The organism is Gemmobacter sp. (assembly GCF_046292685.1).
Taxonomy (GTDB): domain Bacteria; phylum Pseudomonadota; class Alphaproteobacteria; order Rhodobacterales; family Rhodobacteraceae; genus Wagnerdoeblera.
This window is the reverse complement of record NZ_JBKBQM010000015.1, coordinates 1-52,822: the sequence shown is the minus strand read 5'-3', so window position 1 is coordinate 52,822 and position 52,822 is coordinate 1. Positions and strand designations below refer to the sequence as shown.

The following is a 52,822-nucleotide window of genomic DNA, read 5'->3' as shown; positions in this document are numbered from 1 at the left end:
GGTTTGCCATCCGCGTGCCCACGCCCAACGTGTCGGTGGTGGACCTGAAGTTCATCGCCCGCCGCACCACCACCGCCGATGAGATCAACGCCGCCATCCGCGCCGCCGCCGAGGGGCCACTGAAGGGCATCCTCGGCTATACCCTCTGGAAGAACGTGTCGATGGACTTCAACCATGACCCGCATTCCTCGGTCTTTCACATGGACCAGACCCGGGTGATGGATGGCACGCTTTGCTCGGTTCTGGCGTGGTATGACAATGAATGGGGCTTTTCGAACCGCATGGCCGATACGGCCGTGGCGATGGGCCGGTTGATCTGAGCGGCCTGTTGGCGCTCACAGCGTTGCAAGCCGGGGGTTTGGCGGTGTATCCGGGCTGGCGACGCGCCTGCGCCCCCGCCGCCCCGATTTCCGACAGAAGGTATCCCCGATGGCACTCATCACGCTCCGCCAGTTGCTCGACCATGCCGCCGAACACGATTACGGCGTGCCCGCGTTCAACATCAACAACATGGAACAGGGCCTTGCGATCATGGAGGCCGCCAAGGCCTGCGACGCCCCTGTCATCATCCAGGCCAGCCGCGGCGCGCGCAACTATGCCAACGACATCATGCTGGCCAAGATGATCGAGGCGCTGGCGATGATCTACCCGGAAATCCCGATCTGCATGCATCAGGACCACGGCAACAACGAGGCGACCTGCCTGTCGGCCATCAAGCACGGCTTCACCAGCGTGATGATGGACGGCAGCCTGGAGGCCGATGCGAAAACGCCGGCCAGCTATGACTACAACGTCGCCATCACGGCGCGGGTCGCGGAAATGGCCCACTGGGTCGGGGCCAGCGTCGAGGGCGAGCTGGGCGTTCTGGGCAGCCTGGAAACCGGGCAAGGCGAGGCCGAGGACGGCCACGGCGCCGAAGGCACGCTCGATCACAGCCAGCTGCTGACCGACCCCGATCAGGCGGTGGATTTCGTGCAGCGCACCAGGGTCGATGCGCTGGCCATCGCCTGCGGCACAAGCCACGGGGCTTACAAGTTCACCCGCCGCCCCACCGGCGACATCCTGGCGATGGGCGTGATCGAGGAAATCCACCGCCGCCTGCCGAACACGCACCTCGTAATGCACGGGTCGTCGTCGGTGCCGCAGGATCTGCAGGACATCATCAACGAATACGGCGGCGAAATGCCCCAGACCTTCGGCGTGCCGGTCGAGGAAATCGTGCGCGGCATCCGGCATGGTGTGCGCAAGGTGAACATCGACACCGATTGCCGCATGGCGATGACCGGCCAGATCCGCCGCGTGCTGACCACGAACAAGGGCGAATTCGACCCGCGGAAATACCTGAAACCTGCGATGGAAGCCATGCGCGAGGTCTGCAAGCAGCGGCTGGAGGCCTTCGGCACCGCCGGCTGGGCCGGCAAGATCAAGGTCATCGCGATGGACGACATGGCCAAGCGCTACAAGGCAGGTGTGCTGTGAAGCGGAAGTTCGCCGCCGGCAACTGGAAGATGCACGGCACCGGCGCCGATCTGGGCGTCGTGTCGGCCATAGCCCAGGCGGCCGCAGGCCGACGGGTCAACTGCCTGCTGTGCCTGCCCGCCACCCTGATCGCCCGTGCGGCGGGGCTCGGGCTGGCGATCGGCGGGCAGGATTGCCACGCCGAACCGAAAGGCGCCTTCACCGGCGATGTCTCGGCCGCCATGCTGGCCGATGCCGGGGCGCGCTTCGTCATCGTCGGGCATTCCGAACGGCGGCAGTATCACGGGGAAACCGATGCACAGGTCGCCGCCAAGGCGCGTGCCGCCTGGGCCGCAGGGCTGACCGCCATTGTCTGCATCGGCGAAACCGAGGCACAGTATCGCGCGGGCGCAACGCTGGAGGTGCTGGGCGCGCAAATCGCCGGTTCGCTGCCGGCCGGGGCGTCGGCGGGGAACACCATCGTGGCCTACGAACCCGTCTGGGCCATCGGCACCGGCCTGACCCCCGGCACCGACGAAATTGCGGCGACCCACGCATTCCTGCGCGCCCGCCTGCCCGATGCCGGGATCAGCCTGCTTTACGGCGGCTCGGTCTCGCCCGCCAATGCCGCAGCAATCTTCGCGCTGCCCGAGGTCGATGGCGGGCTGGTCGGAGGCGCCTCGCTGCGAGCCGAAACCTTTGTTCCCATTCTCGACGCGCTGGAGGCCACCGCATGACGTTCGACCGATCCATCAAGATCGCGCCTTCGATCCTGTCGGCCGATTTCGCCGACTTCGGGCGCGAAATCCAGGCGGTCGAGGCGCAAGGCGCCGACTGGGTGCATGTGGACGTGATGGACGGGCATTTCGTGCCCAACATCACCTTCGGCCCACCGGCCGTGGCCGCGTTCCGCAAGCATGTGAAGACGGTGATGGACGTGCATGTCATGATCGCGCCGGTCGACCCGTTCATCGACGCCTTTGCCAAGGCGGGGGCCGATATCCTGACCGCGCATGTCGAGGCCGGGCCGCATATCCACCGCACGTTGCAGGCGATCCGCGGTGCCGGGATGAAGGCCGGGGTGGCGCTGAACCCGGGCACCCCGGCCGAGGCGGTGGCCCATGTGCTGGACTCGTGCGATCTGGTCTGCGTGATGACCGTCAATCCCGGTTTCGGCGGGCAGAAGTTCATCGACATGACCGCCAAGGTGCGCCGCCTGCGCGCGCTGATCGGCGACCGCCCGGTGCACGTGGAAATCGATGGCGGGGTGGACCCGACCACCGCGCCGCTGGTGGCCGCTGCGGGGGCGGATGTGCTGGTGGCCGGTTCGGCGGTGTTCCGCGGCGGGTCGGTTGCCGACCCTGCCCCCTATGGCGCCAATATCCGCGCCATCCGGGCGGCCGCCGAAGCGGCGCTGCGCTGATCGTTCGGCCCGCGCTGCCCCTGCCCGTCGCCCGCCAAGGAACCTGCGCATGCCCCCGGCCATCGTCTTCGACCTCGACGGCACGCTGATCGACAGCGCCCCCGACATTCAGGGCATCGCCAACCGGCTGTTGGCCGGCGCGGGCGCGGCACCGCTGGACCTGGACGAGGTGCGCGCCTTCATCGGCAACGGCATGTCGGTCTTTGTCGCCCGCATGCGCGCGGCGCGCGGCATTCCCGACAGCGACCATGCCGGCCTGCTGGCCGGCTTTACCGAAGCCTATGACGAGGCCGTGCACCTGACGCAGCCTTATCCGGGGGTTGCATCGGCCTTGGCGGCCTTGTCCGGGTCTGGGTGCCGTCTGGGCATCTGCACCAACAAGCCGGTGCGACCGGCCCGGGCGGTGCTGCATCACCTGGGCCTTTCGCACCATTTCGCCGCCATCCTGGGCGGCGACAGCCTGCCGCAGCGCAAGCCCGACCCTGCCCCGCTTCTGGCCGGTTTCGAAGCACTGGGCGGCGGCGCGCGGCGCATCTACGTTGGCGACAGCGAGGTCGACGCCGAAACCGCCCAGCGTGCCGGCGTGCCGTTCCTGCTGTTCACCCGCGGCTATCGCAAGGCCCCGGTCGCCGAAATCCCCCACAGCGCCGCCTTCGACGACTTCGCCGAGCTTCCTGCGCTGGTCGCGGCATCGCTGGGCTGAACGCCGGGGCCGCAAGCCTGCACGGGGCGCCGGGCTGGCGCGCCAGCGGCGCAAGGCAGAAAAGCCTTTGGGTATCGCACCAAACCGCTTCGGTATTGGACCGCCGGGCCGACACAATGCCATCTTCTGCGCATCGAAAGACCCGAACCAAAGGCCGGAGCCGTGACCAGGACAGACCGTATCGAAGCCATCCTCATCGACGTGCCCACCGTGCGTGGGCATGTGCTCTCGATGACCACGATGCTGACCCGGTCGGTTGTCCTGGTGCGCATCCGTTTCTCGGACGGGTCCGAGGGCCTGGGCGAGGGCGCCTCCATCGGCGGTTTGTCCTGCGGGCCACAAAGCCTGGAAAGCGTGAAGCTGGCCATCGACGCCTACATCGCCCGTGCGGCCGGGATCGACCTTTACGGCGGCACCATGCTGGAAAGCGGCCTCGGCACCGCCGCCGCGATCCAGCTGTTCGCCACCGTGCCGGAATGGCAGTTCGGAACCGAGCTGTTCGGGCCTTTGCTGCTGAGGACGAGATTCTGGCCACGCCGCTGGAATACAAGGATTCCTCGGTGACCTTGCCGCAGGGGCCGGGCATCGGGGTCAGCCTCGACGATGACAAGGTGAACCTCTACCGCCGCAACCGCCAGATTTCGGTCAAGGCCATTGCGGGCGAGTGACAGCCCCCATCGGGGGAAGGAATGACCCGAAGTGCAGCGCTTTCCGGGACCGAGGGAGAATTGTCCCGCAAGCGGCATCAAGGGGGGAGAGAGCCATGTTCACCGAAGCCGGTCTCGACGAGATCGTCCGCTGCCTCGACGGCATCGTGCAGGACAAGCCGGAAGAAGGCATCTTTCGCGCCCGCCGCGACATGTTCGCCGGCCCCGAGGGCTCTGTTGCCCGAATTGTCTGAAGGGTGTCATGTGGAGACTCCAGCACGATCGGCGCATGAGCAGACCGCCCCGCCTCCAAGACCCGCAACCGACCGGCCTGCAACGAACCGCTCAAGCGCCGCGTGGCGGACCTGTGCGACCGCGTCACCCGCCCGGTGGCCGATTGGCGCACCGCACGCGCCATTCTGGGGCTGGCCCCGGCCCTGGCCAGGGATGCGGCCTGAACAACAGCGGGCGGCCGCGGCATCGCCGCCCCTCCGCCCTCTGCCGATCCGCGGGTTCCCAAGGCAGAATATCCGGGGCAGTCGCCCTAATTCCGCCACATTCTGCTGGCTAATGTTTCCACATCGGGCACAAAGACCCGGCGATCAAGGCAACGAGCAGACAGGCACCGGGGCGCAAGGCAACTTGTGCCCCGGCCCCATTCCACAATCCTTCAGGCCGGCTCGCGCACCACGCGCGGCACCTTGAATTCCACGTTTTCCTGCGCCGTCTCGACCAGTTCGACGGTGGTGTCGAACCGGGCGCGAAAGGCGTCGATCACCTCGTTCACCAGCACCTCGGGCGCGCTGGCCCCGGCCGTGATTCCCACCGACCGGATCCCCGCCAGCGCCCGCCAGTCGATATCGGCCGCGCGCTGCACCAGCTGCGCATAGCCGCACCCCGCCGCCGCCCCGACCTCGACCAACCGGCGCGAGTTCGACGAATTCGGCGCCCCGATCACCAGCAGCGCATCGATCCGCGGCGCAATCGCCTTGACCGCGGCCTGCCGGTTGGTGGTGGCATAGCAGATGTCGTCATGCGCCGGCGCCAGAATGGCCGGGAACCGCGCCTGCAGCGCCGCGGCAATGTCGGCGGTATCATCGACCGACAAGGTGGTCTGGGTGATATAGGCCAGCTTTTCCGGGTCGCGCACCTGCAGCCCGGCCACATCCGCCACGGTTTCCACCAGCAGAACCTCGCCCGGCGGCAACTGCCCCATGGTGCCCACAGTTTCCGGGTGGCCGGCATGGCCGATCATCACCAGCTGCAAGCCGTTCTCGTGGTGGCGCGCGGCCTCGTTGTGCACCTTGGTTACCAGCGGGCAGGTGGCATCCACCGCAATCATGTGGCGCCGCGCCGCCTCGGCCGGCACCGATTTCGGCACGCCATGCGCGGAAAAGATCACCGGGCGGTCGTCGGGGCACTCGTCCAGCTCCTCGACGAAGACGGCGCCCTTGGCGCGCAGGTCGTCGACCACGAACTTGTTGTGCACGATCTCGTGGCGCACGAACACCGGCGCGCCCCATTTGGCCAGCGCCATTTCCACGATCCGGATCGCCCGGTCCACCCCGGCACAGAACCCGCGCGGGGCGGCCAGATACAGGGTCAGCGGCGGCAGATCGGCGGTCATCGGCATCCTCGCAACAGGCTCCTCCGCGAGGTAGCCCGAATCCGCCGGCGCGTCCACCCGGACACTGTCATTTGTGCAAGACAGTCAACCCGTCAACCCCAGAGTGACAGCCGCCAGAACCGCATAGCGCGCCGTCTTGGCCAGCGCGACCAGCGGCAGAAACACCTGCAAGGGCATCCGCAACGCGCCCGCCGCCAGGCACAGGAAATCGCCCCCCGGCGCCCAGGACAGCAGCAGCGACCAGCGGCCCCAGCGCGCGAACCACGCCTCGGCCCGCGCCAGCCGGTCCGGCGGCACCCGGAACAGCCGCCCCATCCGCCCGCCCATCAGCCCGCGCCCCGCAGCCCAGGTCACCACACTGCCCAGCGTGTTGGCCACCGCAGCCACCAGCACCACCGCCAGCGGCATCACCCCCGCCAAGAGGATCCCGACAAAGGGCAGCTCGGAATTCATCGGCACCGGCGTAGCGGCCACGAAGGCCGCCAGCGCCAGTGCCGGCAAGGTCAAGGCAAGGTCCATCCCGCGATGCGCCCCGGCGTCTCCCCCCGCCGGGGCCGCTGCCCGGTCAGGCCTGGTCGCCGACCGGAACCTGGTCGGGCTCGCGTTCGACTCGCGGCCCGAAGTCGCGCGGCTCGCGCGGCGGGCGGCCAATGACCTCGCGCAGCTCGTCCAGCTCGATGAAGTTGTCGGCCTGGCGGCGCAACTCGTCGGCGATCATGGGCGGCTGGCTGCGGATGGTCGACACCACCGAAACCCGAACGCCCTGGCGTTGCAGGCTTTCCACCAGCGGCTTGAAGTCGCCGTCGCCGGAAAACAGCACGATGTGATCTACCTTGGGCGCCAGCTCCATCGCATCGACCGTCAGTTCGATGTCCATGTTGCCCTTGACCTTCCGGCGGCCCTGGCTGTCGGTGTATTCCTTGGCCGGCTTCGTCACCATCGCAAAGCCGTTGTAGTGCAGCCAGTCCACCAGCGGCCGGATGGGCGAGTATTCCTCGTTCTCCAGCAAGGCCGTGTAGTAGAAGGCGCGCACCAGCTTGCCGCGGCGCATGAACTCCTGTCGCAGCAGCTTGTAGTCGATGTCGAAGCCCAGGGCGCGGGCCGCGGCATACAGGTTGGAGCCGTCAATGAACAGCGCCAGCCTGTCATCCTTGTAAAACATCTGTTGTCCCCTCAATGAATTTCTGGTCTGAGTCCCTTCCGCAAGTGAGTGGCGGCATCGAACGGCAGGGTAGAATTCAGTCCATAGATCACAGATATTGAATTCCTGCGCGCCTTCAACCTCGTTCATACGAAAGTGTAGCATCGGCAATCCGTATGGAAAAGACAGCATTGGTCGCACTTGGCGCGAACCTGCCGCACAACGATCAACTTCCGGTTGAAACGCTGGCCGCCGCCATCCGGGCCATGACCGACGAAGGCTTTGACGCCGTGGTGCAATCGCGGTTCTACCGCACGCCCTGCTTTCCCGCCGGCGCGGGGCCCGACTACGTCAACGCTGCGCTGCGCGCGACCTGGGCCGGCGACGCGGCCGCCGCGCTGGCCGCGCTGCACCGCATCGAGGCGCGCTTCGGCCGCAGCCGCGAAAGTCGCTGGGGCGCGCGCACGCTGGACCTCGACCTGATCGCGCTGGGTGATTCGGTGCTGCCCGATGCGCCCACGCAGGCGGCCTGGGTCGCCCTGCCGGCCGCGCGTCAGGCGCAGGAAACGCCGGACCGGCTGATCCTGCCGCACCCGCGCCTGCAGGATCGCGCCTTCGTTCTGGTGCCGCTGGCCGATGTGGCCCCGCACTGGCGCCATCCGGTGACCCGGCGCAGCACCTTGCAGATGCTGGCAGCGCTGCCCGAGGCCCTGCGCGCCGAAGTCACGCCGATCTGACCGATTCCGCGCTTGTCAATCCCTGTCTGCTGCATTACTCAGGCGTCTCCATGCCCCCGACAGACTGGAGTGTCCCATGGCCCGCGTGACGGTCGAAGATTGCGTTGACAAGGTTCCGAACCGGTTCGAACTGGTGATGCTGGCCTCGCACCGCGCCCGTGAAATCGCCGCCGGCGCACCGATCACCGTGGAACGGGAACGCGACAAGAACTCGGTCGTGGCCCTGCGCGAGATCGCCGAGGAAACCCAGACCGCCGATGCCTTGCGCGAACGCATGATCGCCGCCCTGCAGACGCAGATCGAGGTCGACGAACCCGAAGAAGACAAGATGTCGCTGCTGATGGGCGCCGAGATGGACCGCCCGATGGTGGACGACATGTCGGAAGAGCGCATGCTGCGCATGCTGGTCGAAGCGAACCGCGACGACTGACGCGAACCCGGCGGACAGGCGATGATCGATGTCGAAGACCTCATCGCGCTTGTCCGCAATTACAACCCCCGCACCAACGCCGACCTGCTGCGCCGCGCCTACGACTATGGCCGGCGCATGCACGAAGGCCAGTTCCGCCAGTCGGGCGAGCCCTACTTCACCCATCCGGTCGCCGTCGCCGCCATCCTGACCGAGATGCGGCTGGACGATGCGACGATCATCACCGCGCTCTTGCACGACACGATCGAGGATACCAAGTCCACCTATTCCGAAGTCGCCCGCCTGTTCGGCGACGAGGTGGCCGAGCTGGTCGATGGCGTCACCAAGCTGACCAACCTGCAACTGTCCTCCACCCAGTCCAAGCAGGCGGAAAACTTTCGCAAGCTGTTCTTCGCCATGTCGCGCGACCTGCGCGTGATCCTGGTGAAGCTGGCCGACCGGCTGCACAACATGCGCACGATCAAGAGCATGAAGCCGGAAAAGCAGGCCCAGAAGGCCCGCGAGACGATGGAGATCTACGCCCCCCTTGCCGGCCGCATGGGCATGCAGTGGATGCGCGAGGAGCTGGAGGATCTGTCCTTCCGCGTGCTCAACCCCGAGGCGCGCAATTCCATCCTGCGCCGCTTCATCACGCTGCAACGCGAAGCCGGCGATGTGGTGCACAAGATCACCGCCGACATCCGCACCGAGCTTGACCGTGCCGGGATCGAAGCCACGGTCTATGGCCGCGCCAAGAAACCCTATTCGGTCTGGCGCAAGATGCAGGAAAAGGATCTGGCCTTTTCGCGCCTGTCCGACATCTATGGCTTTCGCATCATCACACGCAGCGTGGCCGACTGTTACCGCGCCCTCGGCGTCGTGCACCAGCGCTGGCGCGCCGTGCCGGGGCGGTTCAAGGATTACATCAGCCAGCCCAAGCAGAACGGCTACCGCTCCATCCACACCACCGTATCGGGGCGCGACGGCAAGCGGGTCGAGGTGCAGATCCGCACCCAGGAAATGCACGAGGTGGCCGAGGCCGGCGTGGCCGCGCACTGGGCCTACCGCGACGGGCAGCGCAGCGCGAACCCCTTTGCCGTCGATCCGGCGAAATGGATCGCGCAGCTGACCGAACGTTTCGAGGAAGGCGACCACGACGAGTTTCTGGAACACGTCAAGCTGGAGATGTATCAGGACCAGGTGTTCTGCTTCACCCCCAAGGGCGACGTGGTGCAACTGCCCAAGGGCGCAACCCCGCTGGATTATGCCTATGCCATCCACACGCGCATCGGCAACGCCTGCGTTTCGGCCAAGGTCGATGGCATCCGCGTGCCGCTGTGGACGCGCCTGCGCAACGGGCAATCGGTGGAAATCATCACCGCCGAAGGGCAAAAGCCGCAAGCGAGCTGGATCGACATCGTCACAACGGGCCGCGCCAAGGCCGCCATCCGCAAATCCCTGCGCGAGGAAGACCGCGGCCGTTTCGTCAAGCTGGGCCGCGAACTGGCCCGCGTCAGCTTCGAACGCTTCGGCAAGAAGGCCACCGACAAGGCGCTGCAAACCGCCGCGCGCACCCTGGGCCTGCCCGACGAGGACGAACTTCTGGCCCGCATCGGTTCGGCCGAACTGACCGCGCAGAAGGTGGTCGAAACGCTTTACCCCGAACTGGCCACCGCCCCGGACGAGGTCGATGCCACCCGCCCCGTGGTCGGCCTGGCCGACGACCAGACCTTTCAGCGCGCGCCCTGCTGCCAGCCCCTGCCGGGCGAACGCATCGTCGGCATCACCTATCGCGGCAAGGGGGTGGTCGCCCATGCCATCGACTGCCCGGCGCTGATCGACCTCGAAGACCAGCCCGAACGCTGGATCGACCTGCACTGGCAGTCGGGCCGCCATGCCGCGGTGCATACCGTGACGCTGGAACTGACCATCTCGAACGCGGCCGGGGTGCTCGGGCGCATCTGCACGCTGATCGGCGACCGCAAGGCGAATATCTCGGACCTCCATTTTGTTGACAAGAAACCCGACTATTACCGCATCGTGATCGACGTGGACCTGCGCGATGTGGAACATCTGCACAACCTGATGATGGCGCTGGATGCCGAAAGCGATGTTGCACGGGTGACCCGGCTGCGCGATCAGAAACGCAGGCCCTGACACGGGCGCGACTACTCTGGAGAAGGACAGACCTTGGTCTTCAAGCGGCGCGATGCACGGTCCTGGGCGCGGGTCGCGGTGGAATTCTTCTGGCCCCGCGGCGGCTGGAAACGCGCGGCCAGCTATGTCATGCACCGCCTGCGCCGGCTGCCCGACAGCCCCGAACGCATTGCCCGCGGCATCTTTGCCGGGGTCTTCGTCAGCTTCACCCCGCTGTTCGGCTTTCACTTCCTGTCGGCGGCGGCAATCGCGCTGCTGTACCGCGGCAACATCCTTGCAGCACTACTGGCCACCTTCGTGGGCAACCCGATCACCTTTCCGATCTTTGCCACCATGTCGCTGGAAACCGGCTACTGGCTGCTGGGGTCGGACTATCGCATGCCGCTCAGCCAGGTGATGCCCGCCTTCGGCGAGGCGACCTCGCAACTGTGGAAGAACATCATCGGCCTGCTGACCGGCGGGCCGACGCATTGGGAACAGCTCGCCCGTTTCTTCCACAAGGTCTATCTGCCCTACATGGTGGGCAGCATCCTGCCGGGCACGCTGGTGGGGTTGATCTTTCAGTATGCCAGCCTGCCGCTGATCCGCGCCTATCAGCGCCTGCGGTCGCGCAAGCTGATGGAGCGGGTGGAAAAGCGCCGCGAAGCCCAGTTGCTGGCGCTGGCCGAGGCCGAGGCCGCCGACTTGGAGGCACTGGAAGAAGACGAGGATGCCACGCCCCCCAAGCGGCCCCGGCCGCCGCGCCGGCGCGGGAAACCCGGCGCGGGCGCGGCACCCGAACCCGGCGCAGCGGGCGACAACCGCCCGCCCGCGTCGTAACCCGGAACGGCGCCTTACAGGCTGGGGGTCATTCGCTTGGTGTTCAAACGCAGGGATCATAGATCCTGGACGCGGGTCGCGGCCGATTTCCTTTACCCGCGCAGCGGATGGCGGCGGGCGACCAGCTATGTGCTGCACCGCCTGCGCCGGCTGCCCGACAGCCCGCACAAGATCGCCCGCGGCGTGGCGGCCGGCATGTTCTGCAACTTTCCGCCGCTGTTCGGGGTGCAGATGCTGTCGGCCGCGCTGCTGGCTTTGGTGTTTCGCGGCAACGTGCTGGCCGCGGTGCTGGCCACCTTCGTTTCCAACCCGGTGACGACGCCGCTGATCGCGCTGATGTCGCTGGAACTGGGGCACTGGATGCTTGGCACGCAGGCCGGGCTGAACATGGGCATGGTGGTCGATGCCTTTACCGCCGCCGGCATCGAAATCTGGTCGAATCTGATCGCATTGTTCACCCACGAACCGACAAGGTGGTATCGGCTGCGGGGATTCTTCTTTGCCATCCTGCTGCCCTACACGCTGGGCAGCGTCCTGCCCGGCATCGCCGCTTCGGTCGCCACTTATTACCTGTCGCTGCCGCTGATCGGCGCCTATCACCGCCTGCGCGACCGGCGGCGCATCGAACGCGCCGAACGGCGCCGCGCGGGCCGGATGCTCGACATCGCCCGGGCCGAAGCCGCCGACTGGCAGGACATCGCCGGCGATGCGCCCCCGCCGCCGGCGCCCGATGGCGGCAAGAACGACTGACCGAGGTGTTTCCTTTCGCCGTCCCGCGCACTAGCCTAGACGTGCAGCCGCAGGGAACCATGCCATGACCACCCACCGCCTTCGCCTTGGCGTCAACATCGACCACGTCGCCACCTTGCGCAATGCGCGCGGCGGCGCCTTGCCCGACCCGGTCCGCGCCGCCTTGCTGGCCGAGGCCGCCGGCGCCGACGGCATCACCGCGCACCTGCGCGAGGACCGCCGCCACATCATCGATGCCGATATCGACCGGCTGATGGCCGCGCTGCGCATCCCGCTCAACTTCGAAATGGCCGCCACCGCCGAAATGCAGGCCATAGCCTTGCGCCACCGGCCGCATGCCGTGTGCATCGTGCCCGAACGCCGCGCCGAACGCACCACCGAAGGCGGGCTCGACGTGGCGGGCGACGAAAACCGCCTGGGCGACTTCATCGGCCCCCTGCGCGAGGCGGGTTGCCGCGTGTCGCTGTTCATCGGCCACGATCCGCGCCAGATCGAGGCCGCCGCCCGCATCGGCGCCGCCGTGGTGGAACTGCACACCGGCCACTACTGCGACCTGCACGCCGAAGGCCGCCTGGCCGAACGCGACCAGGAACTGCGGCACCTGATGGTCGGCGCCGCCCATGCCGCCTCGGTCGGGCTCGAGGTGCACATGGGCCACGGGCTCGGCTTCGAAACCGTGCAACCCGTGGCCGCGGCCCCCGAGGTGGTGGAACTCAACATCGGCCATTTCCTGATCGGCGAGGCGGTGTTCATCGGCCTCGGCCCTGCCATCGCCGAGATGCGCCGCCTGATGGACGAGGCGCGGGCGGCGCTGGCATGATCGCCGCCCCCGCACTGCCCGGCGCCCGCATCCTCGGCATCGGCACCGATCTTGCCAACATCGACCGCATCGCCGCCACGCTCGACCGTTTCGGCGACCGCTTCCGCAACCGCGTCTTCACCGCCGAGGAACAGCGCCGCGCCGAACGCCGCCGCGACACCGCCGCCACCTACGCCAAACGCTGGGCCGCGAAAGAGGCCTGCTCCAAGGCGCTCGGCACCGGCTTGCGCATGGGCATCGCCTGGCGCGACATGGCGGTGTCGAACCTGCGCACCGGCCAGCCGGTGATGGCGGTCACCGGCTGGGCCGCCGAACGGCTGGCCGCCATGACCCCGCCCGGCCACCACGCGGTGATCCACGTCTCGCTGACCGACGACCACCCTTGGGCCCATGCCTTTGTCGTGATCGAGGCTTGCCCCCTGCCCCCACCCTCTGCGCCTTGACAGCAGGGGCACCGGCGCGCACATAGCGCGGGTCCAACAGGAAAGGCGGATCATGGCCAAGGCGCAAAAGAAAGAGGGCTTCCTCGAAACGGTCAAGACCGTGGTCTATGCCGTGGCCATCGCGGTGGTGTTCCGCACGCTGTTCTTCCAGCCGTTCTGGATTCCGTCCGAAAGCATGAAGGACACGCTGCTGATCGGGGACTTCCTGTTCGTCAACAAGATGGCCTACGGCTATTCGCGCCATTCCTGCCCCTGGTCGCTCTGCCCGATCACGGGCCGCATCCTGGCCTCCGAACCCGAACGCGGCGACGTGGTGGTGTTCCGCCACCCGGTCAACGGCTCCGACTTCATCAAGCGGCTGATCGGCCTGCCCGGCGACACCGTGCAGATGAAGGGCGGCATCCTCTATCTGAATGGCGCCGAGGTGCCGCAGACCCCCGCCGGCGTGTTCTCCGAGGTCTACGAACGCCAGGGCCCGATGGGCAACGAGCCGCGCTGCGAAAACGCCCCCGTCGGCCAGGGCGGCATCTGCACCAAGTCGCGCGCGCTGGAAACCCTGCCGGGCGGGCGCACGCACCACGTGCTGAACATCGACAAGGCCGGCTTCGGCGACGACACCCCGGTGTTCACCGTGCCGGCCGGGCACTACTTCTTCATGGGCGACAACCGCGACAACAGCCAGGACAGCCGCTATGGCCGCGCCATCGGCGGCGTCGGCTTCGTGCCGGCCGAAAACCTGATCGGCCGCGCCGACCGGATCATCTTCTCCTCGGCCGGCTCCTCGCTGTTCTATTTCTGGACCTGGCGCGCCGACCGCTTCTTCAAGGCGGTCGAGTGAAACTGTCGGCCGACCTCCAGCAGTTCCAGGCCCGGCTGGGGCACAGCTTCCGCCGGCCCGAACTTCTGTTGCGGGCGCTGACCCACCCCTCCATCGCCACCCCGGCCCGCCCCGACAACCAGCGCCTGGAATTCCTGGGCGACCGGGTGCTGGGCCTCGTGATGGCCGAGGCGCTGCTGATGGCCGACAAGGGCGCCTCCGAAGGCCAGCTCGCCCCGCGCTTCAACGCGCTGGTGCGCAAGGAAACCTGCGCCGAGGTGGCCCGCGACCTGGGCCTGGGCGACGTGCTGCGCCTCGGGCGGTCGGAAATGCTGTCGGGCGGACGCCGCAAGGAGGCGCTGCTGGGCGACGCGATGGAGGCGCTGATCGCCGCCGTCTACCGCGATGCCGGCTTCGAGGTGGCCCGCGCCCTCGTGCTGCGGCTCTGGGGCGACCGTGTCGGCCGCGTCAAGGCCGACGCCCGCGACCCCAAGACCGCGCTGCAGGAATGGGCCCAGGCCCGCGGCCTGCCGCCCCCCGCCTACGTCGAAACCGATCGCACCGGCCCGCCGCACCAGCCGGTCTTCACCATTGCCGCCCGCCTCGCCTCGGGCGAGGAAGAACGCGCCACCGCCGGATCGAAACGCCTGGCCGAACAGGCCGCCGCCCGCGCGCTGCTTGCGCGCATGGAGTCCCAGCCATGACCCAAGACCAACCGCAGCGCGCCGGCTTCGTCGCCCTGATCGGCGAACCCAATGCCGGCAAGTCCACGCTCCTCAACCGCATGGTCGGGGCCAAGGTCTCGATCGTCACCCACAAGGTGCAAACCACCCGCACCCGCATCCGCGGCGTCTGCATGGCCGGCCCCGCCCAGATCGTGTTCGTCGATACGCCGGGCCTGTTCCGCCCGCGCCGCCGGCTCGACCGGGCGATGGTCGCCGCCGCCTGGGGCGGTGCTGCCGATGCCGACATCGTCGTGCTGCTGATCGAGGCGCACCGCGGCCTGACCGACGGCGTCGCCACCATTCTCGACACGCTCAAGGACCGCCTGCCCCAGACCACGCCCGTCGCCCTCGCCATCAACAAGATCGACCGGGTCAAGGCCGAAACCCTGCTGGCCCTGACCGAGAAAATGAACGCCGCCTACCCCTTCGCGCGCACCTTCATGATCTCGGCCGAACGCGGCTACGGGGTCGAGGATCTGCGCGACTGGCTGGCCGGGCAACTGCCCGAACACCCCTGGCTCTACCCCGAAGACCAGATCGCCGACCTGCCGGTGCGCATGATCGCGGCCGAGATCACCCGCGAAAAGCTGACCCTGCGCCTGCACGAGGAACTGCCCTACCAGCTGACGGTGGAAACCGAAAAGTGGGAAGACCGCCCCGACGGTTCCACCCGCATCGACCAGGTCGTCTACGTCGCCCGCGACGGTCACAAGGGCATCCTGCTGGGCGCCAAGGGCGCAACGATCAAGGCGGTCTCTACCGCCGCCCGCGCCGAAATGGCCGAATTCCTCGGCCGCCCGGTGCACCTGTTCCTCACCGTCAAGGTCCGCCCCGACTGGCTGGACGAGGCCGAACGCTACACCGAAATGGGCCTCGACTTCCGCGACGGGGATTGAACGGTCATGGCGGCGCCCATTTTCTGTCCCGAAATATCCCGGGGGGAGTCGCCGCCAGGCGACGGGGGGGGGCGCCCCCCCCCCCCCCCCCCCCCCCCCCCCCCCCCCCCCCCCCCCCCCCCCCCCCCCCCCCCCCCCCCCCCCCCCCCCCCCCCCCCTGCCCCCCCGGCCAAGCGCCGCAGAGGCCCGGGCCGGCATGACCCCCCGGCTCACGGCCGATTTCTGGGTGCGCGCCTATCTGGCCCGGCTGCGGCTGGCCGACATTCCGGCCTATGTCATCGCCCGCGGCGATGCCACCGCCGGCGCGGTGATCGTGAAATGCGCCCGGCTCGACGGCACGGCCCTGGCGCTGCACCGCAGCTTCGACCTTGCGTCCGGCCGGCGCGCCTGGGTCGTGCTGGCCGACGGCCCCGAACCGCAGGTCGATGCCCTGCTCGCCCGCCAGCGCGCCCGCGACCCCGACCTGTGGCTGATCGAGATCGAACAGCGCGAGGGGCGCACCCTGCTCGACGAACCCGGCCTGGCCGACTGAACCGCCCTGCACCCTCCGGGGCGGCGGCGGTGCACAGGGGTCTGTGCGGCGGTGCGGGTTGGCCTTGCCCCCCGGCTTGCGCTAGCGATGGGCCGCAACCTCAGGAGAGACAGCTTTGGGCAACCCGGTGGAACTTGGTCTGGATACCTTCGGCGATGTCAGCACCGGCCCCGACGGGCGCCTGCAACCGATGGACCGGGTCCTGCGCGAGGTGGTCGACCAGGCCGTGCTGGCCGACGAGCTGGGCGTCCACTTCATCGGCCTGGGCGAACACCACCGCGACGATTTCGCCATCTCGGCGCCCGAGGTGGTGCTGGCCGCCATCGCCGGGCGCACGCGGCGCATCCGGCTCGGCACCGCGGTGACCGTGCTCTCCACCGACGATGCGGTGCGGGTGTTCCAGCGCTTTGCCACGCTTGACGCGGTGTCGGGCGGGCGGGCGGAACCGATCCTCGGCCGCGGCAGCTTTACCGAAAGCTGGCCGCTGTTCGGCCTGAATCTGCAGCACTACGACCTCTACTTCGAGGAAAAGCTCGACCTGTTCGCCGCCTTGCTGCGCGGGCCCAGGGTCACCTGGTCGGGCCGCCACCGCGCCGCGCTGCAAGACCAGCCGGTCTTTCCCCAACCGGGGCCGCAAGGGCTCAAGGTCTGGGTGGGCGTCGGCGGCAGCCCGGAATCGGTGGTGCGTGTGGTGCGCCACGACCTGCACCTGATGCTGGCGATCATCGGCGGCGACCCGCGCCGCTTCGTGCCTTATGTCGATCTCTACCAGCGCGCCTGCGCCCAGTTGCAGCGCCCGCTGCGCCCTGTCGGCATCCACTCCCCCGGCTTCGTCGCCGACACCGACGAGGCGGCGCGCGAGGCGCTCTGGCCGCATTACCGCGCCATGTTCGGCCGCATCGGCGCCGAACGCGGCTGGCCCCCCACCACCAGGGACCGCTTCATCGCCGAGATCGAGCACGGCTCGCTTTACGTCGGTTCCCCCGAAACCGTGGCACGCAAGATCGCGGCCACCGTGCAGGTGCTGGGGATCGGGCGGTTCGACCTGAAATATGCCACCGGCCCGCAGCCGCACGGCGACCTGATGCGGTGTCTCGAACTTTACGGCCGCAAGGTGATTCCGATGGTTCACGACCTGCTGGCCGGCTGAGGCCCAAGGTTGCATCGCGCGCCGACCTTGGCCATATAGGCGAGGTCCAACGGAGTGCGCGCGATGCAGTATCTGGAATTCGAAAAGCCCCTGGCCGAGATCGAAGGCAAGGCCGAGGAACTGCGCGCGATGGCCCGGTCCGGTTCGGGCGCCGACGTGACCAAGGAGGCCGAGGCGCTGGACCGCAAGGCCGAGGCGCTGCTGAAGGAACTCTACAAGGATCTGACCCCCTGGCGCAAATGCCAGGTCGCGCGCCACCCCGACCGCCCGCATTGCAAGGACTATATCGACACCCTGTTCACCGAATACACCCCGCTGGCGGGGGACAGGAACTTTGCCGACGATCACGCGGTGATGGGGGGCCTTGCCCGCTTCAACGACCGCCCGGTGATGGTGATCGGCCACGAAAAGGGCAACGACACCAAAAGCCGGATCGAGCGCAACTTCGGCATGGCGCGGCCCGAAGGCTACCGCAAGGCGATCCGGTTGATGGACATGGCGCACCGTTTCGGGCTGCCGGTCATCACCCTGGTGGACACGCCCGGCGCCTATCCCGGCAAGGGCGCCGAAGAACGCGGGCAGGCCGAGGCGATTGCCCGCAGCACCCAGAAATGCCTGGAAATCGGCGTGCCGCTGGTGTCGGTGGTGATCGGCGAAGGCGGGTCGGGCGGGGCGGTGGCCTTTGCCACCGCAAACCGGGTCGCCATGCTGGAACATTCGGTCTATTCGGTCATCAGCCCCGAAGGCTGCGCCAGCATCCTGTGGAAGGATGCCGAAAAGATGCGCGAGGCGGCCGAGGCGCTGCGCCTGACCGCACAGGATCTGCTGAAGCTGGGCGTGATCGACCGCATCATCAAGGAACCGCTGGGCGGCGCGCAGCGCGACCCCAAGGCGACCATCGAAGCGGTCGGCAAGGGGCTGGAGGCGATGCTGAAGGATCTGGTCGGCAAGAAGCCCGAGACGCTGATCCGCGACCGGCGGCAGAAGTTCCTCGACATGGGCTCCAAGGGGCTGGCGGCATGACATGAGCCCCTGGGTTCTGGTGGCCGCCGCCGGCGTGCTGGAGGTGTTCTGGGCCATCGCCTTGAAATACGCCGACGGCTTCACCCGGTTCTGGCCCTCGGTGGCGGCAGTAACCGGGGCGATGGCCAGCTTCTGGCTCTTGTCGCTGGCGATGCGCAGCCTGCCGGCAGGCACGGCCTATGCGGTCTGGGTGGGCATCGGCACCCTGGGGGTGGCGTCCCTTGGCATCGCCCTGTTCGGCGAGGCGACCAACCCGCTGCGGCTGGCCGGGGTGGCGCTGATCGTGGCGGGCATCTTGGTGCTGAAGCTGGCCTGAGCGCCTGTCCCTTGAAGGGACACGGTGCCGACCCTTTGTTTTCAAGCCCTTGCACGGCCGCTTTTACGAAGCGTTAACTCAAGCTGCCGGCACCGCACGTGCAGCTGCTGACCTGCGCCCGGTCGTGCCAGGTTCGTAACAAGACCCCTTGAGGCTGATGGTCGTCGGTTTCGGGTTGGGCAAGTGCGCCGGGCGCGGAGCCGTCAGCTTGCTCAAGTGGCAGACGCGCTTCTGCGGGGGGCTTGTTGCGCAGCCAGGAATGCGGCCTGACGTCGGTGTAGTCGTAGCGCCACAGAGCCGGCGAGCGGCGGGCATCGGCCAGGCTGTCGAAGACGTCTTCGTCGAGGCATTCGTCGCGCAGGTTACCGTTGACGCGCTCGATGCGGCCGTTCTGCTGCGGCTTGCCGGGGTCGATGTATTGCCATCCGACGCGATTGTCGCACGCCCACGTCAGGATGGCCTTGCTGGTGAACCCGGTGCCATCGTCCGGGACGATGCAGGCGGGTTTCCCGTAATTCCGCAAGCAGGCGTGCAGTTCCCGCACCACCCTGGCCCCGGAGATGCTGGTTTCGGCGAGGCGCGCGAGGTTTCCGCGGCAGCAGTCGTCATTGACCGCCCGGATGCAAAACTTGCGACAGGCCCCGAAGGTGTCGGACAGGAAGTCCAGCGACCAGCGCCGATTCGGGTGCAACGGCACCGGCCGCGCCTCGTGCCGCCGATCTGGACGCGGGTTCTGTCCTCTCGATGGCCGCGGTATCCACGGTCGATAACGGCCAGATCGGGGCGCTGGTCGGTCAGGATTTCCACCTGTTCCGGCGCTTTCTTCGGGGTGTGGCCGTCGTAGGGGGGCCCGGAAAGCTGCGCATGCCGACCACAAGGCCTTCGTCTGGTGTGGGCGCGACACTGACCGTGCAGCCGAATTCATAGCGCACCCGGGCCTTGCGCTTGGCGATGCAGTCGACTTCGGGTTCATGCAGGGCATAGATCTTGTCCGCACCCTTCGGCGGCTGGTGCAGCAGCTGCGAGACGAGAGCGAGCTTGGCGATGATCCGGTCCCGCAGGCTGCCGTGGGGGATATCCTGCGGGTGGCGACGCAGGTCGCGCATCACCCTGCCGGTGTAGCCCTTCGGCGTTTTCAACGCCTTGCGCATGCGCTTGAACTGCCGGGCATGGGCATGGCGGCCGACCTGCAGCGCCAGCCGCGGGGCAAGGCGGGCACGGGATTGCCGCAACTCCACTCCGGCCTCTTGCGCCAGCGCCACCCGTTGATCGCGGGCCCGCTGGTAAAGCCGGGACTCCGTCGGATGGGCGATGTTCTTTTCCATGACGGTTGTGTCCACCGCCACGCGCTTGACGCTGTCTTCGTCGATGGCCCCGGATTTCTGCCCCGCCCGGATCGTCTGGGTCAGCAGCCATTCGATACCCTCCTCCCCGATCCGCCCACGCCAACGGGCCAGCGAGGACGGGTCGATCGGTGGCTGATGCTGAAAGAACGTCTCGCCGGTGAGGTGCTGGTATTCGGGGTTCTCGACCCAGCGGGCGACCACCGCCTCGGCCGACAGCCGGTCGGCTTGCCGGAGATAGAGCGACCCCGCCACCAGACGCGGCTCCGTCGCGGGCCGCCCCCTGCCGGAGGGAAAGCCCCCCCCCTCCCACTCCCGCTCGAAGACCTCCCAGTCGATCAACGCCGCCAGCTTCACCAGCTCGTGGCGCTGGTCGATCATGTCGACCAGCCGCGGCCGCAGCAGATCATCCTGTTCCAGAGGGCGCGGGCGATGTTCGATGGGTCGAACCGAAATTGCAGGGTTTCGCGGCAAATCATGCAAAACCCCGCAGGACCTGGCGAGAAAGACAACAAGGTTTCACCACAATATCAATGGCATGGACGTTGTTCCGGGCGAACTCCGGAACCGCTGCTCTATCCGGCAGCCGGGCGCCGACGGGCTTCGCCCCTGGCCGGATGTCATAGGCGCGGCACAGGTGTATGGCGTCGGCAGGCGCGGGCATCATGGCGTCGTCTCGTCCCCGATCAGGTCCAGCGCCTTGACCGAATGGGCGAAGGCCGCCCCGGCGCGCATTTCCGCCGCCACCCAGATCGCCTCCATGATCTGCGACCCGGTGGCGCCTTCGCGGCGGGCGGCCTTGACATGGCCTTCGATGCACCAGGGGCATTGCGTCACATGCGCGACCGCGACGGCGATCAGCTGCTTGGTCCGGGCATCCAGCGCGCCGGGCGCAAAGACCGCCTTGCTGAAGGCGAGAAATGCGTCATCCGGGCCGGGGGCCAAGGCATGGCGCCTTTCGGCATGGGCACGGGTGGTCTTTGGCATCGAGATGCCGGTCATACGGACTTTCCTTTTAGCTGGTGGCCAGACCCTCAGGGTGCTGCTGCGAAGCGCGGAAACAAGACCTCGTTTTCCAGCCTCACATGCGCCTCGAGATCGGCGATGAAGGTCGCCGGCCCGTCGTAGAGCGCGGTCCAGGACCGGCAGGCACCCTCGGGCAGCGTCAGGTCATTGGTCGGCGCCCGGATCTGCGCGATTCCGTCGGCGTGGTCGTCGTGATCGGCGCGCATCACCGCGATGGGATGTTCGATCCCCGGCATGCCACCACGCCGGATGGCGGGAAAGAGGATCAGCTCCTGCTTCTTCATATGGACCTCAAGCTCGCCGATCAGGCGTTCCAACAGCGCGCCAAGACCATGGGGGGCCTCCGGCTGGTCGCCATGCACCCGCTCGACCTTCCGCGCGAGCGCGGCAAGGTCGGGCAATTGCCCGCGATGGGTCTGGTGAAAGCGCGTCTCGATATGGGTCGTCAGGGCGGCCGGGTCGTTCGTCGGAGCATCGGTGGTCATGGCTCTTTCCCTTTGTCAAAGCCGTGGTGGATGACTTGCACGGCCATAGTCGCCGCGCGCGTCCATGATGTTCATGTGGATCGAGGCGGCGATGCGTTCGGCGCGGTCGATCACCCAGGCGGCGCCGGCGGGCGGGCAGACCTCATCCGCGGTCTGGCGGAAGATGTCGAGCCAACGGTCGAAGTGTTCCCGTTCGACCGGCAGCGGCAGGTGCTTGGGCATCGGCGCGCCGTGATAGCGCCCGGTCATCAGCGCGACCGAGGACCAGAAATCCACCATCTTTTCCGGATGCGGCCCCCAGTCGGTGATGCGCCCGGCAAAGACCGGGCCAAGCAGCGGATCGCGGCGCACGCGGTCATAAACGCCGTGGACGAGGCGCTTGAGCGTTGCGTCGTCGAGACCGGTCCGCGCCATCAGGTCGGCGGTCACGGCGGGGTGCGCGCTGCGCAGCGTGTCGGGGGCGGTCATTCGGGGCGGTCCTCGAGTTCGTGCTTGCCTCAAGACCAAACCGCGCCAATAGGTATTGAAAATACCGATTCATTTTGAGACCCCATGCGCCTGACCTCTTTCACCGATTTCGGACTGCGCGCGCTGATGCGGATGGCGTCCGAGCCCGAGCGCGCCTTCTCGACCGCCGATCTGGCCGACGAGTTCGATCTGTCGCGCCATCACCTGACCAAAATCCTGACCGCGCTTGCGCAGGCGGGCATCGTCACAACCCGGCGCGGCGGCGGCGGCGGGGCGATGCTCGCACGGCCGGCAGACCGGATCAGCCTGGGCGAAATCGTGCGCCTGCTCGAGACCGGGCAGGCGCTGGTCGAATGTTTTCAGGCCGCCGGCAGCAACTGCACCATCACCGGCTGCTGCCGCCTCAAGGCGCGGTTGCGCAGCGCCGAGGCCGCGTTCTACGCCGACCTTGACCGCGCGACCCTGGCCGACGTGGCCTTGCCGCCGATGCAAAGGGCGATACCGGCATGATCGCGCATCTTACCCCGACCGAGCGCCGTATTGCCATGGTCCTCGCCATCGGCCTGGCCCTTCTGGGGCTGACCATGGCCGCCACAGGAAAGCACGACCCGAGGCGGTGCACGGCTTCATGGCGCTGGCCCTCGGGGTCGGCCTTGTGTTTGCGGTGGGCGGCACGCTGGAGGAACCCGCCCCCGATCCGGCCCGGCTGACGCGCTACTACGACGATCCGATCAAGGTGGGCATCGTTCTGGCGATGATCCGGGGCGTGTTCGCCATGGGTGTAGGGCTTTGGGTCGCGGCGCTGATGGTCTGGCCCGATGCCACCTTCGGGCAGGCGTGGTCCGGCTATGGCCGCCTGCGCCCTGTCCCTACGACCGGGGTGATCTTTGCCTTCGGCGGCAATGCCCTGATCGCCACCTCGCTTCATGTCATGCAGCGCACCTGCCGGGCGCGGCTGGCCGATCAGCTCAGCCCATGGGTCGTGCTGGTTGGCTACAACCTGTTTCTGGTCTGGGCGGTGTCGGGCTATTTCATGGGTGTCACACAGTCCAAGGAATATGCCGAACCGGAATGGTATGCCGACGAGATGATCGCCAACGCCCCGCGCGACGCGCTGGCCCAGACGCGGCCCGACAGTGACGCCGCCGAAGGGGTGATCGCGCGTTATGGCGAGGCGACGACCCTGCGCCCCTTCTCGGGCAGCGATCGGCTGACGGAAATGGACGCGCTGGTGGCCGATCTGCAGGTGCCGGGTCAGTTGACGCAGGCGCCCCATGCGCAAGGGGCCACACCATGACGCATGACTTCGCGCTGTTTCTGGCCAAGACCTTCGGGCTTTTTTACCTGATGGGGTTTTTCATCCTGACCGTGGTCCACACCTACCGGCCGTCGCGCAAGGCCCGGGCGGACCGCGCGGCGCGGTCGATCCTTGATGCGGAGGACCGGCCATGTCCGTGACCGAACGGGATCCCCTTTCGGGCTATGCCACCACGGGGCACGACTGGAACGGTATCAGGGAACTGAACGCGCCGGTGCCGCGCGTCGTGCTGTGGTTTCTTGCGGTGACGCATATTTATGCGGTGGTCGCCTGGATGCTGTTCCCGACCTGGCCACTGGGTGCGACCTACACGAAGGGCCTTCTGGGCGGTGATCAACAGACCGCCGTTGCCGCCGATATCGCCGCCGCAACTGCCGCGCGGGCCGGCTGGTTGACAGCCATGGCGACGCAGGATTTCGGCACCATCCGCGCCGACCCCGATCTGATGGCGCGCGCCATGGCCTCCGCGGCCCCCCTGTTCGGACAGAACTGCCGGGTCTGCCACGGCGCCGGTGGCGTGGGCGGCGCCGATTTTCCGCGCCTGTCCGATGACATCTGGCTCTGGGGCGGCACGGCCGAGGAGATCTGGGCGACCCTGCGCTACGGCATCAAAGCGACCGATCCCGACACCCGTGTCGCCCAGATGCCGGCCTTTGGCCGGGACGGGCTGCTGACCCGGCCCGAAATTGCCGTGCTGACCGACTGTGTCCTGACCCTTGGCAAGGGCGTGATCCCCGATGATCCGTCCGAGGGGGCAGCGCTGTTCGAGGCGAATTGCGCCGGCTGTCACGGCGAGGACGCGCGCGGGCTGGAAGGCACCGGCGCACCGAACCTGACCGACGCCGACTGGATCTATGGCGGCGATGCCGCGACTATCCGCATGACCCTGTTGAACGGGCGTCAGGGTGTCATGCCTGCCAGGGATGGTCGGCTGTCGGACGCCGAGATCCGCATGATGGCGCTTTATGTCGAGGGCCTTTCCACACCGGGGGCCGGGGATGCGCGATGATCCTGCCATCCCGCATCCTTGTCTTTCTGGCCGTTCTGGCGGCCCTGGCGCGGGTGATTGGCGCGAACTGGCAACTTGTCGATCCGGCCCATCGCTCGCAACCGGGATGCGTGCAGGTCGCGCCCGACCGGGCGGCGGCGAAACCCGGCTGCTGAAAAGGCCACGTCATGCTTGAACCCCGACCAGTCGTTGAACCCGGACTGGCCGCGCCCGACCGGTTCGCGCGCGACCTGCCAAGCGGTGCCGCGCTTGGCTGGCTCTCGGCCGGTTGGCCGGATCTGCGCGACCGCCCCGCACCCAGCCCGATCTACGGCCTTGCGGTGTTCGTCCTGTCGGCCTGTGTCGTTCTGGGCCTGATCCGGGCTGGCCTGCCCTGGCTGATCTTTCCGGCGCTGTCCGGCTTTCCGGTTGCGGGTCCGCTGCTGGCCATCGGGCTTTACGACAAAAGCCGCAGGCGGCACGACGACACCCCAGCGACACTGACGCAGATGCTGGCGGTGCGCCCTGCTTCGGGCGGGCAACTGATGTTCGCGGGGCTCTTGTCCTGCTTGCTGGTGATGCTGTGGCTGCGCGCGGCGGACCTGCTTTATGCGCTGTTCTTCGGGATGCTGCCGTTTCCGGGCTTCGACCAGATCATGGCCCAACTCCTGACCACCCCGCGCGGTTGGGCGCCGATCGTCACCGGATCGGCCATCGGCGGCTTGTCTGCGGGCTTCGCCATGGCGATCATCCTGTTCTCCATTCCGATGCTGCTGGAGCGTCGCGTCGATGCCCTCACCGCGCTTGGCACGTCGTTTGCGATCACCATGCAGAACCTGCGCGCCGTGCTGCCCTGGGGCGCGATCGTGACGCTGGGCTTTGCCCTGTCGGCCGCAACCGGGCTTGTGGGCCTGATCGTGATTTTTCCGCCGCTCGGGCATGGAACCTGGCACGCCCGGGTCGCCCTGCGCCCGCCCGAGGAATCTGGCGCATGAATTATATCTTCCTCATCCCCGTGTCCATCGGCCTTGGCCTGACCGGGCTTGGCGCGTTTTTCTGCGCAATGCGACATGACCAGTATGACGACCTGGCCGGGGATGCTGCCCGTATCCTGACCGCACCGGACAGACCCATCATGCCGCCACCTTCTGAGGAGACCGAACATGGACAACTGTCTGCCGACGCGGCCCACCCCGACCCCGACCGAAGGCTATGACCTGGCGATCGAGCTGGCGCGCATGACGATCAAGAAAACCCAGGCCGACCCGGCGGTGCGCGAGCGCCTGCGCCCGGATTATGCCGAAAACGCCGATTCCCTGATTTCGGTCAGCGCCGTGGTCGCCACTCATTTCGCCACCATCGCCGCCGCCAAGGGCTACTGGCGCGGCTGACCATGGCCGTCACCTTCACCGCGCAAGGGTTCGAGGTTGACGCAGCCGCGGTCGCAGCGGCCTTTGAGCTTGACCCGGCGAGCTTGCGCGAAATGATGCGCGCGGGCGAGGTGGCAAGCCTGTGCGAAAAGGGCGAAGGGGTCGATGCGGGCCGCTTCAGACTGATCTTTCGCCATGCCGGACGGGTGCTGCGGCTGACGGTGGACGGCGACGGCCACATCCTGACGCGCGCGACATTCGACTCCCCCCGTTCCACCGGGCGCGCGCATCGTCCGCAAGTCCAGGCCACCGACTGGCTCTGTTGCACAGACTTCGTGAAGGATTCACCTTGTAAGTCCAGCGTGATAGCTGGAGGTCGTCCGCAGGCCGAACGCTCCGGGCTACAAGGCCCTGAAGTGGCCTGCGTATGACCGGGCGCTCGAGCGCCGCGGATCGCTGACGATCTGGTTTGATCCGGGGATGGCGTCGGCTGCGAGGCCTATCGGCAGGCGTGGGCGACAGCGCGTCTACAGCGATGCCGCCATCCAGACCTGCCTGACGATGAAGGGGCTGTTCGGCATGGTCGGCATTGGAGCGCCATCGGTCCGAGCGACAATGTCGACGCGGCAAACGACCGGGTTCGTCGAGAGCCTGCTTTGCCTGATCGGCCTGGATCGGGACGTGCCGGATTTCAGCACCCTCAGCCGTCGCCAGAAGGCGCTTGCGGCGAACATCCCGCATCGGGGGGCGCAGGGTCCGCTGCATCTCTTGATCGAGAGCACAGGGGTCAAGGCGGAGGGGGAAGGCGAGCGGCATGCACGCAAGGATGGCGGTCGCAAACGTCGCATATGGCGCAAGATCCATCTGGGGATTGACGCGGAAATGCTGGAGATCAGGGCGGTCGAGGTCACCAGCAGCGATGTCGGGGATCGGCATCTTGCTCGGCGGGATCGCCGCGAGCCCGCGGATGTGGGTGGCGCTGCGCTACGGCGCCATAGTCCTCGCCGTGCTCCTGTTTCTGCTTTCCCTTCGGCGGTCCGGCGAACGACCAGAACGCCTTGCCGAACGCCTTGAGACAACGGAGAAGGTCAATGATGTCCAGCGCCGGATGCGGGAAGTCCTCGCGATCGCGACGAGTTTGCTGACCGCCTGCGCCACGGTCGGTTCCGAGCCGCGCCTCGCGACCGCCTGTCCGCCCGTGGTGGAGCACAGCGGCGCGCTGCGGGCGCACGTCATGGATGAAGCGGCAAGGCTGCCAGCAGGATCGGTCATCGTCGCGATGACGAACGATTACAGCGTTATGCGGCATCAAGCCCGGGCGTGCCGAGGGTTCTGGCATGAGCGGGCGCGCTTCATCCCGGCGCAGTCGTCAGTGACAGTCTCAACACTGTCTGAGAAACACCGAGAATAATTAACTTGTTACCATCGTAACAGTAGATGGTTCGCATGCAGAATATCGTCTGGCTCCTGCTGACCTACAAGGTCCCACCCGAACCCGCGGCGCGGCGGATCGCCGTCTGGCGCAAGCTGAAGGGCATGGGGGCGGTCTATCTGCAGAACGGCGTGTGCCTGCTGCCCAAGACCGACGATCATGTGCGTCGCCTGAAGATGCTGGAAAACGACATCGCCGAGGCCAGGGGCGAGAGCGTGATCCTCGAGACGGTCGCCCTTGACCAGGCGCAGGAAAACAAGGTGGTCGAGCGGTTCAAGGCCGACCGTGACGAGGCCTATGCCGAGTTCCTCGACAAGTGCAACGATTTCGAGCGCGAGGTGGCCAAGGAAATTGCGGCCAGCCACTACTCCTATGCCGAGCTTGAGGAAAACGACGTCGATCTGAAGAAACTTCGGGGCTGGCTGGCCAAGATCCGGAAGATCGACTTCTACGGCGCCGAGCGCGCGGCCGAGGCCGCGGAACGGCTGAAGGGCTGCGAAGCCGTGCTCGACGACTATGCCCGCCGCGTCTTCGACGCTCATGATGAAGACAGATGAGGGCGATATGCTGAGTTTTTCCCATGCCTGGCCGGCCATTGCCTCGGCTTTCCTCGCGTCGCTGGTCGAGGTGGTGGAGGCGTTCACCATCGTTCTGGTCGTGGCCACGCTGCGCGGCTGGCGCCCGGCGGTGCTGGGCACCGGCGCGGCGCTGGCCACGCTTGCGGCCATCATCCTCGTGCTCGGGCCGCTTCTGGACCGGGTGCCGATGCATGTTCTGCAACTGGTCATCGGGGTGTTGCTGCTGTTGTTCGGGGCGGGATGGTTGCGAAAGGCCGCGCTGCGTGCCGGTGGCGTGATCGCGCTGCATGACGAGACCGCGATCTTTGCCCGGGAACGCGCCGAACTGGCCGAGGAGATGAGGCGCGCCGGTCGCACCCAGGACTGGATCGCGGGCATCGCTGCCTGCAAGGCGGTCCTTCTGGAAGGGCTGGAGGTCGCCTTTATCGTCGTGGCTGTCGGCGCCGGGCGCGGGCTTCTGGGCGCGGCGGCGCTTGGTGCGGCGGCGGCCTGTGTTCTGGTGCTGATTGTCGGGGCGATTGCGCACAGGCCATTGTCGCCGGTGCCCGAAAACACGCTGAAATTCGGTGTCGGCGTGATGCTGACGGCCTTCGGTGTGTTCTGGACGGGCGAAGGTCTGGGCATCGACTGGCCGGGGGCGGACCTGATGCTGATGGTGCTGGCCGGCGTGTTCCTGGCCACCGGTCTGCTGGGCGCTGCATTGGCGCGCAACCTGAAAGGAGCAGCGGCATGACGATTCTGGGCGATGTGGTCAAGGAACTGTGGTCGATGTTCGTCGGCGACGCACGGTTGACGCTGGCGCCGCTGGCCCTTGTCGGTGCGGCGGGCGCCTTGATTGGCTCCGGGCTGGCCGGTCCGGGTGTTACCGCGACCTTGCTGGTGCTGGGGACTGTCGTCGTGCTGATCGCGGCGGTGGCGCTGGCCGCGCGGCGGCGATAGGCCCATCACTCCAGGCCGGCAAGCATCATGCCCGGCATCATCCGCTGGCCGAGATCGCCCAGCACCCACACGGTGCCGCCCACGACGATGCACAGCACCAGCGCCGAGAACAGGATCAGGTGCAGGTCCTCGCGCTTCTGCCGGCTGAGATCGATGTGCAGGAAGAACCGGAACTGCGCGATCACCTGCACCAGCGCCAGCACGCCGATCAATGCCAGCGCCGTCGCACGCGGCAGGACCTGGGTCCAGACCAGCGCGAAGGGCAGCGCGGTCAGGGCGATCGCGGTCACGAAACCGATGCGGTAGTTGCGGGCATCCCGCTGCGCTTCGTCATCGCGGCTCATGCCAGTCCCCCCCTGATAGACGATCGAGAAGATCCCGATCCAGATGATGTCGAGAAAGTGCCAGAACAGCGCCAGCCGCATCAGACGGGTCTTGACCGCGTCCGTCGTGCCGAAGACGCGCAGCTGCACCAGCATGACACCGACCCAGAGCCAGCCGGCCGCCACATGCAGGCCGTGCAGACCGACAAGGGCGAACAGCGATGACAGCCAGCCGCTGCGGGCCGGCCCCGCCCCTTGGGCAATCATGGCCGTAAGATCGCGCAGTTCCAGCACCAGAAATCCCGCCCCCAGCAGAAGGGATAACGCAAGCCACAGTTGCAGGCGCGCAGGCCGGTATTTCAGCGCAAGGCTCGCGCGGCCCATCGTGTAGCTCGATGTCAGCAGGAACGCGGTCTGCGCCGCAACCGATCCGAGGCTGAAAACCTCTTGCGGCCCCGGCCCGCCGGCGCGCCCCACGGAATTGGCCATCGAAGCATAGGTGGCAAAGAACAGCCCGAACAGGATCAGGTCGGACATCAGGAACATCCAGAAGCCGAACATGACCTTTTCGGCCAGAGCGTGTGCCGTGCCGTGGCGCGGACCGAGGTTCAACCCCGGATGCAGCGGTGCGGGATGGGTCATGCTTCGGCCTCCGTCAGGGCACGGCAGCGGTTGCGCGGTGCGGTTTCCTCGAGGCGCGATACAGGTGCGGTCGCTTGCCTCATGGCGCGGAAGGCGCGGTCAGCCTCGGCCACCTCGGCCGCCGGTATGGTATGGGTGGTGTCGGTCTGGAAACTGCGTCCGATCAGAAGCGCGACGACGCCGGCGAGCGACAGAAGGGCAAGCCACCAGATCTGCCAGACCAGCGCAAAACCCAAGGTCGTGCCGAGCACGGCATAGCCCATGCCCTGCATGCTGTTGCGCGGCAGGTCGATATCCTCGTAGGCAGGTGGCGCAAGGTCGATCGCGCCGGTTTCCTTCAGCCGCGCGAACTCGTCGCGATCCTCGACCTGCGGCAGGACGGCAAAGTTCCATTCAGGCGCCGGGGCCGGGATCGACCATTCAAGGCTGCGGCCGTCCCAGGGGTCGCCTGCCGGAACCGCCAGTGCTGCGCGGTTGCGGACCGAGACCAGAAGCTGCATCGCAAGACTTGCAACAGCGGCCAGGATCAGCCCGCCGCCGATCGCCGAACGGTCCATCCAGGGCTGGTAGGCAGGAATGTCATAGGCATAGGTGCGCCGCATCATGCCCATTAACCCGACGGCAGGAAGCGGCAGAAAGACGAGCGAGAACCCCACGATCCAGCACAGCGCCGCAACCGTCCCCCAGCGGTCGTCCAGCCGGAACCCGAACACCTTGGGGAACCAGAACGTATAGCCCGCCAGCAAGCCGAACAGCGCGCCCGGCACCGGCACATTGTGGAAATGCGCGACAAGGAACAGGGTGTTTTGAACCTGAAAGGAAACGGTCGGATTGGCAAGCTGGATCCCGGTCAGGCCGCCGATGACGAACAGGAACAGGAATCCGATGCCATAGATCATCGGCACACCAAAACGGATCCTGCCGCGATACAGCGTGGCCATCCAGTCATAGACCTCACGCCCGTGGGCACCGCAATCAGCATCGTGGCGGCACCGAAGACCGCGTTCAGCAAGGGGCTGCCACCCATCGTGAAGACGTGATGCACCCAGACCGTGAAGGACAGGACTGCGATCACCATCGTCGCATAGACGAGCGAGCGGTAGCCATAAAGCAGCTTGCCCGAAAACGTCGAAAACACCTCGGAAAACACGCCATGGGCCGGCAGAACCAGCAGATAGACCTCGGGGGGCCGAACAGCCAGAACAGGTTGGCGAAGTTCATCATGTTGCCGCCAAGATCGTTGGTGAAGAACCTGAACTCGGCATAACGATCCAGCGCCAGCATCAGCGTCGCCGCTGTGATCGGCGGCAGCGCAAAGATCATCAGGATCGACGCGCAAAGCACCGTCCAGACGAACATCGGCATCCGCATCAGGTCCATGCCCGGCGCGCGCTCCTTGTAGATCGTGACGGCGAAGTTGATCCCCGACAGCGGGGGGCCGACCGAGGATATGGCAATCGCCCAGATCCAGTAGTCTGGCCCGACACCGGGGCTGAAGACGATGCCGGTATAGGGGGGATAGCCGCTCCAGCCGCCGGTCGAGAATTCCCCGACAACGAGCGAGATCATCATCAGCGCCGCCCCCGCAGCCGTCAGGCCGAGGCTGATCGCGTTGGTCAGCGGGAAACTGACATCGCGCGCGCCGATCTGCATCGGCATGACGATGTTCACCAGCCCCGGGACGAAGGGCATCGCCACGAAGAAGATCATGATCGTGCCGTGAGTGGAAAACAGCTCGGCATAATGGGTGGCGCCGAGAAAGTCGCCGTCATTCAACGCAAAGGCGTGATGCAGCCGCATGATCGCGCCTTCGATGACCGCGCGCGTCAGCATGACAAGGGCGAGTGCGACATACATGACCCCGATCCGCTTGTGATCGAGGCTGGTCAGCCAGTTCCTCCAGAGTGAGCCCCATGTCCGGGTCAATGTCAGGGCTGCGATGACGCCGATCGCCGCGACGACGACAAGTCCCGCGGCGCCGGCCCCGATCAGGTTGCTGGCCGTCGGATCCGCCAATGACTTGGCGACGGGCAACGCCTCCCATGTCAGACGGCCGAGGATGTCGTTCATGGTGCGCTCCCGGTTTCATGATGGTGCGGAGATGCGCCGGTCGCACCGGCATAGGCCGGCGCACCCCCCTGCACCGCGGCGGGCACCCCCGCAGGCGACATGTAGCGGTGCAGGATCGAGGCATAGAGATCGGGCTGGACCTGACCGAAGCCGATCGGCGCCCCGGCGGGCAGGCCAAGCCGTTGTGCCGCCGCAGCGCCGGTCGAGGGTTCGGCAAGGATGGCATAGGCAGTCTTGTCCAGCGCGCCGCCCCTGTCGCGGGTTTCGGCAACCCATGTCTCGAAGGCGGCGGCTTCCACGGCGCTGACGACGAAGCGTTGACCGGCAAACCCGGGGCCGTTGTATTGCTTGGTCCGCCCGATGTAGTCGCCAGGAAGATCGGCCCGCAGGAATTGCCGCGTCTCCACCCCCGGCATGACGTGGATCTGCCCGGCCAGCGCGCTGATCATGAAGGAGTGCATCACGCTGTCCGAGGTCAGCCGGAACTCGACTAGGGTGCCCAGCGGAATGGCCAGGTGATCGACGGTCGCGATGCCCTGTTCGGGATAGTTGAACAGCCATTTCCAGTTCATCGCCACGGCCTCGATCCGAAGCGCAGCCACCTGCGGATCAATCCGGCGATAGGGATCGAGCATGAAGGTGTTGCGCAGCAGTTGCCAGCCGAGAAAGGCCACGATGGCCATCGGCACGCCCCACATCAGCAGTTCGAGCGGGCGGGCATAGTCCCAGCGGGGCGTGTATTGCCCCCCTGCCGCCGCGCAGCCGGTAACGCCAGAGCAGGATCGGCACGAGCACGAAAACCGGCACGATGGCGATCAGGGTGATGGTGATGAAGTGCGACAGTTCCCCGCGCGCAACGGGGCCCGCCGGTGACAGGAAGGACAGACCTTGCGAGGCGCATCCCGCCAGCAGGCCGGGGAGCAGGAGGGCGAAGATCGACAGGGTTCGGCGGTGCAGACCTCTTGCGGAACAGGACATCGGTTCAAACCCTTTCATGTTGCCGGTGCGCGTGCTCGGGCCGATGCCGAAGCGCTGCCGCCTCGCCCTTGCGCAGGGCGGCCATGCTGGCAGCGGCGACGACAAGCACCGCCGCCGTCGCCCAGAAGGCCGCCGGGAAATGCGAGAGTTGCGGCGGTGCGGTCGGTGCCGGACTGCCGCCAAGCCGAAGGACAAGGGCCGAAAGCGAAATGCCCGCCGTCAGTCCGACCTGCTGGGTCACGGCCGACAGGCCCGTGGCACGCCCCATTTCCTCTTCCGTCGCATCGACGAAGACGATGCCGTTCAGCCCGGTGAACACCAGCGCCTGCGCAAATCCCGCCACGATCACCAGCGGCACGATCAACGGGCAAGACACGCTCTGGATGAATCCGAGGCCGACAAAGGTGGCCGCACTGACCAGCGTTCCGAGGATCAGGGTGCGGCGGAACCCGACCCGGTCGAGAATCCGCGGCGCCAGCGCGCGCATGGTCAGACCGCCCGGGGCGAACAGCCCGCTCAGCAGACCGGACACCACGATCGACAGCCCCAGCCCGATCCGGAACAGGAGCGGCAGCAGAAAGGCGGCGGCCCCGCCGCTCATGCGAAAGATCGTGCCGGAGATGATGCCGACCGCAAAGGTATGGTGACGGAACAGACGCGGATCGACCAGCGCATCCGTCCGCCCCCGGGCGCGCAGCAGATAGGCGGCGATCAGGACCAGCCCCGCCGCCATGGCCGCCAGCGCCGCATGCGTCGAAACCAGATGTTCCCCGATGCAGGACAGGCCGAACAGGGCAACCCCAAGCCCGAGCGCCGACAAGGCAAACCCGGACAGGTCGAGCCGTTGCACCGGCTCTGGCGCAACCCGAGGAATCAGGATCATCGCAAGCGCGATGGCCAGCGCGCCGTCGCCATGAGCATGGCCAAAGCCACGACCAGCGGCACGATCACGCGCGCGCGTATCTGATTCTGTCGGTGTCGATTCTGTCAACCTGTCCCCCCCATCCCGTTCTTTTCGGGTTCGTGGCCCTACGGGGTGGGCGCCGGGGCAGGCTTGCCGCCCCGGCCGTGGACACTACAGACCCATCGGCCCGCCCATCAGGGCAGGAAACAGGCCGAAAAGGCCGATCAAAATCAGATAGATCGCCACGATGTAGTTCAGAAGGCGCGGCATGATTAGGATAAGCACACCTGCGATCAGCGCCGCCAGCGGCCCGAGCACCGGGTGCATCTGCATCCCCATCATGACGCCACTGCCTCTTTCTGCGCCTCGACGAAATGCGCCCGCAGCTTGGCCTCGTCGGTCGAGGACAGGTTGGTGCGCAGCACGGTGCCGCCAAGTTCGGCCAGATGCCCGATCACGCGGTCCGAGTGACATTGCGCGCCATCATGAACAGCGCCGCCTTGCCGGGCGACAACGTCCTGGCCACGTCCTTCATGAAATCATCGCGGATTCCGAAATCGCTGAGCGCCCCGGCCACGGCGCCTGCCGCCGCCCCGGTGACGAGGCCGAGCAGCGGATTGAGGAACAACAGCCCGATCAGCAGGCCCCAGAACGAACCCGACATCGCGCCCAGCGACCACGGGTTCACCATCTGGCGCAGATGCACCTTGCCGTCCTCGCCCGCGACGGCCACCACGGCATCGCCCACATCGGCGTAGTATTCGTTCGACAACTCGAACAGTTTCTAGCGCGCGGCTTCCGCCGTTTCGGCATTGTCGTAGCCGATCACCACCAGTTCAGCCATTTGCAGTCTCCTTCTTGCTTGCGGTTACAGTTTCACATGTTCGGCCGACCACTCGGCCAGCGGCAGGCCCCAATTCGGCACGCGGCCATGGTTGCGGAAGAACATTTCCTTGTAGGCCAGCTTCTGCGCATAGGGCGGACGACCGATGCGCAGCTCCTGGATGTTGCCGCCGAACCAGCTCGTCGCATGGATGTAAAACGCCTTGCCGCCGCCCATGTCGCCGATGCATACGACTTCGGGCATCCAAGGCGCGTCGGCCTTGGCGGCGGCCATCATGCCCACGTCCTTCGCGATCTGCCGTCCGACGATCTCGCATTCCTGATGCCCGATGGCGCCCAGCTTGGGCACCGTCAGCGCCGCGGCACCGCCGCAGGCAAAGACCTCGGGGCGGTCGGGGTTTCGCATCCGCATGTCGGTGACGATGAAACCGACCTCGTCCGCCACATCGAGGCCGCGCAGGAAATCATGCGGCTTCCAGTTCGGAAAGACGATCTTGACCTCGGCCGGCAGGCTGCGACCGTCCATAAACTCGATCCCCTCGGCGGTCGGGCGGCGGATGCCTTGCGTCTCGTTCACGTAACCGAAGCCCATCTTGCCGGCCGCATCCAGAAGCTGCGCCACGACCTTTTCGCCCGCATCCTCGGCGATCAGCTTCGCGGGCGTGAAGATCGTGATGTTCTTCGCGCCGCCCTTGCCATAGGCGTCCAGCCAATGCGCCAGCGAAAGCGACACCTCGACCGGCGGGCCATCGCAGGCGGCCAGTGCCGTCGGCAGCCAATCGGGGCGCCCCTTCGTGCCCTGCTCGAACCGTTGCGATCCCACGACGATCGGGCCACCCTTGTAGTGGTTTTTCAGGTGGTCGATCAGCCGGTTGGCATGGAAGGCATCCGATACCGTGTGGCCATGTTCGGCAAAGCCCTCGATCTCGTCATGGGCCAACCGGGCACCAAGCGCGATGACCACATAGTCATAGCCGATCTGGTAGTCCGGCACACCGGGGCGTTCGTTCGGGCGCACCCGCACCTGGCGGGCGTCAAGGTCGAGGCCCAGCACCTCGGCCTGTTGAAAACGAATCCGGTCGCGGGCCAGCACATCGACCAGCGGCATGTTCATCGTCACCGCCGGATCGCGCCCTTCGAACATCTCCAGCGGAATGTTCGGGATGTAGTCGAGCCAGGCCTTGCGGTCGATAACTGTGATATCGACGGCATCCCTGGCGTGATCGCGGATCTTCTGCGCGGCGCCGTGGCCGGCGAAATTGCCGCCAGGGATCAGGACATGAGGTTTCCCGCTCATGGTGTTTCTCCTTTGTTGCGGCCCGGTTCCGCCGGGTCGGCGGCCTGCGCAGGCGCGGCCCGGTGCAGGTTGATGTTCTGACGGGCGATCAGCTCGGACAGAGCTGCATTACACTGAACACGGATTAAGCCCGCCGGTCATGTCCAGGCTCTCAGGCCATGTTCCAGCCGTGGCCGACGTTCAGCGCCTGCCCGGTCAGCGCGTTCGACGGGAAGGCGGCAAAGACGAAAGCCACCTCGGCGACATCCGCGACGGTGGTGAATTCCTTGTCCACCGTCTCGCCCAGCATGATGCGCTCGATCACCTCCTTCTCGGGGATGCCGAGTTCCGCCGCCTGTTCGGGGATCTGCTTTTCCACCAGCGGCGTGCGCACGAAGCCGGGGCAGATGACATTTGCACGGATGCCATGCTTGCCGCCTTCCTTGGCGATCACGCGGGCCAGGCCCAGCAGCCCGTGCTTGGCGGTCACATAGGCGGATTTCAGCGGCGAGGCCTCGCGCGAATGGACCGAGCCCATGAAGACGATGGCGCCACCGCCCCTTGCCTTCATGTGCGGGATGCAGGCCTTGGAGGTCAGGAACGCGCCGTCGAGACGGATCGCCAGCAGCTTTTTCCAATCGGCAAAGGGGAAATCCTCGACCGGATGCACGATCTGGATGCCGGCATTCGATACCAGCACATCCATCCCGCCGAAGGCCGCGACCACCTTTGCCACTCCGGCAGTGACCTGGTCTTCGCTGGTCACGTCCGTCGCCACGCCGATGGCGCGCCCGGGCCCCCTTGCAGTCAGTTCCGCGGCGACCGCATCGGCGGCCTCCTGTTTCAGGTCGGCGATGGCGACCAGACCGCCGGCAGCCACATACCTTTCGGCAATGGCGCGGCCGATGCCGCTGGCCGCCCCCGTGACGATGCAGGATTTGCCTGTCAGATCCATGATGCTTTCTCCTTCTTATGTCCGGCCGCGCAGCGACCACATTTCCGACAACGAAGCTTCGCCCCGCAGATGGTGCAGAACCGCCAGACCGGCATGGGCGATCAGGTAGGCCGAGGCGAGGTTGGCAAAAGCTTGTGAATCTCCTCGATGGTGCGGGCGATGCCGGCAGGCTCCAGCCACCACCACAGCGCCCCGGTGCCCGCCATCAGCGTCACCAGCAAAAGACCAAGCCCGTGCACCGCTGACGCCAGCGCCGACCCTTCGACGTAATCGGGCAGGCGCAGCCGGCCGAGTGCGCCGAGCTGCCCCCGCGTGTCGGCCCAGAGCGCCTTGCGGCGCGCGGAGGACAGCTAGGGAAACAGCGCCCCAGATTCGGTGCCGATCCGCCGCGCCAGCAGGTTCAGCCAGAACAGCAGGATCAGCCCGAAACTGGCCAGGCCGACATAGCTGTGCGTGGCAAACAGCGTATCCCCCGGCGTTGCGCCGCGCGGCCCTTGCATCAGCAGGCTGACCCCAACCTGCCAGATCACCGCCAGCGCCACGCCCAGATGCAGGATGCGCGTGCCCAAGCCGTGGCGCGGGGTCGCCGGTTCCATCGTCGCGTCCGTCATCGTGATCTCCGTCACCCGGGCGTCTCGGCCCTCATTCGGTTGCAAGGTAATCATGCACCACCGACCCGAGGCCCGGCGTCAGGTCGGTCTGGATGCGCACGGCCGAAACGACTTCGCGCACCGGCAGGTCGGCCACGGGGGCCAGCGCGTGATGGAACAGTTCCAGCCGCGCCGGCCCTTCCCAGGCACCCTTGATCGTCACATCCTCGCAGCGATAGCGGACCAGCTCGCAGATCCGCGGGCTGCAATCGACATGCGGAATGATCTTGAGCAGAAAGGCCGGGGCCTTGACCGCGGCCTTCGCCGCCGCGGGATCGACGGGGCGATGCTTGTAGCCCATGGTCGCATTGGCGATGCGCAGCGATCCCATGTCCAGCGTGCCGACCAGCGCATCCTTCTCGACGCTCAGTCGCGGCTGCGCGAGTTTCTTGGGAAAGCCCCAGATCTCGCGCCCGCCCGCGATCGGGCTTTCGTCGTCCAGATACATGGCATGGACATAGCCGCCCTTTTCGCCGCGGAAGGTGACGGGAATGACCTGGCCGCTTTCGGTGTAGTCGCCAAAGCCGGTGGAAGCCGGCATGCGGATGAATTCGAACTTCACCAGCGGGTCGCCCGGTTCCAGCGGCGCGGGCACGACGGCGCGCAGCGCCTCGGGGTCGGTGCGGTAGGTGACACCCAGGCACTCGCGGTCGATGAACCGGTAGGGGCCGGGCGGAAAGGCCGGGCTGGTCAGCGGCATGGCAAGGGCACGGGCGCGCACGTCATCCTCGATCATGGGTGGGCTCCTGTTCATGGGAGGCGGCAAGGTCAAAGACGTGCATTCCAGCCTCGGACGGATCGTGCGCCGAGAGGTGCGGATGCATCAGGCTGTGCGCGGCATCCGCCACCCCCGCCGCCCGATGCGCCTGCATCGCGTCGCGGGAAAAGTCGCAATCCTTGGCGCCGGTTTCATAAGGCTTGGCGCGGTAGATCAGATGGATCAGCGTCAGCGGAGCGCAAGCCGGTGCGGACAACAGACGGGCCACGGCCGGGTCTGACGCCAGCGGTGCCGGCAGTTCGGCCGCATGGGCTTGCAGCGCAGCCGCAAGGGCGTGTTGCGCGCGTATCCTGTCGGTCACGGCACGGGTGCGGCTGGAAAAGCGGATATCCTTTTCGCGCGCCTCGACCGACCAGATCGAATGCGGTATCGGGCCGCGGGCCGAGAACAGATCCACTTGCCAGATCACCATCGGCTCGGCATCCTTGCGGGTCTCGATCACCCGCGCCAGCGGGGTGTCCGAGACAAGACCACCGTCCCAGAAGAATTCGCCGTGGACCTCGACTGGCGGAAAACCGGGCGGCAGCGCCCCCGAGGCCATGATGTGCTCGGGCCCGATGCGCCGCTCGGCCGTATCGAACCAGACGAAGTTGCCGCTGGCCACATTCACCGACCCGACCACCAGCTGCACCGGCCCTGCGTCGAGCAGGTCGAAGTCAACCAATTCCTCCAGCGTCCGGCGCAGCGGCGCGGTGTCGTAGAACCCTGCGCGGTCGGGGCTGCCCGTCGCAGCAACGGCGAAGGGAGGCAGGCGGGGGGCAAAGAAACCGGGCGCCCCGGCCGCCGGCGCCATCGCCGGCCCCCAGACCGAAAGGCCGGGCCAGGCGGTTCTGGCGCTGACCTGTTTCCAGAACTGCTTCAGCCGGCTTGCGCGCGCCTCGGGCGGGTTTCCTGCGACAAGGGCCGCGTTGATTGCGCCGATGGAAATGCCCGCGACCAGATCGGGCCGCACGCCCGATTGCGCCAGCCGACTGATCGCTCCGGCCTGGTAAGCTCCAAGCGCCCCGCCGCCTTGCAGCACGAACGCGGTCCGTGGTGATCTCGAAGCCTGCGCCATCACAACCCCCGTTTTGCGGGATCGCGGAGATCGACCACTGTGCATTCGCCCTCGATCGTCTCGCCGCCCTACCCATCGCGGCGCATCCTGTCGAGGGTCGATCGAACCCGCCCCTGCAACGCCACCGCCAGCACGGCGGACCCGATCAGGATCGGCGACACCAAGACGGCCGCCTGGCCCAGCATGATGACTGTTATTGTGGCGCCAATGACGATCAAGCCGAAATTGCGAAACTGCGTGAGCATGTTCCAACCCTCCACCATGGGACTCCAAGCTGGCGCCTCGATGTTGCCGCCCCATGTCGCCCAGCTTGATTATCTGTAATCTTTGCCAAGCCCCGGGATGTTGGCGCGTATGCTTCGGGCGTGGTGCGGGATGATATGAACGCGCGCGGAATCCGGCCCGCTGCCAGTCTGCATCTGCGCCAATCGTCGGAAATGATCGCCGGGCACCGCCGCAGACCGGGATCAGAAAGATCATTCACATCTTCTGACCACAACGCGCGGCAGGATGGAGCCGCCCTTGGCGCGCCGTTCGAGGCGTTTCAGAACATCCACGGGCAGCCGAAGGGTATGCCGACCAGAATCGCGTTCGACAAGCCGCACGCAAAGCGCCGAATCCTGGCGCTTGCGCATTCGTCGACTGTCGGAGCGCGGCCCGCCGGATTGCGAGCTTCCCCTGCAGCCGCGCATCCCGGGCGGGATCTGGAACCTGAACAAATTGCCAAGACGCCCTGTCAGGCAAAACCGTTGCATCGGGCAAGTCCCGTGAGCGTCGTTTAGGCAGCTTTTTCAGGGAATGAAAGGCGCACACGAAGACCGGGGCCGTTATCGTCAAGGCTGAGTTCGGCCCCATGAACATGTGCGATCACGGCGACCAGCGACAGGCCAAGCCCGTTTCCGGGCGTGGTGCGCGACCGTTCGAGCCGGTAGAGGCGGCGCAGCACCTTGTCGCGTTCGTCCTCGGGGATGCCGGGGCCATCGTCCGCCACGGTCAGCACGACATGTCCGGCCGCGCGTGCAAGGCCGATCTCGATCCGCGCGCCGGCGGGCGTATGGCGCAGCCCGTTCTCGATCAGGTTCGCAACCGCCTGACCCAGCAAGGTGCGGTCGCCCGACACCAGAACCGGGCCCTCTGGCATGGGGGCAAGCCGGAGGGTGTGGCCGGAATCCTCGGCGGAGGGTTCGTAGATTTCCACGAAGGTGCGCAGGACCGCGCCCAGATCGACCGGGGCAAAGCGCGCCTTCGGGCTGCCGCCCTCGATCTGGGCAATCTGCAACAGCGACTGGAACACGGCCGTGGCGCGGTCGGCTTCTTCGGCGGCGCGGGCGGCCAGATCGGCCTCCGGGCCATCTTCGGGCAGGCGGTCGCGCAGATCCGACAGCAGCACCGCCATGCGCTGCACCGGCGTCTTGAGGTCATGGGCGATGTCCACCGAAACCTGACGCAGCGACGCGGTCGCGGTTTCCTGGGCATCTGCCATCCGGTCGATGCCCGCCGCGATCCGGCCAAGGTCGTCGTTGCGGCCTCGCTCGGCGATCCGCGCCGACAGGTCGCCGCCGGCCATGCGGTCGAGCGCGACCTCGATCCGCCTGACCCGCCGGGCCGAGGCGGCGGCCAGCCAGACGCCGGCGGCGAGGGACACAAGGATCGTCGGGATCAGGTTCAGCGCGATCAGATCGAGGAATGTGTCTTCCAGATCCTTCAGGGGCTCAAGGCTTTCGCCGACGACGAGAAGCCCGCCCGCCATGGGAACCAGGCGGGTCTCGTAACCGCCGGCCCCGAGTTTTAGTCCGCCATCCTTCCGCGACAGGCGCACTTCGGCCCCCTGGATCGCGGCGCGGGCATTGCCGACACTGGCCCCGCCGGGCGCGATAAAGACGAAGATGCGGTTTTCCGGGTCTGCTGCGGCGGCCTCGGCGGCGACGAGGGCGGCAAGGGTGTTCGCATTCTCGGTGACACGGAATCCGGCCACATGCTGGTCAAGACTGGCAGCGATCTGTTCGGACAGGTTGCCGCGGATCTGCACGAAGGCCGCACCCAGCGTCACGACACTGACAAGCGAGAACAGCGCCACCAGCCCGAGTGCCAGGCGCACCGGCGTCGAACGGGTCAGACGGCCCAGGCGGTGCAAGAGATCCCGGACCGGGCGCAAGGCTCAACCCTCGATCTTGTAGCCGGCGCCGCGCACGGTCCTGAGCAATTCGCGCTCGAACGGTTTGTCGATCTTGGCGCGCAGGCGGCTGATGTGGGTTTCCACCACATTGGTCTGGGGATCGAAGCTGATGTCCCAGACCGCCTCCAGCAGCATGGTGCGGGTCTGCACCCGTCCCTTGCGGCGCATGAGATGCTCCAGCAGTGCGAATTCGCGCGGCAGCAGGTCGATCTCCACACCGGCGCGCGTCACCTTGCGGCGGATCAGGTCCATCGTCAGATCGCCCGCCGTCAGCACGGTTTCCTGCGGCGCGGTCTTGGGGCGGCGAGCCAGCGCCTGGATGCGCGCCGACAGCTCGCCAAAGACGAAAGGCTTTGTCAGGTAATCGTCGCCCCCGGCCTGCAAGCCCTCGATACGGTCGTCCACCCCGCCCACGGCGGTCAGGAAGATCGCCGGTGTCGTCACCTTGGCCGCCCGCAGCGCCCTGACAAGCGAGAGCCCGTCCAGGCCCGGCAGCATCCGGTCCACCACCATCACGTCATAGCCGCCGGCCATGGCCTGTGCCATCGCCTCGCGCCCGTCGGCGATGTGATCGACGACATGGCCTTCCTGGCGAAGGCCGCCCACGATGTAGTCGGCGGTAGTGCGGTCATCCTCGATGACGAGAAGCTTCATGCTGCGGTCCATGGCTGCCCGCGCCATCCGGCGCGCCTTTCCTGTCTAGCGTGAATGCCTTGCGCGCGAAACCCGCCGCGACGGGCGCGGCGGGCAAATGCATCGGCTGGCCTCAGGCGGGCTGCGCGCCTTGCGGGGCGGTTGCCGCAGCTTCGGGCTCGGCCTGCACGGTCCGGGCGCTGTCCGCGGCCAGACGGACGCCCAGGATCAAGAGCCCGCCGATCACTGCGCCCATGGCTGCGGCGATAACGCCAAACCCCAGACCTGCCGCCACCACCAGCAGGAACAGGCCGCGCGCCATCACATTCTTCAGTTTCCGGATCATGCTGTTTCTCCCTGGCTTGCCGGTTTCGATGACGCCGACATGCCCCCCCGTTCCGACAGGTCGCTGACCGCAAGGTTACAAATCTGCAATCCCGGCGCCGTGATCGGCGGTGAACCCGCCGCGAGAAACCTTGCAGATTTGCAATCCTGCCGCAGCGTGGCTGCAATGAACGCCCCCGATCTTGGTGCCATCGCGTCCCCGCCACGACATGCGCCGGGGCGCCGGATCAGGAGAGATCGACATGCAGACCAAGACCAGAACCCGTGCCCTTCCCGCCCTTGTGCTGGGGGCCTTGATGGGGGCCACCGCAGTCGCCGCGCTGGCTCCGGCCATTTCCCCCGCCCAGGCCCACGCCGTTCAGCCCGGCGGCTATGCCGATCTTGTGGCGCGCGTGGCCCCTGCGGTGGTTTATATCGAAGTCACCCAGAAGGCGCAGGCGGCCGACTTCAACCCGGCCGACATGCCGCCGGGGTTCGAGGAGTTCGCCCGCCGCTTCGGCATGCCCTTGCCCGGTCAGCCCGGCGGCCCCGAGGGCCAAGGGCCGCAGCAGACCGGCGTCGGCACCGGCTTTGTCATCTCGGCCAGTGGCGACATCGTGACCAACAACCACGTGGTCGAAGGCGCCGACAAGGTGACGGTGACGCTGGCCGACGGCACCCGGTTGCAGGCCCGGGTGATCGGCACCGATCCGGCCACCGATCTGGCGCTGATCCGGGTTGAGGCGGGGCACGATCTGGCCTTCGTCGAATGGGGCGACAGCGCCGCCTTGCGCGTGGGTCAGGACGTGATCGCCATCGGCAACCCCTTCGGCCTCGGCAATACGGTGACCGCCGGCATCGTCTCGGCGCTTGGGCGCGACATCAATTCGGGGCCGTTCGACAATTACATCCAGACCGACGCCGCCATCAACCGCGGCAATTCCGGTGGCCCGCTGTTCGACGCCGAAGGCCGTGTGGTGGGGATCAACACCGCGATCTTCTCGCCCACGGGCGGATCGGTCGGGATCGGCTTTGCCGTGCCTGCCGAGACGGCAAGGACGGTGATCGCCGATCTGGCCGATGACGGCAAGGTGGAGCGCGGCTGGCTTGGCGTCTCGATCCAGCCGGTCACGGATGACATCGCCGCCGCCATCGGGATCGATGCGGCCAAGGGGGCGCTGATTGCCGATGTCACCGCCGACACGCCCGCCGCCAAGGCCGGGCTGAAGCGCGGCGATATCGTCACGGCCGTCAATGGCGCGGCGGTGGACAGCCCGCGCGACCTGACCCGCCTGGTGGCGACCGCCAAACCCGGCACCGAGGTCACGATTGCCATTCTTCGGGCTGGCCAGCCGACGGATATCGCGGTCAAGCTGGGCCAGCGCGCAGAGCAACCTGCCTGACACCGCTCACGGAGCTACCCCGGGGCAGATTGGCTCTCGGGCGTCACAGGACGCCCGAGAGCACGTTGATGGTCATGGCCAGCACGCCAAGGTTGAAGAAAAAGGCAAAGAGCCCGTGCAGGGTGACGGCCCGCCGGATGCGGCGGGACGAGATGTGAAGGTCGGCCGTCTGGCAGGTCATGCCGATGACAAAGGCGAAATAGACAAAATCGGCGAACACGGGCGCGCCACCTTCGGGAAAGAGGATGCCGCCCGCATCGCCCGAACTTCCGGTATCATAGAACATGTGGGCATAGTGGAAGGCGTATAGCAGGTTCGAGAAGATCCAGGCCAGCACCAGCGTGCCCGCGACGATGGCGAAATCGGCCGTCGTCAGATGGTTGCGCCCCTCCACCATCCGCCCGAGCGCCAGCAGGATCGCCGCCAGCACCGCCACCGCCGTCAGCAGCAGCCGGACCCGCCCGCCATCGTCGCGCGCGGCGCGCGCGCGGGCATCTGCCGGGCTGTCCGCGGCCCAGAGCGGCAGGGCAAGCCCGATGAAGGCGACCGCCGCCAGATCGAAGCCGAGGATCGCGGCCTCCTCGATCGGCATCCGCAGCGCTGCGACCACCGTCATGACGGTGGCCACGGCAAGAAAGGCAAGGAACCTCGGGTGCGGCAGGCTCATCCGGTGACCACGCCGAACAGGCGCCCGACGGCGGCCGTCGCCGCCATGGCCAGCGCGCCCCAGATCAGCACCCGCACCGCCCCGCGCCAGCGGCCGGCGCCGCCTGCCGCCGCGCCAAGCCCCCCGAGCACGGCAAGCCCCGCCAGCGAAACCGCGACGACCCAGGGCATCACCTGCGTCGCCGGCGCAAGCGCCGCGACAGCCAGCGGCGCAGCGGCGCCGAGGGCAAAGGTTGCGGCCGAGACGATGGCCGCCTGCACCGGTGCGGCGGCCACCACCTCGGATATGCCGAGTTCATCGCGCAGATGCGCGTCAAGCGCATCCTTCGCCATCAGCTGATCGGCGACTTGGCGCGCAAGGTCCGGCTCGACCCCGCGGTCGATGTAGATCGCCGCCAGTTCCGCGCGTTCGGATGCGGGATCTCCGGCCAACTCCCTCTGCTCGCGCGCCATATCCGCAGCTTCGGTGTCGGCCTGCGAACTGACCGAGACATATTCGCCTGCCGCCATCGACATCGCCCCGGCGACGAGACCGGCAAGACCGGCCACCAGAATCTCGGACCGCCCTGCGCCGGCTGCGGCCACACCGACGATCAGGCTGGCGGTGGAAACCATCCCGTCATTGGCCCCCAGCACCGCCGCGCGCAGCCAGCCGATACGGTGCACGAGGTGGCGTTCGTCATGGGGGGGCAAGCGGCATGGCGGTGTATCCTGTTCTCAAGTTCGACGTCGCAGATAACAAACTTTCAAGACGGGTGACAGCCGGGCGCGAGGGGAGGTGTCCAGATTGGGGTCATGGCAGCGGCGGTCGCTGCCGAAAGCCAAAAGGAAAGACCCATGGAAACGAAACCGAAATCCCGCTTTGCCAAGCTGATGATGGCGACCCTTGCTGGGACCATTGCCCTTGGCGGTGTTGCCGCCATGATGGCGCAGGCCGAGAGCGGGCGCAAGGAAGCCGCTGCCGTTCAGGCGCTGTCCGGCGCGAAGATCACCTTCGCCGATGCGATCCGCGCGGCCGAAGCCGCAGGTCAGGGCATCGTCACCGGCGCCGAGATCGAGGTGAAGAAGGGCGGGACCTCTTTCGACGTCACCACCCGGAACGGCACGACCGAGATCGACCACTGCATCGACCCGATGACCGGGGCGATCCTGTCCGGCACTCCCGATGCGGAAAAGCCCGGCTCGGATGGTGACAAGGATGCGGACGAAGCCAACGAACTGGCCGCGATCCAGGGCGCCACGATGAGCCTGCTGCAGGCCATTTCCGGTGCAGAAGCGCAGGGCGGCAAGGTGCTGTCGGCCGAATACGGGCACGAGGACGGAGCGCTCGGCATCGAACTGAAGGTCGCCGATGCCTCCGGCAAGGTGACCGAAGTGATGGTGAACGCCGCGACCGGCAAGGTGATGGCCGCCGACCGGGACAGCTCGAACGACGAAAGCAACGAAGGTGACGAAGGCGGTGAGGAACAGGAAGGCCGAGCCCGCAACGCCACCACGCGCCGCGCCCCGGACTTCGGGGCGCGGTGTTGTTTTGACGGTCGGGATGCGGCAGGCGATACGTTGCGGGTCAGACCCTTGCCGGATCCTGCGGCAGCCGCAACCCGGTAAAAGCGTCGGCGCTGGCCGGCGACAGGGCGCCAAGCGAGACGTAGATGCGCAACAGATCGTCCGCCGTCATGCCGGGCACGGGGGTGACATTCGCCTCGGGCACCAGGACAAGGCCGCCGGACATCGGGATCGGCGAGGTCGGCAGGTAGACCATCAGCCTGCGGTCCCCATCCGCCATCGCATAGACCTGCGGGTGGCCTGCAAGGCCAGCACATCCGCCCCGCCCGGACCGCCGAAGCGCACCATGACCACCCGCATCGCCTTGATGTCGCTGTTGCCGTCCCCCGCAAGCAACCGCACGACCTGCGCCACCGGCCGATAGATCGCCCGCAACAGGGGAATGCGCGAGAAGATGCCGTCAAGCCAGCCCTCGAAACCCTTGCGCAACCGCCCGTGCACCAGCACGCCAAGCGCCCAGCTTCCTGACAGCACCGCAGCAAGGCCAAGGAGAAAGGCGAGAGCGCCATGGTTCGGCCCGACGACCGCCGCGCCGGCGCCTGCCAGCAGATCACCCGCCCAGGTGCCCGGGCCGAACGCGCCCGCCAGCCGCGCCATGATCCATTGCAGGATCGCCAGCGTCAGGATGAGCGGCGCCAGAACCGCAAGACCGGTCAGGAAGGTGCCGATCACGCCGCTTCGCCAAAGGCGCTTCAGAAATCCCATGTCGTTCGTTTCCATCGGTGTTGCGGGAATTTGACATGACGGACATAAAGATGCGCGGCTGATCTGCCCGACCCAGAATTAAAAAAACGATGATGACGGACGCAGACGTGTCGAGCCCGCGCGAACGACCGCGCCTTGTCGCAAAGGTCATGGCGGCATTGCCCTATGGTCTCGCGGCAGGGCTGTTCCCGCTCGGGCTCTATGCGCTTTATCGCCTGCTCGCCCCGGTAAACCTTGCCGACGTGATGGCGCAGATTCGCGCAACGCCATGGACGACGATGGCGCTCGCGCTGCTGGCCACTCTGGGCGGATACCTTTCGCTGGCTGGCTATGACTGGTCGGCGCTGCGCTATATCGGCAAGCCGCTGCCCATCCCGGTGGTGCTGACCGGCGGGCTGATGGCCTATGCCTTCGGCAACACCATCGGGCTGTCGGCTGTCTCGGGCGGGGCAGTGCGTTGGCGGGTCTATTCCGGCCTCGGGCTTGACGGCTATGATGTGGCGGCGGTTTCGACCTTTGCGGCCGTGTCCTTCGGCGTGGCGGCAACGGTCGTGGGTCTGGGGGCGCTCGCCATCCATCCCGGCGCCCTTGCCGCCGTCCTGCCGTTTTCCGTCCCGACCATCCGCCTCGCCTCGGTCGGGGTTATCCTTGTCATCGTGCTGCCGTTGATCTGGGCCTCGGTTTCGGGGCGGAGGCTGAAGGTGGGGCGTCTCAGCCTGCATGCGCCCTCGCTGCCCATTCTCGGCGGGCAGATCCCGTTCAGTCTGGGCGATATCGGCTTTTCGGCGCTGACGCTTTACCTGCTGCTGCCCGTCTCCGACTTCGGCTTTTTCACCTTCCTCGCCGTCTTTGCCGCTGCCACCATGGCCGGGATCGTCAGCCATGTCCCCGGCGGGATCGGCGTGTTCGAAACGGTGGTCATCGCCGCCATGCCGGCCGGCACCCCGGTGGACAAGGTGGCCGCCGCGCTGCTGCTCTATCGGCTGGTCTATTACCTCGTGCCCTTCGTGCTGGCGCTGGTCGTGCTGGCGCTTTACGAGGGCTGGCGCGCAACCGGCGCCCGGGTTCCCACCACCGCCTTCGGTCGTGCCATGACCACGATGGACCCCGCCTTGCAGGCGGTGGCCCCGCTTGCGCCGATTGTGCTTGCGGTCATGGTGTTCGGCTCCGGCCTGTGGATGAGCCTTTCGGCCCTGATTCCGCCCACGACAGATGCGGCGGAAGTCGCCGAAGCGCTGTTCCCGCTGGCCTTTGTCGAAGGGTCGGCGCTGCTCTCGTCGGCGCTCGGCGCGGGGCTGATCGTGCTGGCGATGGGGATCGTCCGACGCAGCCGGGGCGCCTTCTGGCTGGCCGTCGGGGCGATGGCGGCCAGCGTCGTCGTGGTGCTGGTCCACGGTCTGGATTGGGAACGCGCGGGCTTCCTCGCGCTCGCAGTCGCCATCCTGTTGCCCTTCCGGCGCGAGTTTCATCGCCGATCCACGCTGACCCACGCCGCCCTTGGCCCCGGCTGGATCGTGCTGGTCGCCACCACCATCGCCGCCTTCGGCTTCGTTCTGTTTTTCGCCCACAAGGGCACGCCCTATGCGCATGAGCTGTGGTGGCAGTTCGCGGTGGATGAACGTGCGCCGCGCGCCCTGCGGGCTTCGCTGGTTGCAAGCCTGATCGTCGGGCTTGCCGCGCTGTGGCTGCTGTTGCGCGCGCCGCGACACCGGTTCGAATTGCCCGATGCGGCGGCCCTCGATCGATCCGCCTCGATCGCCCGGGCAAGCGATCGGCCGGACGCAGGCTTTGCGCTGACCGGCGACAAGGCGCTGATCTTCTCGGATGACGGGCGCGCCTTCGTGATGTGCGGCGTCTCGGGTCGGTCGTGGATCGCCTTTGGCGGCCCGGTCGGGCCTGCAGACGCCGCCGGCGATGCTGCGCAGGCCTTCGTGGACGCGGCCCGTCGCGCGGGCGGGCGGCCGGTGTTCTACGAGGTCGGGGTCGAGGACGTGCCGTTGATGCTCGAACTCGGTCTGACCCTGCACAAGCTGGGAGAGGAGGCAGTGGTGGACCTGACGCGGTTCTCGCTCGACGGGGCGGAGCGCAAGAAGTTGCGCGCCGCCCATAACCGCGCCGGGCGTGACGGATTGACGATGGAAATCGCCCGGCCGCCCCACGCGCCCGCGCTGATCGAGGAGCTGCGCGCCATCTCGGACGACTGGTTGCACGCCAAGGGCGCGCGCGAGAAGGGATTTTCTGTCGGCCGCTTCGATCCTGTCTGGTTGGGCCGCTGGCCGCTGGCGCTGGTGCGGCATCAGGGGCGGATCGTGGCCTTCGCCAACATCCTGACGACCGACAGCCGCGCCATGGCGACCATCGACCTGATGTGTCATGTCGAGGACGCGCCGTCCGGCACGATGGATTTCCTGTTCACCGACCTGATGTTGCGCCTGAAGGCCGAGGGCTATCGCGCCTTCTCGCTCGGCATGGCGCCGCTCTCGGGCCTTGCGCCCGAACGAAGCCGGCGGCTGTGGGACCGGTTCGGCGCGCTGATCTACAGCCACGGCGGCAACTTCTACAATTTCGAGGGCCTGCGGGCTTTCAAGGACAAGTTCCATCCCGACTGGCGCCCCCGCTACCTTGCCGCCCCATCGGCCCTGCCGCCGCTTCTGACCCTTGCCGACGCGGCCCGGCTGATTGGGGGGAAGGGGAAGACTGGGTCCGCGGCGGAGCGCGCCGAGACCTGACACCGAAAGCCGGAGTGCATTACCGATGCAGGATGTCCGACGGCAGCGGGTTGGGAAAGCGGCGCGCCTGGGTGACAGCGAAAAAGGTCGCGGTGATCCCGTCAAGGCGCGACGCCTCGACCAGATTGCCCGATGACAGCTCGTCCCGCACCACGATCGGCGGGATGACGGCAAGCCCTGCGTCGGCACGGGCCAGAAGGCGGCTCTTGGCGATGTCGGCGACCTCGGCGGCGAAGGGCGGCGTGACGCCCAGCCGGGCGGCAAGCGCGTCGAAGCCCGCGCGCAGGGCGGTTTCGCGGGTGGGGGCGATCAGCGGCTCGGCCGCCAGCAGGTCGCGCAGCGGGCGGGGCGCGCCTGTGCGGGCGCGGGTGCCGATCAGGCCGACGGGTTGTTCGGCGATCCGGTGCACCAGCCCGGGGCTGGCGGCATCGCGGTGCGGGGCGAGATTGGTCAGGACCACGTCGAGTGCGAGGGTGCCAAGCCCGCGCCGCAATTCGTCCTGCGAACCTGCGCGCAGCACCACCTCGACATCCGGCCGCCCGATCAGCGGTGCAAGAAACTGCATCTGGAAGTTGCGCGACAGCGTGGCCTGCGCCCCCACCCGCAAGGCCCGCCGCGCGCGGCCGGTATCGCGCAGGGTCGCGGTCAGGTCGTCGGCGGTGCGGAAGATCGCCTCGGCATGATCGAGCGCGATGCGCCCCGCCTCGGTCAGCACCAGGCCGCGTCCGCGCCGTTCGAACAGATCCTGCCCCAGCGCGGCCTCCAGCGCGCGCAACCGGGTGGACAGCGCCTACTGCAAGAGGTTCAGCCCGCGCGCGGCCCCGGTCAGCGTGCCGTCGCTGGCCACGGCGGGAACAGGCGCAGGTGAAGCAGGTTGAGCGGGACCATGGTTCCATAAAACCGAACAGGTCGAAGCAATGTATGTAATTTTCCGGAGTAGCGGCAAGCGATAGACAGTCCGGTATGATCCGCAGCCTGCAGAGACAATGTTGCGTAACTCACGCCTGAGGCATGACTTTCCTGTTCCCCGTTGACGTCAGGCCAGGCGGACGATCTCGGCGCTGCCGAGGGCGTTGAAGCGGTTGATGAGTACCACCCGAATCTGGATTTCGGCGGTTTGGCGGTCGGGGACTATCCTGAATTTTGTGCGCTGACGTGGTAACTGCGCTCAGAGGAGACCCACGTATGAGCATCGACAAAAATCTGCTCGACCGGCTGATGGAAGGCTGCTCGCCTGGCGATCTGTTTGGCAAGAGCGGCATCCTGGCGAACAGCCCAATTTGCTTGCGATCGCAGTGAATAAGGCAGCTTCGCTACGATACTCGTCGTGGTGTTCCATCGCCAACCGCACTGCGCGTTCGCGGAACCCGGGTGAATACGGCTTCGAGGTCTTCTTGTTGTGTGTCTGTTCCATCATGGGCAATTCTCCGAGAGTTTTGCCCTCCGGCAAACCCGGGGCGGTTCAGTCGCGCCTTCGCCGCTGCGCGCGTGCCGACCGGCGCCGATCAGCCCGTCGACATCGGTCTCCGTGATCAGTTGCAGGACAGCCTCGGCGATGCCGCGCAACAAGCCGCCCTGATCGTGCTTGGCCAGAAGCTCGGCAAGATCCATGCCTCGCCAGGGTCACTCGGACCAGTGGCGTTCCCATGGCTCGATCATGGTCATCGGGGTCTCCGTAGGGTTCGTGGTCGAAGCGTCGAAACTCCACCTCGACCATACACCTCGATGGCCACTCGGGATTACACCGTCGACGGCGCAGAAATCACACCACATGCTCGAACACCAACCCCAGACCCCGATGTCGGCACGATCAGAGGCAGAGTTCCCGCCGCAACCGACGCACCGCCCTTTCCTGTAGACGAATTCGCCTGCCCCGGGAAATACCGCTTGTTTCTCCCGGCCGGCGAAAATATACGGGTCGGCGGAGACGTGGCCGAGTGGTCGAAGGCACACCCCTGCTAAGGGTGCAGGCGGGAAACCGTCTCGAGGGTTCGAATCCCTTCGTCTCCGCCATCACCCCTGTTGCGAACACGGACAGGCGCCCATAGCGGCGCGGAAATAGTCGTGTTTTCAAAGGGCTTTGCCTCCCCCATGCGAACCTCCGAGACTGCGCGCCAGGCCCGTGCCGGGCTCTGAATGGCTCTCCGTCTCTGTTCGGGCGAACCTCGCGAAATTCGGTTCGGTCGGATTTTTCCACGCCTTTCCAATGGCCTGAGCCTCAACCCCGCCAAAACTTCGGGCCTTGCGTCCATCGCCTTCGAGGGGAACAGAGCCGCAACAGGCGAGAGGCGCAGCCGCTGGGTGCGCTGGCCGAATGGCGCGTAGAGGTGGCGGTGATCTGCGTATGCAAGGGAGCTCTCAACTGAGCGCGGCCCCTCACCGCGCGATTGTTCAAGTCGCTGGCGCGGAAAGGGGATTCACATCCTCAGGGCAGCGAGATAAGAGAAGTAATGCAGAACACTTCACATGCGGTGATGGCTCAACGCCATGAGCCCAAAGACAGTCCCGACGATTTTCCAACCCCACCTTGGGCAACGAGGGCGCTTCTCAAGCATGTCATTCCGTCCCGCGATCTTGGCGAACTGACGTGTCTGGAACCTGCCTGTGGGCGGGGATACATGAGCCGTCCCCTCGCAGAACGCTTTGCTCGCGTCGACTCAGCGGACGTCGTGGATTACGGCTTCGGACATGTGCGTGACTTCCTGACGTACCCTTATCTCGCCGGTTCCCACGACTGGGTCATTACAAATCCCCCATTCAAACTGGCGCACCAGTTCATTGAAAGGTCGCTCACGGTCGCGACGCGTGGCGTGGCGATCCTGGCGCGAACTGTCTTTCTTGAGAGCGTTGGTCGCTACGAAACCCTGTTCAAGAACAATCCACCGACATACTTCGCCCAGTTCACTGAACGAGTTCCTATGGTAAAAGGGCGCGTTGATCCAAGAGCGTCGACCGCGACTGGCTACGCTTGGTTTGTTTGGATCAAAGACAATGGACCGAGCAGAACGCAGTTGGTGTGGATACCGCCTTGCCGACGCTCGCTGGAAAAGGCCGATGATTATGATTAGGCCTCGTGGCGATCATAGGTGGCACTGCCCTCTTGGAGGGCCTTCTTGGCAGCTGCAACATCATTTGCTTCTAGTGCTTCAAGTGCCTTCCTCACGAAGGCCCTGAGCCGTCGGCCTTTCGGACCAGGTGCGCCTTTTGGCGGCAAATCAGCCGCGGGCGCCGCGGCAATACTGCCGTGTGAACCTTGCTCGATCTCAGCAATCCGAGCTTGGTTTTCTCCGAACCAGGCTGCGATGTCATGGCGCTTGTCTCCGCGGGCCACCATGCCGAGAACGATCGCCGCGTCCCTGTTTGTCAGTGCCATACGAACCCCTTGCAACCAATGGCTGAATAGCAGCACGGGTGGCAAGGAGATTTCAAGCGCCTTTCTGCGACGACAGCGCGATCAATCAAACGCCCGCCCCGGCTGCTCGTCCGTATGCGTCCGCTGTCGCCGCTCTGACGAGGGAAATCCGCGGCTGATAATGTCCACCATTGATAGTGGACATCTTGAGGCACTCCATGGCGGGCAAAAAGGGTCAGAAGAAACGGTTCT

General features: G+C 66.9%; 65 protein-coding genes, 1 tRNA gene and 5 pseudogenes (1 of these 71 cut by a window edge). 40 read left to right on the top strand and 31 right to left on the bottom strand.

Translation table 11 applies throughout. The features are described 5' to 3' along the window. The 7 genes from gap to ACK4S2_RS06315 form a co-directional block, all read left to right on the top strand. Nucleotides 1–320, top strand: partial view of a type I glyceraldehyde-3-phosphate dehydrogenase gene (gene gap, locus ACK4S2_RS06345; RefSeq protein WP_409621702.1) — the 3' end only. 682 nt of this gene lie to the left of the window's left edge; the window shows 320 of its 1,002 coding nt (coding positions 683–1,002); the start codon falls outside the window, past its left edge; its stop codon occupies nt 318–320. Nucleotides 321–429: 109 nt separating this feature from the next. Then, nucleotides 430–1,479: a class II fructose-bisphosphate aldolase gene (fba, locus tag ACK4S2_RS06340; protein WP_409621699.1), complete on the top strand. Its 1,050-nt coding sequence runs from the start codon at nt 430–432 to the stop codon at nt 1,477–1,479. 29 nt (nt 1,480–1,508) lie between these two features. After that, entirely contained in the window at nt 1,509–2,195 is a 687-nt protein-coding gene (gene tpiA / locus ACK4S2_RS06335; RefSeq protein ID WP_409621735.1) for a triose-phosphate isomerase, read from the top strand. Further along, on the top strand, nt 2,192–2,881 hold the full coding sequence (gene rpe / locus ACK4S2_RS06330) for a ribulose-phosphate 3-epimerase (protein ID WP_409621696.1): 690 nt from the start codon (nt 2,192–2,194) through the stop codon (nt 2,879–2,881). Before tpiA ends, rpe begins: the two co-directional genes overlap by 4 nt. 49 nt (nt 2,882–2,930) lie before the next feature. Beyond that, entirely contained in the window at nt 2,931–3,584 is a 654-nt protein-coding gene (gene gph / locus ACK4S2_RS06325; RefSeq protein WP_409621694.1) for a phosphoglycolate phosphatase, read from the top strand. Between the two features lie 162 nt (nt 3,585–3,746). After that, nucleotides 3,747–4,148, top strand: coding sequence for a hypothetical protein (locus ACK4S2_RS06320; protein ID WP_409621691.1), 402 nt, complete (start codon nt 3,747–3,749; stop codon nt 4,146–4,148). Nucleotides 4,149–4,347: 199 nt separating this feature from the next. Continuing rightward, nucleotides 4,348–4,485 carry a hypothetical protein gene (locus tag ACK4S2_RS06315; RefSeq protein ID WP_409621689.1) on the top strand — a complete coding sequence of 46 codons (138 nt, stop codon included), beginning with the start codon at nt 4,348–4,350 and terminating at the stop codon, nt 4,483–4,485. Between the two features lie 416 nt (nt 4,486–4,901). Here the strand turns inward: ACK4S2_RS06315 and ispH are convergent, their stop codons facing one another. The 3 genes from ispH to ACK4S2_RS06300 form a co-directional block, all read right to left on the bottom strand. Then, complete coding sequence (gene ispH, locus ACK4S2_RS06310) at nt 4,902–5,858, bottom strand: 4-hydroxy-3-methylbut-2-enyl diphosphate reductase (RefSeq protein WP_409621686.1); 957 nt, start codon at nt 5,856–5,858, stop codon at nt 4,902–4,904. An 84-nt stretch (nt 5,859–5,942) separates the two neighbouring features. Beyond that, nucleotides 5,943–6,377, bottom strand: coding sequence for a YqaA family protein (locus tag ACK4S2_RS06305; protein WP_409621684.1), 435 nt, complete (start codon nt 6,375–6,377; stop codon nt 5,943–5,945). 46 nt (nt 6,378–6,423) lie between these two features. Then, nucleotides 6,424–7,020, bottom strand: coding sequence for an NYN domain-containing protein (locus tag ACK4S2_RS06300; RefSeq protein WP_409621681.1), 597 nt, complete (start codon nt 7,018–7,020; stop codon nt 6,424–6,426). Between the two features lie 155 nt (nt 7,021–7,175). On the opposite strand from ACK4S2_RS06300, the gene folK reads away from it, so the two are divergent. The 14 genes from folK to ACK4S2_RS06230 all read left to right on the top strand — a co-directional run bounded on the left by folK (nt 7,176) and on the right by ACK4S2_RS06230 (nt 18,593). Next, nucleotides 7,176–7,736: a 2-amino-4-hydroxy-6-hydroxymethyldihydropteridine diphosphokinase gene (folK, locus tag ACK4S2_RS06295; protein WP_409621679.1), complete on the top strand. Its 561-nt coding sequence runs from the start codon at nt 7,176–7,178 to the stop codon at nt 7,734–7,736. Between the two features lie 76 nt (nt 7,737–7,812). Further along, nucleotides 7,813–8,166: a DNA-directed RNA polymerase subunit omega gene (gene rpoZ, locus ACK4S2_RS06290; RefSeq protein WP_409621677.1), complete on the top strand. Its 354-nt coding sequence runs from the start codon at nt 7,813–7,815 to the stop codon at nt 8,164–8,166. Nucleotides 8,167–8,187: 21 nt separating this feature from the next. Continuing rightward, nucleotides 8,188–10,302: a RelA/SpoT family protein gene (locus tag ACK4S2_RS06285; RefSeq protein ID WP_409621674.1), complete on the top strand. Its 2,115-nt coding sequence runs from the start codon at nt 8,188–8,190 to the stop codon at nt 10,300–10,302. A gap of 33 nt (nt 10,303–10,335) precedes the next feature. Continuing rightward, nucleotides 10,336–11,121: a DUF2062 domain-containing protein gene (locus tag ACK4S2_RS06280; RefSeq protein ID WP_409621671.1), complete on the top strand. Its 786-nt coding sequence runs from the start codon at nt 10,336–10,338 to the stop codon at nt 11,119–11,121. A 39-nt stretch (nt 11,122–11,160) separates the two neighbouring features. Beyond that, nucleotides 11,161–11,871 (top strand): DUF2062 domain-containing protein, encoded by a 711-nt coding sequence (locus ACK4S2_RS06275; protein WP_409621732.1) that lies wholly within the window; start codon nt 11,161–11,163, stop codon nt 11,869–11,871. Between the two features lie 64 nt (nt 11,872–11,935). After that, nucleotides 11,936–12,691, top strand: coding sequence for a pyridoxine 5'-phosphate synthase (locus tag ACK4S2_RS06270; protein WP_409621669.1), 756 nt, complete (start codon nt 11,936–11,938; stop codon nt 12,689–12,691). Beyond that, nucleotides 12,688–13,134: a holo-ACP synthase gene (acpS, locus tag ACK4S2_RS06265; RefSeq protein ID WP_409621667.1), complete on the top strand. Its 447-nt coding sequence runs from the start codon at nt 12,688–12,690 to the stop codon at nt 13,132–13,134. Before ACK4S2_RS06270 ends, acpS begins: the two co-directional genes overlap by 4 nt. Nucleotides 13,135–13,186: 52 nt before the next feature. Next, a complete protein-coding gene (gene lepB / locus ACK4S2_RS06260) occupies nt 13,187–13,972 on the top strand; it encodes a signal peptidase I (RefSeq protein WP_409621665.1) in 786 nt (261 codons plus the stop codon). After that, complete coding sequence (gene rnc, locus ACK4S2_RS06255; RefSeq protein WP_409621662.1) at nt 13,969–14,655, top strand: ribonuclease III; 687 nt, start codon at nt 13,969–13,971, stop codon at nt 14,653–14,655. The genes lepB and rnc overlap by 4 nt, the downstream gene beginning before the upstream one ends. Beyond that, nucleotides 14,652–15,572 (top strand): GTPase Era, encoded by a 921-nt coding sequence (era, locus tag ACK4S2_RS06250; protein ID WP_409621659.1) that lies wholly within the window; start codon nt 14,652–14,654, stop codon nt 15,570–15,572. The genes rnc and era overlap by 4 nt, the downstream gene beginning before the upstream one ends. Nucleotides 15,573–15,768: 196 nt before the next feature. Next, entirely contained in the window at nt 15,769–16,104 is a 336-nt protein-coding gene (locus ACK4S2_RS06245) for a DUF1491 family protein (RefSeq protein ID WP_409621656.1), read from the top strand. Nucleotides 16,105–16,219: 115 nt separating this feature from the next. Beyond that, on the top strand, nt 16,220–17,254 hold the full coding sequence (locus ACK4S2_RS06240; protein WP_409621653.1) for an LLM class flavin-dependent oxidoreductase: 1,035 nt from the start codon (nt 16,220–16,222) through the stop codon (nt 17,252–17,254). A 63-nt stretch (nt 17,255–17,317) separates the two neighbouring features. After that, on the top strand, nt 17,318–18,277 hold the full coding sequence (locus ACK4S2_RS06235; protein WP_409621650.1) for an acetyl-CoA carboxylase carboxyltransferase subunit alpha: 960 nt from the start codon (nt 17,318–17,320) through the stop codon (nt 18,275–18,277). A 1-nt stretch (nt 18,278) separates the two neighbouring features. Beyond that, entirely contained in the window at nt 18,279–18,593 is a 315-nt protein-coding gene (locus tag ACK4S2_RS06230; RefSeq protein ID WP_409621647.1) for a DMT family transporter, read from the top strand. Between the two features lie 73 nt (nt 18,594–18,666). Here the strand turns inward: ACK4S2_RS06230 and ACK4S2_RS06225 are convergent. The 5 genes and pseudogenes from ACK4S2_RS06225 to ACK4S2_RS06205 form a co-directional block, all read right to left on the bottom strand. Next, a pseudogene (locus ACK4S2_RS06225) lies at nt 18,667–19,293 on the bottom strand (integrase core domain-containing protein); the annotation flags it as partial. Beyond that, nucleotides 19,293–20,377 (bottom strand): annotated as a pseudogene (locus ACK4S2_RS06220) (IS5 family transposase); the annotation flags it as partial. The pseudogenes ACK4S2_RS06220 and ACK4S2_RS06225, both read right to left, overlap by 1 nt. 222 nt (nt 20,378–20,599) lie before the next feature. Then, complete coding sequence (locus tag ACK4S2_RS06215) at nt 20,600–20,938, bottom strand: carboxymuconolactone decarboxylase family protein (protein WP_409621644.1); 339 nt, start codon at nt 20,936–20,938, stop codon at nt 20,600–20,602. Between the two features lie 32 nt (nt 20,939–20,970). Further along, a complete protein-coding gene (locus ACK4S2_RS06210; protein ID WP_409621641.1) occupies nt 20,971–21,447 on the bottom strand; it encodes a hemerythrin domain-containing protein in 477 nt (158 codons plus the stop codon). A 15-nt stretch (nt 21,448–21,462) separates the two neighbouring features. Next, nucleotides 21,463–21,915 carry a group III truncated hemoglobin gene (locus ACK4S2_RS06205; protein WP_409621638.1) on the bottom strand — a complete coding sequence of 151 codons (453 nt, stop codon included), beginning with the start codon at nt 21,913–21,915 and terminating at the stop codon, nt 21,463–21,465. An 84-nt stretch (nt 21,916–21,999) separates the two neighbouring features. Between ACK4S2_RS06205 and ACK4S2_RS06200 the strand changes: the two genes are divergently transcribed. The 14 genes and pseudogenes from ACK4S2_RS06200 to ACK4S2_RS06135 all read left to right on the top strand — a co-directional run bounded on the left by ACK4S2_RS06200 (nt 22,000) and on the right by ACK4S2_RS06135 (nt 28,540). Beyond that, nucleotides 22,000–22,425: an Rrf2 family transcriptional regulator gene (locus ACK4S2_RS06200; RefSeq protein WP_409621636.1), complete on the top strand. Its 426-nt coding sequence runs from the start codon at nt 22,000–22,002 to the stop codon at nt 22,423–22,425. 118 nt (nt 22,426–22,543) lie between these two features. Beyond that, nucleotides 22,544–23,212, top strand: a complete 669-nt coding sequence (locus ACK4S2_RS06195) for a cbb3-type cytochrome c oxidase subunit I (RefSeq protein WP_409621633.1) — start codon at nt 22,544–22,546, stop codon at nt 23,210–23,212. Next, the gene (locus ACK4S2_RS06190; RefSeq protein ID WP_409621630.1) at nt 23,209–23,373 is read left to right on the top strand and encodes a cbb3-type cytochrome c oxidase subunit 3; all 165 of its coding nucleotides are present in this window, start codon (nt 23,209–23,211) and stop codon (nt 23,371–23,373) included. Before ACK4S2_RS06195 ends, ACK4S2_RS06190 begins: the two co-directional genes overlap by 4 nt. Further along, nucleotides 23,364–24,242, top strand: a complete 879-nt coding sequence (gene ccoP, locus ACK4S2_RS06185) for a cytochrome-c oxidase, cbb3-type subunit III (protein ID WP_409621627.1) — start codon at nt 23,364–23,366, stop codon at nt 24,240–24,242. The genes ACK4S2_RS06190 and ccoP overlap by 10 nt, the downstream gene beginning before the upstream one ends. Beyond that, complete coding sequence (locus ACK4S2_RS06180) at nt 24,239–24,397, top strand: hypothetical protein (RefSeq protein WP_409621624.1); 159 nt, start codon at nt 24,239–24,241, stop codon at nt 24,395–24,397. Before ccoP ends, ACK4S2_RS06180 begins: the two co-directional genes overlap by 4 nt. A gap of 12 nt (nt 24,398–24,409) precedes the next feature. Next, nucleotides 24,410–25,216: a DUF2189 domain-containing protein gene (locus ACK4S2_RS06175; protein WP_409621621.1), complete on the top strand. Its 807-nt coding sequence runs from the start codon at nt 24,410–24,412 to the stop codon at nt 25,214–25,216. After that, a complete protein-coding gene (gene ccoS, locus ACK4S2_RS06170; RefSeq protein ID WP_409621618.1) occupies nt 25,213–25,437 on the top strand; it encodes a cbb3-type cytochrome oxidase assembly protein CcoS in 225 nt (74 codons plus the stop codon). The genes ACK4S2_RS06175 and ccoS overlap by 4 nt, the downstream gene beginning before the upstream one ends. Then, a complete protein-coding gene (locus tag ACK4S2_RS06165) occupies nt 25,385–25,612 on the top strand; it encodes a hexameric tyrosine-coordinated heme protein (RefSeq protein ID WP_409621615.1) in 228 nt (75 codons plus the stop codon). Before ccoS ends, ACK4S2_RS06165 begins: the two co-directional genes overlap by 53 nt. A 2-nt stretch (nt 25,613–25,614) precedes the next feature. Then, a complete protein-coding gene (locus tag ACK4S2_RS06160; RefSeq protein WP_409621612.1) occupies nt 25,615–26,022 on the top strand; it encodes a DUF6522 family protein in 408 nt (135 codons plus the stop codon). Further along, nucleotides 25,961–26,521, top strand: a pseudogene (locus ACK4S2_RS06155) (IS5 family transposase); the annotation flags it as partial. The gene ACK4S2_RS06160 and the pseudogene ACK4S2_RS06155, both read left to right, overlap by 62 nt. After that, nucleotides 26,511–27,002 carry a hypothetical protein gene (locus tag ACK4S2_RS06150; RefSeq protein ID WP_409621609.1) on the top strand — a complete coding sequence of 164 codons (492 nt, stop codon included), beginning with the start codon at nt 26,511–26,513 and terminating at the stop codon, nt 27,000–27,002. The pseudogene ACK4S2_RS06155 and the gene ACK4S2_RS06150, both read left to right, overlap by 11 nt. Nucleotides 27,003–27,037: 35 nt before the next feature. After that, complete coding sequence (locus ACK4S2_RS06145) at nt 27,038–27,580, top strand: Chromate resistance protein ChrB (protein ID WP_409621606.1); 543 nt, start codon at nt 27,038–27,040, stop codon at nt 27,578–27,580. Nucleotides 27,581–27,587: 7 nt separating this feature from the next. Next, nucleotides 27,588–28,334, top strand: a complete 747-nt coding sequence (locus ACK4S2_RS06140; RefSeq protein WP_409621603.1) for a COG4280 domain-containing protein — start codon at nt 27,588–27,590, stop codon at nt 28,332–28,334. Further along, nucleotides 28,331–28,540: a hypothetical protein gene (locus ACK4S2_RS06135; RefSeq protein WP_409621601.1), complete on the top strand. Its 210-nt coding sequence runs from the start codon at nt 28,331–28,333 to the stop codon at nt 28,538–28,540. The genes ACK4S2_RS06140 and ACK4S2_RS06135 overlap by 4 nt, the downstream gene beginning before the upstream one ends. 5 nt (nt 28,541–28,545) lie before the next feature. Here ACK4S2_RS06135 and cyoD read toward each other — a convergent pair whose 3' ends face one another. The 16 genes and pseudogenes from cyoD to ACK4S2_RS06055 all read right to left on the bottom strand — a co-directional run bounded on the left by cyoD (nt 28,546) and on the right by ACK4S2_RS06055 (nt 42,171). Continuing rightward, nucleotides 28,546–29,505 (bottom strand): cytochrome o ubiquinol oxidase subunit IV, encoded by a 960-nt coding sequence (gene cyoD / locus ACK4S2_RS06130; RefSeq protein WP_409621598.1) that lies wholly within the window; start codon nt 29,503–29,505, stop codon nt 28,546–28,548. Then, a pseudogene (locus ACK4S2_RS06125) lies at nt 29,502–31,338 on the bottom strand (cbb3-type cytochrome c oxidase subunit I). Before ACK4S2_RS06125 ends, cyoD begins: the two are co-directional and overlap by 4 nt. A 233-nt stretch (nt 31,339–31,571) precedes the next feature. Next, a complete protein-coding gene (locus ACK4S2_RS06120) occupies nt 31,572–32,273 on the bottom strand; it encodes a hypothetical protein (protein WP_409621595.1) in 702 nt (233 codons plus the stop codon). Nucleotides 32,274–32,557: 284 nt separating this feature from the next. Further along, nucleotides 32,558–33,544: an MFS transporter gene (locus tag ACK4S2_RS06115; RefSeq protein WP_409621592.1), complete on the bottom strand. Its 987-nt coding sequence runs from the start codon at nt 33,542–33,544 to the stop codon at nt 32,558–32,560. Between the two features lie 84 nt (nt 33,545–33,628). Further along, nucleotides 33,629–33,799, bottom strand: a complete 171-nt coding sequence (locus ACK4S2_RS06110; RefSeq protein ID WP_409621589.1) for a DUF3096 domain-containing protein — start codon at nt 33,797–33,799, stop codon at nt 33,629–33,631. Nucleotides 33,800–33,911: 112 nt separating this feature from the next. Next, a complete protein-coding gene (locus tag ACK4S2_RS06105; RefSeq protein WP_409621586.1) occupies nt 33,912–34,229 on the bottom strand; it encodes a DUF1269 domain-containing protein in 318 nt (105 codons plus the stop codon). A 96-nt stretch (nt 34,230–34,325) separates the two neighbouring features. Then, nucleotides 34,326–35,597 (bottom strand): NAD(P)/FAD-dependent oxidoreductase, encoded by a 1,272-nt coding sequence (locus ACK4S2_RS06100; protein WP_409621583.1) that lies wholly within the window; start codon nt 35,595–35,597, stop codon nt 34,326–34,328. 151 nt (nt 35,598–35,748) lie between these two features. Beyond that, the gene (locus ACK4S2_RS06095; RefSeq protein WP_409621581.1) at nt 35,749–36,531 is read right to left on the bottom strand and encodes a 3-hydroxybutyrate dehydrogenase; all 783 of its coding nucleotides are present in this window, start codon (nt 36,529–36,531) and stop codon (nt 35,749–35,751) included. Nucleotides 36,532–36,632: 101 nt separating this feature from the next. After that, nucleotides 36,633–36,770 carry a hypothetical protein gene (locus ACK4S2_RS06090; protein ID WP_409621578.1) on the bottom strand — a complete coding sequence of 46 codons (138 nt, stop codon included), beginning with the start codon at nt 36,768–36,770 and terminating at the stop codon, nt 36,633–36,635. A 111-nt stretch (nt 36,771–36,881) separates the two neighbouring features. After that, entirely contained in the window at nt 36,882–37,142 is a 261-nt protein-coding gene (locus tag ACK4S2_RS06085; protein ID WP_409621575.1) for a cytochrome b/b6 domain-containing protein, read from the bottom strand. 31 nt (nt 37,143–37,173) lie between these two features. Next, nucleotides 37,174–37,917 (bottom strand): acetoacetate decarboxylase, encoded by a 744-nt coding sequence (locus ACK4S2_RS06080; RefSeq protein WP_409621572.1) that lies wholly within the window; start codon nt 37,915–37,917, stop codon nt 37,174–37,176. Further along, complete coding sequence (locus tag ACK4S2_RS06075) at nt 37,904–39,016, bottom strand: patatin-like phospholipase family protein (protein ID WP_409621569.1); 1,113 nt, start codon at nt 39,014–39,016, stop codon at nt 37,904–37,906. Before ACK4S2_RS06075 ends, ACK4S2_RS06080 begins: the two co-directional genes overlap by 14 nt. 68 nt (nt 39,017–39,084) lie before the next feature. Continuing rightward, nucleotides 39,085–39,261 (bottom strand): hypothetical protein, encoded by a 177-nt coding sequence (locus ACK4S2_RS06070; protein ID WP_409621566.1) that lies wholly within the window; start codon nt 39,259–39,261, stop codon nt 39,085–39,087. A gap of 533 nt (nt 39,262–39,794) precedes the next feature. After that, on the bottom strand, nt 39,795–41,171 hold the full coding sequence (locus tag ACK4S2_RS06065; protein ID WP_409621563.1) for an ATP-binding protein: 1,377 nt from the start codon (nt 41,169–41,171) through the stop codon (nt 39,795–39,797). A gap of 3 nt (nt 41,172–41,174) precedes the next feature. Continuing rightward, nucleotides 41,175–41,846, bottom strand: a complete 672-nt coding sequence (locus ACK4S2_RS06060) for a winged helix-turn-helix domain-containing protein (protein WP_409621729.1) — start codon at nt 41,844–41,846, stop codon at nt 41,175–41,177. 112 nt (nt 41,847–41,958) lie between these two features. Continuing rightward, on the bottom strand, nt 41,959–42,171 hold the full coding sequence (locus ACK4S2_RS06055) for a hypothetical protein (protein WP_409621560.1): 213 nt from the start codon (nt 42,169–42,171) through the stop codon (nt 41,959–41,961). A 241-nt stretch (nt 42,172–42,412) separates the two neighbouring features. On the opposite strand from ACK4S2_RS06055, the gene ACK4S2_RS06050 reads away from it, so the two are divergent. Beyond that, nucleotides 42,413–43,552, top strand: coding sequence for a S1C family serine protease (locus ACK4S2_RS06050; protein WP_409621557.1), 1,140 nt, complete (start codon nt 42,413–42,415; stop codon nt 43,550–43,552). A 43-nt stretch (nt 43,553–43,595) separates the two neighbouring features. On the opposite strand, the gene ACK4S2_RS06045 is transcribed toward ACK4S2_RS06050, so the two are convergent. Beyond that, nucleotides 43,596–44,219 (bottom strand): DUF1345 domain-containing protein, encoded by a 624-nt coding sequence (locus ACK4S2_RS06045; RefSeq protein ID WP_409621554.1) that lies wholly within the window; start codon nt 44,217–44,219, stop codon nt 43,596–43,598. Then, nucleotides 44,216–44,911 (bottom strand): VIT family protein, encoded by a 696-nt coding sequence (locus ACK4S2_RS06040; protein WP_409621551.1) that lies wholly within the window; start codon nt 44,909–44,911, stop codon nt 44,216–44,218. The genes ACK4S2_RS06045 and ACK4S2_RS06040 overlap by 4 nt, the downstream gene beginning before the upstream one ends. Nucleotides 44,912–45,013: 102 nt before the next feature. On the opposite strand from ACK4S2_RS06040, the gene ACK4S2_RS06035 reads away from it, so the two are divergent. Continuing rightward, nucleotides 45,014–45,826, top strand: a complete 813-nt coding sequence (locus tag ACK4S2_RS06035; RefSeq protein ID WP_409621548.1) for a PepSY domain-containing protein — start codon at nt 45,014–45,016, stop codon at nt 45,824–45,826. Here the strand turns inward: ACK4S2_RS06035 and ACK4S2_RS06030 are convergent. Then, nucleotides 45,786–46,004: a hypothetical protein gene (locus tag ACK4S2_RS06030; protein ID WP_409621545.1), complete on the bottom strand. Its 219-nt coding sequence runs from the start codon at nt 46,002–46,004 to the stop codon at nt 45,786–45,788. The two genes, ACK4S2_RS06035 and ACK4S2_RS06030, sit on opposite strands and share 41 nt — an antisense overlap. Next, nucleotides 45,980–46,504 carry a DUF502 domain-containing protein gene (locus ACK4S2_RS06025; protein ID WP_409621543.1) on the bottom strand — a complete coding sequence of 175 codons (525 nt, stop codon included), beginning with the start codon at nt 46,502–46,504 and terminating at the stop codon, nt 45,980–45,982. Before ACK4S2_RS06025 ends, ACK4S2_RS06030 begins: the two co-directional genes overlap by 25 nt. Before the next feature lie 74 nt (nt 46,505–46,578). Here ACK4S2_RS06025 and mprF point away from each other — a divergent pair, with 74 nt between their 5' ends. Continuing rightward, nucleotides 46,579–49,218, top strand: coding sequence for a bifunctional lysylphosphatidylglycerol flippase/synthetase MprF (gene mprF / locus ACK4S2_RS06020; protein ID WP_409621540.1), 2,640 nt, complete (start codon nt 46,579–46,581; stop codon nt 49,216–49,218). A 19-nt stretch (nt 49,219–49,237) separates the two neighbouring features. On the opposite strand, the gene ACK4S2_RS06015 is transcribed toward mprF, so the two are convergent. After that, entirely contained in the window at nt 49,238–49,993 is a 756-nt protein-coding gene (locus ACK4S2_RS06015; RefSeq protein ID WP_409621537.1) for a LysR family transcriptional regulator, read from the bottom strand. A gap of 689 nt (nt 49,994–50,682) precedes the next feature. Then, nucleotides 50,683–50,829: pseudogene (locus ACK4S2_RS06010) on the bottom strand (IS256 family transposase); the annotation flags it as partial. A gap of 312 nt (nt 50,830–51,141) precedes the next feature. Between ACK4S2_RS06010 and ACK4S2_RS06005 the strand changes: the two are divergent. Then, a tRNA-Ser gene (locus tag ACK4S2_RS06005) sits at nt 51,142–51,231 on the top strand. Between the two features lie 605 nt (nt 51,232–51,836). Then, nucleotides 51,837–52,286: a hypothetical protein gene (locus ACK4S2_RS06000; protein ID WP_409621534.1), complete on the top strand. Its 450-nt coding sequence runs from the start codon at nt 51,837–51,839 to the stop codon at nt 52,284–52,286. On the opposite strand, the gene ACK4S2_RS05995 is transcribed toward ACK4S2_RS06000, so the two are convergent. Beyond that, complete coding sequence (locus tag ACK4S2_RS05995; protein WP_409621531.1) at nt 52,283–52,591, bottom strand: hypothetical protein; 309 nt, start codon at nt 52,589–52,591, stop codon at nt 52,283–52,285. The two genes, ACK4S2_RS06000 and ACK4S2_RS05995, sit on opposite strands and share 4 nt — an antisense overlap. Nucleotides 52,592–52,822 lie beyond the last annotated feature (231 nt).

What these genes read in the sequence shown, in the direction of transcription:
- fba (WP_409621699.1), top strand. Translation starts at nt 430, where the DNA reads ATGGCACTCATCACGCTCCGCCAGTTGCTCGACCATGCCGCCGAACAC.
- tpiA (WP_409621735.1), top strand. Translation starts at nt 1,509, where the DNA reads ATGCACGGCACCGGCGCCGATCTGGGCGTCGTGTCGGCCATAGCCCAG.
- rpe (WP_409621696.1), top strand. Translation starts at nt 2,192, where the DNA reads ATGACGTTCGACCGATCCATCAAGATCGCGCCTTCGATCCTGTCGGCC.
- gph (WP_409621694.1), top strand. Translation starts at nt 2,931, where the DNA reads ATGCCCCCGGCCATCGTCTTCGACCTCGACGGCACGCTGATCGACAGC.
- ACK4S2_RS06315 (WP_409621689.1), top strand. Translation starts at nt 4,348, where the DNA reads ATGTTCACCGAAGCCGGTCTCGACGAGATCGTCCGCTGCCTCGACGGC.
- ispH (WP_409621686.1), bottom strand. Translation starts at nt 5,858, where the DNA reads ATGACCGCCGATCTGCCGCCGCTGACCCTGTATCTGGCCGCCCCGCGC.
- ACK4S2_RS06305 (WP_409621684.1), bottom strand. Translation starts at nt 6,377, where the DNA reads ATGGACCTTGCCTTGACCTTGCCGGCACTGGCGCTGGCGGCCTTCGTG.
- ACK4S2_RS06300 (WP_409621681.1), bottom strand. Translation starts at nt 7,020, where the DNA reads ATGTTTTACAAGGATGACAGGCTGGCGCTGTTCATTGACGGCTCCAAC.
- folK (WP_409621679.1), top strand. Translation starts at nt 7,176, where the DNA reads ATGGAAAAGACAGCATTGGTCGCACTTGGCGCGAACCTGCCGCACAAC.
- rpoZ (WP_409621677.1), top strand. Translation starts at nt 7,813, where the DNA reads ATGGCCCGCGTGACGGTCGAAGATTGCGTTGACAAGGTTCCGAACCGG.
- ACK4S2_RS06285 (WP_409621674.1), top strand. Translation starts at nt 8,188, where the DNA reads ATGATCGATGTCGAAGACCTCATCGCGCTTGTCCGCAATTACAACCCC.
- ACK4S2_RS06270 (WP_409621669.1), top strand. Translation starts at nt 11,936, where the DNA reads ATGACCACCCACCGCCTTCGCCTTGGCGTCAACATCGACCACGTCGCC.
- acpS (WP_409621667.1), top strand. Translation starts at nt 12,688, where the DNA reads ATGATCGCCGCCCCCGCACTGCCCGGCGCCCGCATCCTCGGCATCGGC.
- lepB (WP_409621665.1), top strand. Translation starts at nt 13,187, where the DNA reads ATGGCCAAGGCGCAAAAGAAAGAGGGCTTCCTCGAAACGGTCAAGACC.
- era (WP_409621659.1), top strand. Translation starts at nt 14,652, where the DNA reads ATGACCCAAGACCAACCGCAGCGCGCCGGCTTCGTCGCCCTGATCGGC.
- ACK4S2_RS06245 (WP_409621656.1), top strand. Translation starts at nt 15,769, where the DNA reads ATGACCCCCCGGCTCACGGCCGATTTCTGGGTGCGCGCCTATCTGGCC.
- ACK4S2_RS06235 (WP_409621650.1), top strand. Translation starts at nt 17,318, where the DNA reads ATGCAGTATCTGGAATTCGAAAAGCCCCTGGCCGAGATCGAAGGCAAG.
- ACK4S2_RS06230 (WP_409621647.1), top strand. Translation starts at nt 18,279, where the DNA reads ATGAGCCCCTGGGTTCTGGTGGCCGCCGCCGGCGTGCTGGAGGTGTTC.
- ACK4S2_RS06215 (WP_409621644.1), bottom strand. Translation starts at nt 20,938, where the DNA reads ATGACCGGCATCTCGATGCCAAAGACCACCCGTGCCCATGCCGAAAGG.
- ACK4S2_RS06210 (WP_409621641.1), bottom strand. Translation starts at nt 21,447, where the DNA reads ATGACCACCGATGCTCCGACGAACGACCCGGCCGCCCTGACGACCCAT.
- ACK4S2_RS06205 (WP_409621638.1), bottom strand. Translation starts at nt 21,915, where the DNA reads ATGACCGCCCCCGACACGCTGCGCAGCGCGCACCCCGCCGTGACCGCC.
- ACK4S2_RS06200 (WP_409621636.1), top strand. Translation starts at nt 22,000, where the DNA reads ATGCGCCTGACCTCTTTCACCGATTTCGGACTGCGCGCGCTGATGCGG.
- ACK4S2_RS06195 (WP_409621633.1), top strand. Translation starts at nt 22,544, where the DNA reads ATGGCGCTGGCCCTCGGGGTCGGCCTTGTGTTTGCGGTGGGCGGCACG.
- ACK4S2_RS06190 (WP_409621630.1), top strand. Translation starts at nt 23,209, where the DNA reads ATGACGCATGACTTCGCGCTGTTTCTGGCCAAGACCTTCGGGCTTTTT.
- ccoP (WP_409621627.1), top strand. Translation starts at nt 23,364, where the DNA reads ATGTCCGTGACCGAACGGGATCCCCTTTCGGGCTATGCCACCACGGGG.
- ACK4S2_RS06180 (WP_409621624.1), top strand. Translation starts at nt 24,239, where the DNA reads ATGATCCTGCCATCCCGCATCCTTGTCTTTCTGGCCGTTCTGGCGGCC.
- ACK4S2_RS06175 (WP_409621621.1), top strand. Translation starts at nt 24,410, where the DNA reads ATGCTTGAACCCCGACCAGTCGTTGAACCCGGACTGGCCGCGCCCGAC.
- ccoS (WP_409621618.1), top strand. Translation starts at nt 25,213, where the DNA reads ATGAATTATATCTTCCTCATCCCCGTGTCCATCGGCCTTGGCCTGACC.
- ACK4S2_RS06165 (WP_409621615.1), top strand. Translation starts at nt 25,385, where the DNA reads ATGGACAACTGTCTGCCGACGCGGCCCACCCCGACCCCGACCGAAGGC.
- ACK4S2_RS06160 (WP_409621612.1), top strand. Translation starts at nt 25,615, where the DNA reads ATGGCCGTCACCTTCACCGCGCAAGGGTTCGAGGTTGACGCAGCCGCG.
- ACK4S2_RS06150 (WP_409621609.1), top strand. Translation starts at nt 26,511, where the DNA reads ATGTCGGGGATCGGCATCTTGCTCGGCGGGATCGCCGCGAGCCCGCGG.
- ACK4S2_RS06145 (WP_409621606.1), top strand. Translation starts at nt 27,038, where the DNA reads ATGCAGAATATCGTCTGGCTCCTGCTGACCTACAAGGTCCCACCCGAA.
- ACK4S2_RS06140 (WP_409621603.1), top strand. Translation starts at nt 27,588, where the DNA reads ATGCTGAGTTTTTCCCATGCCTGGCCGGCCATTGCCTCGGCTTTCCTC.
- ACK4S2_RS06135 (WP_409621601.1), top strand. Translation starts at nt 28,331, where the DNA reads ATGACGATTCTGGGCGATGTGGTCAAGGAACTGTGGTCGATGTTCGTC.
- cyoD (WP_409621598.1), bottom strand. Translation starts at nt 29,505, where the DNA reads ATGACCCATCCCGCACCGCTGCATCCGGGGTTGAACCTCGGTCCGCGC.
- ACK4S2_RS06120 (WP_409621595.1), bottom strand. Translation starts at nt 32,273, where the DNA reads ATGTGGGGCGTGCCGATGGCCATCGTGGCCTTTCTCGGCTGGCAACTG.
- ACK4S2_RS06110 (WP_409621589.1), bottom strand. Translation starts at nt 33,799, where the DNA reads ATGATGGGGATGCAGATGCACCCGGTGCTCGGGCCGCTGGCGGCGCTG.
- ACK4S2_RS06100 (WP_409621583.1), bottom strand. Translation starts at nt 35,597, where the DNA reads ATGAGCGGGAAACCTCATGTCCTGATCCCTGGCGGCAATTTCGCCGGC.
- ACK4S2_RS06095 (WP_409621581.1), bottom strand. Translation starts at nt 36,531, where the DNA reads ATGGATCTGACAGGCAAATCCTGCATCGTCACGGGGGCGGCCAGCGGC.
- ACK4S2_RS06085 (WP_409621575.1), bottom strand. Translation starts at nt 37,142, where the DNA reads ATGACGGACGCGACGATGGAACCGGCGACCCCGCGCCACGGCTTGGGC.
- ACK4S2_RS06080 (WP_409621572.1), bottom strand. Translation starts at nt 37,917, where the DNA reads ATGATCGAGGATGACGTGCGCGCCCGTGCCCTTGCCATGCCGCTGACC.
- ACK4S2_RS06075 (WP_409621569.1), bottom strand. Translation starts at nt 39,016, where the DNA reads ATGGCGCAGGCTTCGAGATCACCACGGACCGCGTTCGTGCTGCAAGGC.
- ACK4S2_RS06070 (WP_409621566.1), bottom strand. Translation starts at nt 39,261, where the DNA reads ATGCTCACGCAGTTTCGCAATTTCGGCTTGATCGTCATTGGCGCCACA.
- ACK4S2_RS06060 (WP_409621729.1), bottom strand. Translation starts at nt 41,846, where the DNA reads ATGAAGCTTCTCGTCATCGAGGATGACCGCACTACCGCCGACTACATC.
- ACK4S2_RS06055 (WP_409621560.1), bottom strand. Translation starts at nt 42,171, where the DNA reads ATGATCCGGAAACTGAAGAATGTGATGGCGCGCGGCCTGTTCCTGCTG.
- ACK4S2_RS06050 (WP_409621557.1), top strand. Translation starts at nt 42,413, where the DNA reads ATGCAGACCAAGACCAGAACCCGTGCCCTTCCCGCCCTTGTGCTGGGG.
- ACK4S2_RS06045 (WP_409621554.1), bottom strand. Translation starts at nt 44,219, where the DNA reads ATGAGCCTGCCGCACCCGAGGTTCCTTGCCTTTCTTGCCGTGGCCACC.
- ACK4S2_RS06035 (WP_409621548.1), top strand. Translation starts at nt 45,014, where the DNA reads ATGGCAGCGGCGGTCGCTGCCGAAAGCCAAAAGGAAAGACCCATGGAA.
- ACK4S2_RS06030 (WP_409621545.1), bottom strand. Translation starts at nt 46,004, where the DNA reads ATGGCGGATGGGGACCGCAGGCTGATGGTCTACCTGCCGACCTCGCCG.
- ACK4S2_RS06025 (WP_409621543.1), bottom strand. Translation starts at nt 46,504, where the DNA reads ATGGAAACGAACGACATGGGATTTCTGAAGCGCCTTTGGCGAAGCGGC.
- mprF (WP_409621540.1), top strand. Translation starts at nt 46,579, where the DNA reads ATGATGACGGACGCAGACGTGTCGAGCCCGCGCGAACGACCGCGCCTT.
- ACK4S2_RS06000 (WP_409621534.1), top strand. Translation starts at nt 51,837, where the DNA reads ATGAGCCGTCCCCTCGCAGAACGCTTTGCTCGCGTCGACTCAGCGGAC.
- ACK4S2_RS05995 (WP_409621531.1), bottom strand. Translation starts at nt 52,591, where the DNA reads ATGGCACTGACAAACAGGGACGCGGCGATCGTTCTCGGCATGGTGGCC.